Consider the following 57,671-nt stretch of genomic DNA (forward strand, 5'->3'; position numbering starts at 1 on the left):
GCGAACGCTCGATGGACGATCCGGCCTGCCAGGCCGCGTTCCGCTACGCGGAGGAAACGCGCTGCATCGTCAGCTACGAGCGCAGCTTCTTCCGGCCGGTGTTCGAGTAACCGCCGCGCATCGCGCCCCCTTTCCGGCGGCGGACGAAAAAAAGCCCCGCCAGCATCCGCGCGGCGGGGCCAACCCATGTCAGTAGAGACATCATGGAGGAGACGAGCCCATCTTAGCGAGGGCCGCACGCCTGCCCAACCAAGCATTTCTGCTATCCATCTGCGTCGCCGCGCGCACGCTCGCCCCGCGTGCACGGCATATCGATAGAACGAAAAGTCGTTTTCAGAGTGGCGGCGGGGTCGTTACCATCTGGTTTTAAGCCTGTGCTTAGCCGGGCAAGCCATCCCAAGGAGCGCCCCTTGACTGCATTCGATCAACACCGCCGCCCGTTCGTGGTCGGCATCGGCGGCACCACCCGCGCCGCGTCGTCGACCGAGCGCGCGCTGTCGTTCGCACTGCGCGGCGCACAAGCCGCCGGCGCACGCACGCGCCTGTTCGATGGCCCGTTCCTGCATACGCTGCCGCACTACGCCCCCGAACACAAGACGCTGACCGACGCGCAGCGAGAACTGATCGACACCGTGCGCGAAGCCGATGCGATCGTCATCGCGACGCCCGGCTATCACGGCGGCGTGTCCGGCCTCGTCAAGAATGCGCTCGACACGCTCGAGGAACTGCGCGCCGACGAGCGCCCGTATCTCGACGGCCGCGCCGTGGGCCTGATCGTCACCGCCTACGGCTGGCAGGCCGCCGGCACCGTGCTGACGTCGCTGCGTTCGATCGTCCACGCGCTGCGCGGCTGGCCGACGCCGTTCGGCGCCACCGTGAACACGCTCGAAACGCGTTTCGACAGCGCCGACAGCTGCTCGGATCCGAAGGTCATCGCACAGCTCGAGACCGTCGGCGCGCAAGCAGCGGAATTCGCGCTCGCGTTCGCGTCGCATCGCGCGGCCTCGCATGCCGCATCGGTCGACGTGCTCGCCCCCGTGCTGAAGATCGCCAACCACTGACCGCAGTCTTCCCGCCGCCCGCGCCCGGCCGACGACGTTCGCCGCGCGCGGGCGATGCGCGTCCGAAGCGCCGGCCGCACCGCGCCGACGCCCCTGCTCCGTACCGGCTCCCCGCCCCGATAATGATTCGGCCCGCCACGTGATTTGCATTGGCCGAAAGATTGGTTCACGCGGGCGGCGCGTTTTCGTACGCTGAAAGCCCGAATCCTCCCTGCGTACGCCATGAACCGCACGATCCGCTACAAGGGTTACGAAGTCGCCCCCGCCGCCGCCCGGCTGCCGAATGGGCTGTTCGCCGCGAACCTGACGATCGAGAAGGCAAGCGGCGGCCCGTCGCCGCGCGCCGTGTCGTTCGACGCGATCGATTTCTTCTTCGAAGAGGAACACGCGCTCGCATATGCGTCCCGCTGGGGACGTCTCTGGGTCGACACGCAGGCCTGAGCGCAGCGCCCGCAGCGAGGGTTCGCACGAAAATACGCGATGACGGAAGCTATGCAAGAATCTTTCGTCTTGTAATCGCATAACAACAGCCATGTCCGACACGCTGCAGGACGAGCATGTAGCGGCAGATTACGCCATGCGCAACTGGACCTTCGAGCGTCAGGGTCCGGTCAGGATCGGTTCCGATGCGCACCGGCAGATGTTCTGCCACATGCTGCTCGATACACACAACCCGTACAAACCGGCCGTCATCGACTGGCCCCCGCTCAAGCCCGACGAACTGAAGCGGCTCACGTCGCTGCCGATCTGGGACATCGCCGTCCAAACCGAGGGCCGCGCGTCGATCCGCGTGGCGACCTACGCCGCGGCGGTCGACGATCCGCTGCTGCGCCGCGCACTCGAGATGGACGGCGGCGAGGAAGCCCGCCACAAGGTCGTGCTGTCGAAGCTCGTCGAGGCATACGGCATCCGGCTTGCGCCGGAGCCGCCCTACCCGGCGCCCAAGGATCCCGAGTGGTCGTGGATGATGACGGGCTTCAGCGAATGCATCGACAGCTTCTTCGCGTTCGGCCTGTTCCGCTCCGCGCAGCGCTCCGGCTATTTTCCGCCCGAACTCGTCGATACCTTCGAGCCCGTGATCCAGGAGGAAGGCCGCCACATCCTGTTCTTCGTGAACTGGTACGCGTGGTACTGGCGCAATTTGCCGTGGTGGCGCCGGCCGTGGTTCTTCGCGCGCGTCGCGGCCGTGTGGGTGCATCTGGTCCGCGACCGCATCGGCATCGCCCGCGGAATCGACGCCGACGGCGTCGCGCGCGATGCGAACTTCCCGGCGACGAGCACCGCCGACATCGGCGAAACGCTGAACCCTCGCGAGTTGATCGAGCTGTGCCTGACCGAGAACGACCGGCGGATGGCCGGGTACGACAAGCGACTGCTGCGCCCGATGTTCGTCCCGCGCATGGCGCGCCTCGCGCTGCGGTTTCTGCGGAAGTAACGCTGCGGCGCACGGCGGCGGGTTGCTGGCGGCGCGGATTGGCGCGCGCGGCGGCCTGTCGGCGCCTTCTCCTGGACGGTGTGCCGCGTCGGCCGAACGGGGCTGGGCAATCCGACTCGCCGGGGCGCGGTTGCCGACCGCGCGCCTGCTTCCCGCCTACGAAAACGAACACACTGGGGCCCGGATTCGTTGCGCAACGCGCGACGTGACGTTGGCTTCCTCCCTCCAACTGACGGCGCGGATCGGCCGCATTCGCACGTCGCCTCTCCTCCCGCGGGACGCCTTCCCCGGAAACAGGATCAAGTCGTTGTGGCGACGATCCGACATTTCCCGCTCGCTGAATCTGGTCCTGCAAGGGGGCGCGGTTCCAAGCTCGCCCAGACAGGCGATCTGACACCCGTCCAATCGTCCCCTCAATAGAACAAATTCGAAACGACGTTTCAATTACCGGGCGCGATGGCTCCGTAGCACTTTTTTACAACTTTGTGACACCGACCGCCGTGGAATGCCCGTCCCACGGGCGCGCGCGGCCGGGGCGATGCGCAAATCAGCATATGCGCAAGCCCCTGTTCTTAATGTTTTACCGAATTTAAAGAGACCGACTTAATACAATTGAAAATCACACTAAAACATTGAATTAATAAATTAACAAGCCACACAGATGCACGCGAGTTAGCATTCGTCACAACATTACAAACCAGAAAGAATTACCTCCATCGCAAACGTTTGCGGTTTCATCCTTGTTACACATTGAGTCGAACGAAATGTTACCCACCCCACAAATTAAGTCTATCTCGTTGATTTTTATGCTATATTTCCTCTGCACCGGATTCAGCAACAGTCATACACGAAGCATTCCACGTACTTTCAAATACATTACTTTCGGATGCATCAAAACACGATCCATTAACTATATTTTAACTTTTCAAACGCCCCATTTTTCACTGTTTGTCAATCTCCAAATATCACCTCAAATAAACTCCGCCCATCAATTTTGAGATCTCGCGCGATCGCACGGCATATTCATCTAACGAAAGAGACCAGTGTGTGGCGTGATTATTTGGAGGTAGCAGGGAATGAACCGCACATACCGCTCGATCTGGAACGAAGCTCTTGGCGCCTGGGTCGCGGCATCCGAACACGATTCGGCACGGGGTAAGCCGAACAAGTCGGCCGTTGTGGTCGCCGCCGTCGCGGCACTGACGATCGGGCTGCCCGGCTTCGCCGAGGCCAATACGCTCAACACACAGCAGACCTGCTTTACGGGCAGCAACAGCGCGGTCGGCCGCGTGAACCCGGGCGGCACGCAAAACCAGGCCGGCGACGGCTCCGGCACGTATTCGGTCGTGGCCGGGTGTAACTCCAACGGCAACGGCTGGACCGGCGTCACGGTTTATGGCTCGTTCGCACAGGCGACCGGCAACGGCGCGGTCGCCACCGGCATGCAGTCGTCGGCGGGCCTGTGGGGCGTCGCGGCCGGCCTCGAAACCACCGCCAGCGGCACCGGTGCAACCGCGCTCGGCTTCGGCTCGACGGCGAGCGCGCTGAACTCGGTCGCGATCGGCGGCGCGGGCGGCAACGGTACGACGCCGCTCTCGCAGGCAAACTCGACGCTCGCGTCGGGCGCGGGCTCGATCGCAATCGGCAGCAACGCAACGAAGGGCGCGCAGTCGGCCGCCTCCGACGGCATCGCGATCGGCGGACAGTCGTCCGTCGCATCGACCGCCACGTCGGGTATCGCCATCGGTCGCGGCGCGACCGTCAATGGGGCGTATGGCATCGCACAAGGTGACGGCGTCATCTCGGGCGCGACGGGCCAGAATGTGGCGATCGGTTCGTCCGGCACGACCGCGAACAGCGCCACGGCTACCGGCGGTGCGGTCGCGATCGGCAGAGGCCAGGTTGCAAGCGGCGACGGCGCCGTTGCGATCGGCGATCCGAACAGCGCGATCGGCACGGGCGCACTGGCGATCGGCGCGAACAACACGTCGAGCGGTTCGGGCGCCCTCGCGCTCGGCAATGGCAACTCGGCGAGCGGCACGGGCGCCGTCGCGCTGGGCAACAGCAGCACGGCGACCAACAGCTCGGTTGCCATCGGCAACGCCGCGACCGCGAACGTCGCGAATTCGGTCGCCCTCGGCGGCGGTTCGGTGACGACCAGCGCCGCATCGGCGACGACGGGCGGCACGACGACCGTCAGCAACACAACCATCGGTGGCCAGACGTTCGGCAACTACGCGGGCGCGGGATCGGCAGGCGGCGTCGTCAGCGTCGGTCAGCCGAATGCGGAACGCCGGATCCAAAACGTCGCGGCGGGCCTCGTCAGCGCGACGAGCACCGACGCGATCAACGGCAGCCAGCTCTTCGCCGTGGCAAGCACCACGACGTCGAGCATTACGAGCTTGTCGACTTCCGCGTCGACTGGGCTGTCGTCGGCTAATAGCTCGATCGGTTCGCTGTCGACCTCGACTTCGACCGGCATCAACTCGTTGTCCACAGGTCTGAGCTCGACCAATAGCTCGGTTACGTCGCTCTCGTCGTCAACGTCCTCCGGAATCTCGTCGGCTAACAGCTCGATCGGTTCGCTCTCGACTGGCCTGAGTTCCACCAACAGCTCCGTCACGTCGCTCTCGTCGTCAACGTCGACCGGACTCTCGTCGGCTAATAGCTCGATCGGCTCGCTCTCCACGTCGACCTCGACGGGCATCAACTCGCTGTCGACCGGCCTCAGCTCCACCAATAGCTCGGTTACGTCGCTTTCGTCGTCAACGTCCACCGGACTGTCGTCGGCTAACAGCTCGATCGGTTCGCTCTCCACCTCGACCTCGACCGGCATCAACTCGCTGTCGACCGGCCTCAGCTCGACCAATAGCTCGGTTACGTCGCTTTCGTCGTCAACGTCCAGCGGACTCTCGTCGGCTAATAGCTCGATCGGCTCGCTGTCCACGTCGACCTCGACCGGGCTGTCGTCCGCTAATAGCTCCATCGGTTCGCTCTCGACCGGCCTCAGCTCGACCAACAGCTCCGTTACTTCGCTGTCGTCGTCGACCTCGACGGGGCTTTCGTCGGCAAACAGCTCGATCTCGTCGCTGTCTACCTCCACTTCGACGGGTCTCAGCTCCACGAACAGCTCGGTTACTTCACTTTCGTCGTCGACCTCGACGGGTCTTTCGTCGGCAAACAGCTCGATCTCGTCGCTCTCGACTTCCACTTCGACGGGTCTCAGCTCGACCAATAGCTCCGTTGCTTCACTGTCGACTTCCACCTCGACCGGCATCAACTCGCTGTCCACGGGACTGAGCTCCACCAACAGCTCCGTTACTTCGCTCTCGTCGTCGACCTCGACGGGTCTTTCGTCGGCAAACAGTTCGATCGGCTCGCTTTCGACGTCCACGTCGACGGGTCTCAGCTCGACAAACAGCTCCGTTGCTTCGCTGTCGACTTCCACCTCGACCGGCATCAACTCGTTGTCCACGGGACTGAGCTCCACTAACAGCGCCGTCACTTCGCTTTCGAGCTCCACGTCGACTGGTCTCTCGTCGGCGAATAGCTCGATCTCGTCGCTGTCCACGTCGACTTCGACCGGGATCAATTCGCTGTCGACTTCCACTTCGACAGGTCTCAGCTCGACAAACAGCTCCGTTGCTTCGCTGTCGACTTCCACCTCGACCGGCATCAACTCGTTGTCCACGGGCCTGAGCTCCACCAACAGCTCCGTCGTTTCGCTGTCGACTTCCACGTCGACCGGCCTCTCGTCGGCAAACAGTTCGATTGGCTCGCTCTCGACCTCCACTTCGACGGGTCTCAGCTCGACAAACAGCTCCGTTGCTTCGCTGTCGACTTCCACCTCGACCGGCATCAACTCGTTGTCCACGGGCCTGAGCTCCACCAACAGCTCCGTCGTTTCGCTGTCGACCTCCACGTCGACCGGCCTGTCGTCGGCCAATAGCTCTATCGGTTCGCTGTCCACGGGCCTCAGCACGGTCACGACCAAAACCGATAATCTCGGCAACAGCACCGCCGCAGCCCTCGGCGGCGGCGCGAGCTACAACCCCGCAACCGGCACGGTTTCCGCTCCGTCGTACACCACGTACAACGCGAACGGGACGACGTCGACCGCCAACAGCGTCGGCTCGGCAATCGACAGCATCAACAACCAGGGCATCAAGTACTTCCACGCGAATTCGACGGGCACGGACAGCCAGGCGCTCGGGACCGACTCCGTCGCGATCGGTCCGAACGCCATCGCCAACAACAGCGGCGACGTCGCACTCGGCAGCGGCTCCGTCACCGGCACCCCGAACGTAACGCCGACCGGTACCGTCGGCGGCGTGACGAGCACGTTCGCGGGCGGCAATCCGACCAGCGTCGTGAGCGTCGGCGACGCGAGCACGGGCACCACGCGTCAGATCACCAATGTCGCGGCAGGTCAAATCACGGCGACCAGCACCGATGCGATCAACGGCTCCCAGCTCTTCGCGACCAATTCGGCGGTGAATTCGCTGTCGACGACGGTGTCGTCGTCCAGCAACGCAATCTCGTCGCTGTCGACCGGCATCACTTCGTTGTCGACAGGCCTCGGCTCGACTAACAGCTCGGTTACCTCACTGTCGACCTCTACGTCGACCGGTCTCTCGTCGGCAAATAGCTCGATCACGTCGCTCTCCACTTCGACTTCGACGGGTATCAACTCGTTGTCCACGGGTCTGAGCTCCACGGATAGCTCGGTCACTTCGTTGTCGACCTCGACGTCGACCGGCCTCTCGTCGGCGAATAGCTCGATCACGTCGCTCTCCACGTCGACTTCGACCGGCATCAACTCGCTGTCCACGGGTCTCAGCTCGACCGACAGCTCGGTTGTTTCGCTGTCGACCTCCACGTCGACTGGCCTGTCGTCGGCTAACAGCTCGATCACGTCGCTCTCCACGTCGACCTCGACCGGCATCAACTCGCTGTCCACGGGTCTCAGCTCGACCAACAGCTCGGTAACGTCGCTCTCGACTTCGACGTCGACGGGCTTGTCGTCGGCGAATAGCTCGATCACGTCGCTCTCCACGTCGACTTCGACCGGCATCAACTCGCTGTCCACGGGCCTCAGCTCCACCGACAGCTCGGTGGCGTCGCTGTCGACTTCCACGTCGACCGGCCTCTCGTCGGCAACCAGCTCGATCGGTTCGCTGTCCACGGGTCTGAGCTCGACAAACAGTTCGGTTACCTCTCTGTCTACTTCCACATCGACGGGTCTGTCGTCGGCCACCAGCTCGATCGGTTCGCTGTCCACGTCGACTTCGACGGGCATCAACTCGCTGTCGACCGGCTTGAGCTCGACCGACAGCTCGGTGGCTTCGTTGTCGACTTCCACGTCGACGGGTTTGTCGTCGGCCACCAGCTCGATCGGTTCGCTGTCCACGTCGACTTCGACGGGCATCAACTCGCTGTCGACCGGCCTGAGCTCGACCGACAGCTCGGTGGCTTCGTTGTCGACTTCCACGTCGACCGGCATCTCCTCGGCCACAAGCTCGATCGGCTCGCTGTCCACGTCGACGTCGACGGGCATTAATTCGCTGTCGACAGGCCTCAGCTCCACCGACAGCTCGGTGGCGTCGCTGTCGACTTCCACGTCGACCGGCCTCTCGTCGGCGACGAGCTCGATCGGTTCGCTGTCCACGGGCCTGAGCTCGACCGATAGCTCCGTCGCTTCGCTGTCGACCTCAACGTCAACGGGTCTGTCGTCGGCGACGAGCTCAATCAGTTCGCTGTCCACGGGCCTGAGCTCGACCGATAGCTCCGTCGCTTCGCTGTCGACCTCAACGTCGACGGGTCTGTCGTCGGCAACCAGCTCGATCGGCTCGCTGTCCACGTCGACCTCGACGGGTATCAACTCGCTGTCCACGGGCCTCAGCTCCACCGACAGCACGGTAACGTCGCTGTCAACTTCCACGTCGACCGGCCTCTCGTCGGCGACGAGCTCGATCGGTTCGCTGTCCACGTCGACTTCGACGGGCATCAACTCCCTGTCCACGGGACTCAGCTCCACCGACAGCACGGTAACGTCGCTGTCGACTTCCACGTCGACCGGCCTCTCGTCGGCAACCAGCTCGATCGGCTCGCTGTCCACGTCGACGTCGACCGGTATCAACTCGCTGTCCACGGGACTCAGCTCGACCGATAGCTCGGTTGCTTCGCTGTCGACTTCCACGTCGACTGGCCTCTCGTCGGCAACCAGCTCGATCAGCTCGCTGTCCACGTCGACCTCGACGGGTATCAACTCGCTGTCGACTGGCCTCAGCTCCACTGACAGCTCACTCACGTCGCTCTCGACTTCAACGTCGACCGGCCTCTCGTCGGCAACCAGCTCGATCAGCTCGCTCTCCACCTCGACTTCGACGAGCATCAACTCGCTGTCCACGGGCCTGAGCTCGACCGACAGCACGGTAACGTCACTCTCGACCTCCACGTCGACCGGCCTCTCGTCGGCCACAAGCTCGATCAGCTCGCTGTCCACGTCGACCTCGACCGGCCTGTCGTCCGCAACCAGTTCGATCGGTTCGCTGTCCACTGGCCTCAGTTCGACCAACAGCTCGGTGGCTTCGCTGTCGACCTCGACGTCGACGGGCCTGTCGTCGGCCACAAGCTCGATCGGCTCGCTGTCCACCTCGACGTCGACGGGCATCAACTCCCTGTCGACTGGCCTGAGCTCGACCGACAGCACAGTAACGTCGCTCTCGACCTCCACGTCGACGGGCCTGTCGTCGGCCACAAGCTCGATCGGCTCACTGTCCACGTCGACGTCGACGGGTATCAACTCGCTGTCCACGGGCCTCAGCTCCACCGACAGCTCGCTCACGTCGCTCTCGACCTCCACGTCGACAGGCCTGTCGTCGGCAACCAGCTCGATCGGCTCGCTGTCCACGTCGACTTCTACCGGCATCAACTCGTTGTCGACGGGCCTCAGCTCGACCGATAGCTCGCTCACGTCGCTCTCGACTTCAACGTCGACGGGTCTCTCGTCGGCGACCAGCTCGATCAGCTCACTGTCGACCTCGACCTCGACCGGCCTGTCGTCCGCCACCAGCTCGATCGGCTCACTGTCCACCGGTCTGAGCTCGACCAACAGCTCGCTCACGTCGTTGTCCACGTCGACCTCCACCGGAATCAACTCGCTGTCGACGGGCCTGAGCTCCACGAACAGCTCGGTCGCATCGCTGTCGACCTCGACGTCGACCGGCCTCTCGTCGGCGACAAGCTCGATCAGCTCGCTGTCCACCTCGACCTCGACCGGCCTGTCGTCCGCAACCAGCTCGATCGGTTCGCTGTCCACCGGCCTGAGCTCGACCGACAGCACGGTAACCTCGCTCTCGACCTCCACATCGACAGGCCTGTCGACGGCCACCAGCTCGATCACGTCGCTGTCCACGTCGACGTCGACCGCGATCGACGCCGCGAAGACGCACTACTACAGCGTCAACGACAACGGCACGCAGCAAGGCAACTACGCCAACGACGGCGCAACGGGCGTCAACTCGCTCGCAGCCGGCGTGAACGCGAGCGCCGCAGGCGCCAGCAGCGTCGCGGTCGGCGACGGCTCGAACGCGCAGTCGGCGGGTGCAGTCGCGATCGGCCAGAACGCATCGGCAACGGGCGGCAAGGCGGTGTCGATCGGCTCCGGCAACACCGCGAGCGGCGACGGCGCGGTCGCGATCGGCGATCCGAGCATCGCAACGGGCACCGGCGCAGTGGCGATGGGCGCGAACGACACGGCGACCGGCAGCGGCGCAGTGGCGCTCGGCAACGCGAACACCGCAACCGGCGACAGCGCGCTCGCCCTCGGCAGCTCGAGCCAGGCCACCGCGGACAACACGATCGCGCTCGGCAACAAGGCAGTCGCCAGCGCCATAGGCGCCCAGGCCTACGGCTCGGCTGCATCGGCCACCGCGGCGGATGCGCTCGCCTTCGGCACGAACGCCACGGCGAACGTCGCGAACTCGATCGCCCTCGGTGCGAACTCGGTCACGAGCGCGGCAGTCGGCACCTCGAGCGCCACGATCGGCGGCGTCTCGTACCTGTTCGCGGGCAGCTCGCCGGTGGGCGTGGTGAGCGTCGGCCAGCCGGGGCAGGAACGCCAGATCACGAACGTCGCGGCAGGCCGGATCTCGGCCACCAGCACGGATGCGATCAACGGCAGCCAGCTCCACGCGACGAACCAGGCAGTCAGCAGCCTGTCCACGTCGACGGCGTCGAACATCTCGTCGCTGTCGACCGGCATCGGTTCGCTGTCCACGGGCCTCAGCTCGACCAACAGCTCGGTGACGTCGCTGTCCACGTCGACGTCGACGGCGATCAGCTCGCTGTCGACGGGCCTCAGCTCGACGAACAGCAATCTGACGTCGCTGTCCACGTCGACCTCGACCGGCATCGGCTCGCTGTCGACCGGCCTGAGCACGACGAACAGCACGGTGGCGTCGCTGTCGACGGGCGTGACGAACCTGGGCGATCAGGTATCCCAACTGTCGACGACGATCAACAACAACACGACGCGCTCGTTGAGCAACAACGGTGTCGCGGTCGACATGAACGGCACAGGCAACGATCGGCCGACCGTCACCGCCGGCACGAACTCGGTGGCGATCGGCGCGAATTCGAATGACGGCGGTCGTTCGAACGTGGTGTCGGTCGGCAGCGACACGCAGCAGCGCCAGATCACGAACGTCGCGCCGGGCACGCAAGGCACCGACGCGGTGAACGTGAACCAGCTGACGCAGGTGCAGACGACGCTGTCGACGGCACTGTCGGGCCAGCAGACGCAGATCAACTCGCTGGGTTCGCAATTGCAGCAGACCGACCAGATGGCGAAGCAGGGTATCGCGGCCGTCGGCGCGATGGCGTCGATCCCGCAGCTCGATCGCGACGCCAACTTCGGGATGGGTGTGGGCACATCGACCTTCCTCGGCCAGAAAGCGATGGCGGTCAACATGCAGGCGCGGATCACCGAGAACCTGAAGGCGTCGATCAACGGCGGCTTCAGCGGCGGTCAGAAGGTGATCGGCGCGGGCATGCTGTATCAGTGGAAGTAACGCGTCGCGCCGCCACGCCGCCGGCTCACGAGCCGGACGGCGCGCGGCGGCCGCGACGGCACGACGAGCCCGCCGCGCAACCCGCGGCGGGCCTCGGTCAACCCAAGCTTTGAGGACGTAACCGTGAACAAACTCGCTCTTGCGCTCGCACTTTCCACGATGGCTCTCGCCGCGTGCTCGACCGCATCCGGCCCGACCTTCAGTGCATCCGAACTGCAGCCGCGCGATGGCGTGCGCACCTTCCAGGTGGACTGCCACGGCCTGTTGTCGGGCCCGCAGACCTGCATGAAAGCCGCCCGCAAGATCTGCGGCGATCAGCCGGTGCGCACCGTCGACTCGGCCCGCGCGCTGCGCGACGGCTCGGATCCTGCGACGCTGGTGTTCCAGTGCGGCGCCGCGCCGGCCGAAGCGGCGTCGGCCGCCGAACCCACACCCGCGCCCGCGCCGGCCGCGGTCGAACATGTGAACCTCGCGGGCGACGCACTGTTCGCGACGGGCCTGGCCACGCTCACGCCGGCCGCGCGCGCATCGCTCGACAAGTTGTTGAGCGAGCGCGAAGACCGTACGTATACACAGGTCACGGTCACCGGCCATACGGATTCGGTTGGCAATGACGCCGCCAATCTCGCACTGTCGAAGCGCCGCGCGGAAACCGTCGCGGGCTACCTGAAGGCGCACGGGCTGAACGCGCAAACCGTGTCGGTCTCGGGCCGCGGCAGCGCGGATCCGGTCGCGTCCAACGCGACGGCCGAAGGCCGCGCGAGCAACCGCCGCGTCGACATCTCGCTGCAACGCTGAGCCGCCGGCCGTCGCACCCTCACGCGACGGCCCTGACCGGTAGCGCGCACCGCCCCGACAGCCCTTGATCAGGGCGCCGGCGGCTATGTCAAAGTTCGTCAGCCCCCTCCACAAACCGCTGACTTCCGTGCCACAATCGCCGCAGACAGCTGCCGGGGCATTCCGCCCGCGTCGCGCGCCGTGCCAGTCCCGCCCGACGACCCACCGGAATCCGCCGGCCGCCCCGCGATCCGCATCGCGCGACTCGTTGTCGAGCGCGCGCCGGCGCGAACGCAACCACGACAATCCACGGCGCGCCGTTACGCGGCCTGGCGCTCGACGCCACGGCCGCACGTACGACGCCGCAGAGGAAACCAACCGGTGACGGACATCAATCAAGCCGCCTCGGGCGGCGCCCGCAAGCAACGGCCGGCCGTCGGCATCTCGCTGTTTGCGCGGGACGGCCAGGCGATCTGGGAAAACGGCATTCACCAGAACATCGCGTACCTCGCGATGATGCTCAAACGTTCGGACCGCGTCGGCCCCGTCTATTTCCTGAACGGCGGTGACGCGAACGCACTGCCGCTCGGCCTCGAACTCGATGGCCTCGACGTGCCGCTCGTGAAACCCGCCGACGTCACGCACGAGCTCGACGTCGTGATCGAGATGGGCGCGCAGCTACCGCTCGAATGGCTCAGGCACGTGAAGGCGCTCGGCACGAAGCTCGTCGCGTGCTACGTCGGGCACACCTACAGCGGTCTCGCCGAAACGCCGATCTTCGACAAACCTTCGGGGCACATCTTCAACGGCACGCAGTTCGATGAAGTATGGGTGCTCGAGAAGTCGCAGAAGATCGACGTGCCGCTCTTGCGCACGCTCACGCGCGCGCCGGTTCATACGATTCCGCATCTGTGGTCGCCGTACTTCCTCGATCGCCGCATCGCCGCGCTGGCGAGCGAAGGCGTCACGTTCGGCTATCGGCCCGGCCGCCGTCCGTGGCATCTCGCCACGCTCGAGCCGAACATCTCGGTCGTGAAGTCCTGCCATTACCCGATGCTCGTGTGCGACGAGTTCTACCGCGCGCATCCGGATGCCGTGCAGCATCTGTTCGTCGTCAACGCGATGCACATGAAGGCGCATCGGACCTTCGTGCACTTCGCGAACAGCCTCGACCTCGTGCGCCAGCACAAGGCGACGTTCGAGCCGCGCATCGACCTGCCGGGCTTCATGGCGCGTCATGCGGATGCCGTCGTGTCGCACCATTGGGAAAATCCGCAGAACTATCTGTACTACGACGTGCTGTACGGCGGCTATCCGCTGATCCACAACTCGACGCTGCTCGGTGACGCCGGCTATTACTACCCGGACTTCGATTCCGTCGCGGGCAGCCACGCGCTGCGCGATGCATGGCTGCATCACGACGAGCGGCTCGACGACTATCGCGCGAAAGCCGACCGGCTGCTGCAGTCGGTCTCGATCGACAACCCCGCGAACCTGGACGCGTTCGTCGCGCGTCTGGTCGCCTGAACCGGAGCATACGCATGTCGGACTCCAATGCCCGTCAAGCGCCCGGCGAGGGCAAGCGTCTCGTCGTCGGCGTGTCGCTGTTCGTGCGCGGCGCCGGCCAGTCGCTGTGGGAAAACGGCATCTTCCAGAACTGCCTGCTGCTGATCCTGCTGCTGCGTCAGTCGCCGCACGTCGCTCAAGCCGTGATGGTGAACGGCGGCGAACAGCTCGCCGATCCGCAGTTGATGCTCGGCGAATGGGACGTGCCGCTACTGTCGATGGACGAAGCGCTGCAGCGCTGCGACGTGCTGATCGAAATGAGCGCGCAGTTCAGCGCCGATTACCTGCGCGCGTTCCGCGACCGCGGCGGCAAGGTCATCACGATGCGCGTCGGCAACGACTACGTGATCGACATCGAGCGCGCGATGTTCGACAAGCCGTCGGGCTTCCTGTTCTCGGGCGCGCCGTACGACGCGGTGTGGACGATTCCGGAATTCGAGCGCTCGTGCCTGCACTATTACCAGACGGGCCTGCGCGCGCCGGTGACGATCGTCCCGCACATCTGGCATCCGATGCTGTTCGACAAGGCACGTGCGACGCTCGGCGCCGGCCTGTCGTTCGGTTATCAGCCCGGCAAACCGCGCTGGCGCGTGACGATGTTCGAGCCGAACATCTGCATGGTGAAGACAAGCATCATCCCGATGCTGGTGACTGAAGAGGCGTATCGCGCGAAGCCCGAATTCCTCGAGTTCGTGCGCGTGTGCAACACGCTGCACCTGAAGGAACATCCGACATTCGTCCACTTCGCGAAGAGCCTCGACATCGTGAACCACGGGATCACGACGTTCGAAAGCCGCTACGCGGTGTACGAGTTCATGGCCGCCTACGGCGACGCGGTGGTGTCGCACACGTGGGAAAACGCGCAGAACTACCTGTACTACGAGCTGCTGTACGGCGACTATCCGCTGATCCACAACTCGCCGTTCCTCGGCAAGGCTGGGTATTTCTATCCGGACTTCGATTGCCAGGCCGGCGGCCGCGCGCTGCTGCAGGCGTTCGACGAACACGACGCGAATCTCGAAGCGTATCGCGAGCAATCGAAGCACGTGCTCGACTCGGTCAGCATCTACAACCCCGACAACGTCGCCGCGTATTCCGACGCGATCGCGTCACTCTATCGCGACGCATGATGCGCCGCCCGCTCCCCGCTTCGGACTCCGACATGAACGCATACCGGCCCCTCTCACGCGCGAAATGGTTGATCGGCTGCGCCGTCGCATCGCTCGCGATCGGCGCGCACGCGCAGGCCGGCGGCGAATCGGCGGACGCACTGCTGCGCGACGCCGACGCGGTGTTCAAGCAGCTCGATGCCGGCCAGTACGGCGCGGTGTGGGCCGACTCCGCCGCGTTCGTGAAGGCACGCATCAAGCAGGACCAGTTCGCGGCGGACATGCAGCGCGCGCGCCAGTCGGTCGGCACAGTCCGCCATCGCGGCTGGGCGCAGGTCACGCGCATCCGCTACACGAACGCACCGGCAATGCCCGACGGACTTTACGCGAACGTCGACTACGCGACGACGCTCACGACCGGCACCACCGTGTACGAAAAGCTGAGCTTTCGACTCGACGACGACGGTCGCTGGCACCTGACCGGCTATGTGCCGCGCCAGGGGCAGGATTTCACGCCGTAAGCTGTACTGCGTGCGAAGTCATCGTCGCGATTACGATCAACGTGCAGCGCGACGCCGCGCAGTCGCGGATGATGGGCGCGTTCATCAAACCGTCGCGCACGAAAGGCGACGCGCGCCGGGAATGCGGAGGTTTCGGTAAGAACTGACGCGGTGCACTTGCCGGGCAAGCGCATGCCTGCGATCGATGAGCGTCAAGCGCGGCGCGCAAGCGGCCGCGACGCTTGCACGCTGCCGTCTGCGCGCCGTGCGGCAAGCGCGCGGCCATGTCGGCGTCCGATCCGCGCCAGCCTCATGAAACATCGGAGTGCGGCGCCGCTGACCTGCCCGGCGCGCCTCGCGAGGCTGCCCGATACACCGCAAGCGATCGCCGAATCCTCGCCGCAGGCGCCCGCAAACACGCCGGCGTAGTAGTGCCGTGCCGCGAGTTCGCGGCCGTCGGCGTCGAGCGGCTTCATCCGGTGAATACGGCGCGCGACGGCCCGCAGGCCGTCGAGATACGGCGCGACGTCGATCGGCGCGTCGGTCGATTCGGCACCGAGCTGCCACACCATGTCGGCCAGTTCAGCGATCGCGACGAGTTCGCGCGGATCGGCCGCCTGCGTGCCCGTTTCGTGTCCGATCTTGTTCGTCGCCGCCATGCCCACGCCCCTTTGCGATCCATCGTTACCCGATACCTGCGCCCGGCGCCCGCGCTGCTGCGTCATGCGGCGGCCGGCGACCGCCAACTGAAGCGAACGCCCTGCGCCCACGCGACGCCGGAATCCAGGATGATCTGCCGATCGGTCTCGTTCTCCACGCCTTCGACGACGACGTGCCGCGCGCTTTCGTGCGCAAACGCGATCAGCCGGCGAAACTGGTAGCGCCCGATCGCATTGCGCTTGATCAGCGACAGCACCGACTTGTCGAGCTTCACGATATCGGGGTTGCCGACCACCAGGTTGTTCAGCGCGCTGAAGCCGACGCCGAAATCGTCGATCGCGACGCGGCATCCGGCCTGGCGAAACCGATTCACGAACGACCGGCCCGCGACGGGGTTCAGCGGCCCAGTCTCGGTGATCTCGACGACCAGCCGCGCCGCGACCGACGGCTCGCGCTCGAGCCGCCTGAAGATGGGCAGCCACGCGTCGTCCACCGCCGCGCTCGCCGCCGCGACGTTGCAGCCATACACGGCCTGCGGATCGGCACGCAGCGCGTCGATCGTCCGGCCCACCACGAGCCGGTCGAACCAGCGCATCAGCCCGAGCGACTCGAGGCGCGGCAGGAACGCGAGCGGCGGCAACGCGTCGCGCGAGCCCCAGCGCAACCGCGCGAGACATTCGTGATACAGCACGCCGCCGGACAGGTCGGCGCGGCAAACCGGCTCGCGCGCGAACCCGAGCCGGCTTTCGACGAAACTGCGTACCGACGCAAGGTCGGGGTGATCGTCAGGCGCGCCGAACACGAGATCGATTTCGTCCCGATTCGCTACGCTGTTCGCCTCCAGGCGAGGTTCGACCGCATTCATCCGGCGCTCCGGCAATTGTCGGGCCGCCGATGACGGCCCGCGCTCTCGATACATGTGGCGCGCGCCGACCACGACACGCGCCACCGCCTACCCGGCCCATCCTCTTGTTTCGATCTTTTCAGGGAGCGTACTTTTCATTTCGGCGCACCGTCAAATCAGATATTGTCAACGATATTCAAATACTAGAAATACACCACGCATGCACGTCGCCGACAGTGCGGCAGGCCACACAAAACCATGGGCGATATCGCGCGCTCAAACGCTTTTGGCAAAAAATCGATTTATCGAGGGCCTCGCTTCAAAATCACGCGATCGTTATTTCGTATGATTAATATCCGATAGCGAAGCCGTATCCGGACATGTCGCCCGCATTCGCCGCGAGGCCGTGCTGGCCCCGTCACCAGCGGGCTCCCATCGGGCATTCGGTCCCCGGAGAATTCAATTTCGCCGTTTCAAACGATATTGAAAATGACCAAACAATAGTCCGCCGAAATAAAATGACAATATCAGGCCGAGCAATACGGCATTTGTCGATTGAAAGATTTTTAACGATCTTTTCGATTTGTTAACCTATAAAATGATTTCTGACGGTCTTCCCTCGGAACCGTCAATTTCGTGCCTTCAAAAACCGTCGGATCTTCCCCGGTTCGGCGGTTTCTTTTTTACGGCATGATTTTCATCAGACATTAACGCGAGGCCACCGGCCGCGGCGGGCGTCACGCAAGCTCAAGCAGCCGTCGCGCCAATAAGGTTCGCGAGCAGCGCGTCGTATTCGCCGACGAGCGCGGGGTTAGCCGACGTATAGCGGCCGAGGATCTCGCGCTGGCGCCGCGTGTACCCCTGCCAGTCGTCGTCGTGCGTGTGCAGCGCGTGCAGCAGCGCCTGCGCGCCCTTCTGCACGTCGTTGTCCGGATAGTAGTAGCCGAGATCGGGCGCGAGGCTCGCGTTGTGCACGAGCGGATAGCCCTGCCAGCACACGTCGAAATAGAAGTAGTTGAGCGGGTTCGACCATTGATGCGACACGACGATGTCGGTCAGGTCGGCCAGGAACAGCGGCGTGTCGAAGCGTCCGACGAAGCTCGCCTTGCCCGCGCGCACGATGTCCAGATAGTTCATCAGCATCACGAACTCCGGGCTGTCGTGCGCGAGACGATCGGCGTTCGTCACGTGCGTGAAGCAGATCGCATCGGGGTCACTGCGATACGCTTCGTCGATGATCAGCATCGGGTACACGCAGAACTTCACGACGTTGTGGTTCGGCTCCATCACCGTGAGCCGCTTGCCCGGCTCGCTGCGCGGCCGGTATTCGCCGTGCTCGGGCAGCGATGCCGCACGCGCGCTCAGGAACATCGGATCCCACACGAACGGTACGACGCGCCCCGGGCAGCGACGCAGCGACTGCAGGAACGGCAGCGACGACGGCGCGATCTGCGGAATCGCCCACACCTCGTCGTAGCCGCGGTTGATGAAGAGCGAATCCCACAACCGGCGACCGAACAGCATCGACTCCATCGCGTTGATGTACTCGACGCCGCAGCAATAGCTGACGATCTTCGCGCCGCGCGCCTTCAGGTAGTCCGTCTGCGCGGCGTCGATCTGGCCGCCGAGCTCGATCACGACGTCGAGCGCATCCTTCATGTCGGCGAATGCGCGCGTGTCGAACACGGTGCGATCCCACGGCAGCGCGTCGGTGAGCGGCACGTCGGTCGTGTTGACCAGCGTCACGCGATAGCCATGCGACGACGCCATCAACAGCTTCGCGAGAAACAGCGCGTTCTGCTTGATGCCATTGATCCACAGGCTTTCGTCGGGGGCGCGCAGACCGATCGTGATACCGATGCGCAGGCCGTTCAGGACAGGAGACGTCATCGTCGGCGGGACGGGAAATTGAATGGACGCGATGTGGCGCGCATGGCGGCGCACCCCGGGAACAACGCGTCATTCTAGCGGACTGCCGGCCGCAGGACTGTCATGGATGGTCAGCCGATGGACGGGTTTACGGCGCGCCCTTTGCCGAGCTGTCACATCTCCCATCGTCCGGCTTCGATTGCCGCCTCCATCATCCGGATGGTCAGCGGACGCTCGAGGATTTTGTCCCGGGCGCCGCTGCTGAACGGCGACTTCAATACTTCCACCAGAAATCGACCGAAACCCAGTTTTCTGGATGGGTAGTAATAATCCACATCGAAAGCGGAAATATCGACACCGAACGATTCCGAAAATCTCCGCATCAATCTCAACATGGCTCTGTCGGAAAGCTCAAGATCAATGCAGAGATCCGTTTCCGGAGTAATTTCAAGCTCACCCCACAACGGCGAATCAGCCTCTTCCCGCACCATCTCGATCAGACGAGCGTCCATCAAAAACGATCCTCCGGCTTGACCAGGCGATTGTACGTGACTGCAGAGCGATACATTATGATCGATACGTCGGCAGCTGTAATGATCCATCCGGCCACCGGCACCGCCCGTCCGACAAATACGCCGAGCTCCCTGGTAAATTTCACCTTGAGAAGCACGAGACTCTTGAATGAAGTTACCGTCGGAAGAATTTTGTGCTTGATTTCATAGGGGAGCAACCTCCGTGAAACCCTTGATGCGACCGATGTCCCCTTAACCGCTCCGTGGAATTTTCCTCGAGTCGGCACAAACCTTTGCCCCAATAAAATCATTGCGATCCCGACAGCATCATCGATGCCCAATTCATCACAGGCGACGTCGATCACGATCAGGCAAAACAATTCCGGCGGCGTCAGATCTCCGTGGCCCCCGTAATCATATTTGTTCGCCATTTTTATTTTCTCTCCACTCGCTCTTTTGATCATTGCGCAATGCACCGGACTGCGCATCCCGATCGTCACGGTAGCGCTGCCCATCGAGCGTGAGCAGAAAGATGCGGTGGCTTCGCTCATCCAGCGTGACATCCGGAAAGCGATCGCTGTCATTCCGTGCCTTGCTCCACGGGGGATCAGGCGAATTCGCGTTGCCGATGAAGCGGAGGAGAAGCCGTTTTCGATCTGTCAACGAGTGTTGCAACAGCCGAATCGACAAGAAACGGCGCATGTTGCGCCGCTGATCAACGGCCGGGATCGGTTGATGGCCCAGAAACCATGAAGACGTTGCACGCGCATCTTTTATTTTTTTGCATGCGATCGACGATTCGCGAGCGGACGCCCGCGCTCTCCGTGAGGGCCGGCAAGGGCCCTCACGCGCACGCCGCGATCAGCCTTCCGCCATCACCAGCAACTGCGCGCCATCCGCGACCTGATCGCCGACGCCGTACAGCACTTCCGCGACGACACCCGCGCCCGGCGCGCCGATCGTGTGCTCCATCTTCATCGCTTCCATCACGATCAGCGGTGTGCCGGCCTCGACCTTCTGGCCCGCCTCGACCAGCACCGCGATCACCTTACCGGGCATCGGCGCGGTCAGGCGGCCGCCGCCATGCTCGGCATCGCCCGCGTGCGCGAGCACGTTGCGCCATTCGAACGTCTCGGCGACACCTTGCGTGAACACGTGGAAACTGTCGCCGTCCGCATACACGCGGCCGCTGCTGCGCACGCCGTCGAGCGTCACGTCGAAGTCGAGCGGCGTCGCGCCGCGCGTCCACGCGAACGGCTGCGCGGCCGCATCGCCGGTGGCGAGGCTCGCGTGGCCGCCATTGTCGTCGTAGGTAACCGTCACGTCCGCTTCGCGATCGGGCGCATGCCATTCGAGCGTGCGGCGATAGCCGCCGTTCAGCCGCCAGTCCGGCAGCGCCTGCCACGGCGACACGCCCTGCTGCGCGGCCGCCCCGCGCTCGCGCGCGAGCAGCGCCGCGCAGGCCAGCGCCAGCGTCGCGCGCGGCGACGGTTGCGGCGCGAACAGCGCATCGTGGTTGCGCTCGATCAGGCCCGTGTCGAGATTGGCGGTCGCGAACGGCTCGCTCGCGACGATCCGCTGCAGAAACGCGGCGTTCGTGTGCAGGCCGACCACTTCGCAAGCCCGCAACGCGCGCAGCATCGTGCCGAGCGCTTCCGCGCGGTCCGCGCCGTGCACGATCAGCTTCGCGATCATCGGATCGTAGAACGGCGTGATCGCATCGCCTTCGCGCACGCCGCTGTCGACGCGCACCGGCGCGCCGATCGCGAACTCGACGCCTTCCGGCAGCCGCAGGTGCTTCAGTGTGCCGGTGGACGGCAGGAAGCCGCGCGCCGGGTTCTCCGCGTAGAGCCGTGCCTCGATCGCATGGCCCTGCACGCGCAGTTGGTCCTGCGTCAGCGGCAGCGGCTCGCCCGCTGCGACGCGCAGTTGCCACTCGACGAGATCAAGCCCGGTAACCATCTCGGTGACCGGATGCTCGACCTGCAGACGCGTGTTCATTTCCATGAAGTAGAACGCGTCGGCCGTCATGATGAATTCGACGGTGCCCGCCCCGACGTAATGCACCGCGCGCGCGGCCGCGACGGCCGCCTCGCCCATCGCGCGACGCAGGTCGTCCGGCAGGCCCGGCGCCGGCGCTTCCTCGAGCACCTTCTGGTGACGGCGCTGTACCGAGCAGTCGCGATCGAACAGGTAGACGGTGTTGCCATGCGTGTCGCCGAACACCTGCACTTCGACGTGACGCGGGCGCGTCAGGTATTTCTCGATCAGCACGCGGGCGTTGCCGAAGCTGCTCGCGGCCTCGCGCTGGCACGACGCGAGCGCCGCCCGGAAGTCCTCCGAGCGCTCGACCACGCGCATCCCCTTGCCGCCGCCGCCCGCGCTCGCCTTCAGCAGCACCGGGTAGCCGATCTCGTCGGCTTCGCGATGCAGGTTGTCCGTGTCCTGGTCGTCGCCGTGATAGCCGGGCACGAGCGGCACCGCGGCCGCGTGCATCAGCGCCTTCGCGGCCGCCTTCGAGCCCATCGCCGCGATCGCGTCGACCGGCGGCCCGATGAACACGATGCCGGCCGCTTCGCATGCGTGTGCGAAATCCTCGTTCTCCGACAGGAAGCCGTAGCCGGGATGGATGGCCTGCGCGCCGGTCGCGCGCGCGGCCTCGATGATGCGCAAGCCGCGCAGGTAGCTGTCCGCGGCCGCCGCGCCGCCGATATGCACGGCCTCGTCGCATGCGGCGACGTGCTTCGCGTTCGCGTCCGCGTCGGAATAGACGGCGACGCTCGCGATCCCGAGACGTTTGCACGTCGCGGCGACGCGGCAGGCGATTTCGCCGCGGTTGGCGATCAGAATCTTGTCGAACATGGCTTCGGTGTCGTCCGGAAAGTTATTGGCACGCCGTCATTCACGCCACGAAGGCGTGCGCTTCTCGAGGAACGATGCGATCCCTTCGCGTGCTTCCGCGCCGGCGCGGGTGCGCGCGATCCAGTCGGCGGTCTGCTCGATCAGCGTCGCGTCGAGCGGCCGGCCGGCCACGTCGGCGACGAGCCGCTTGCACGCCCGCACCGCGTCGGGGCCGTTCGCGACGAGCGCCGCGGCCAGCTTCGCGACCGTTTCGTCGAGCGCGTCGGCCGGCACCGCATCGTGAATGAACCCGAGCGACGCGGCGCGCGCGCTGTCGAACACTTCGGCCGTCGTGAAGTAGCGGCGCGCCGCGCGCTCGCCCATCGCGCGCACGACGTACGGCGCGATCGTCGCGGGAATCAGCCCGAGCCGCGCCTCGGACAGGCAGAACTTCGCGCCGTCGGCGGCGATCGCGATGTCGGCCGCAGCCACCAGCCCCACGCCGCCCGCATACGCGTCGCCGTGCACGCGCGCGATCACCGGTTTGCCGCAGCGATGGATCGCCTCGAGCATCCGCGCGAGCTTGCGCGCATCGGCACGGTTCTCGTCGTCCGAGTAACCGGCCATCTTCTTCATCCAGTTCAGGTCCGCGCCCGCGCAGAACGCGGCGCCTTCCGCCGCGAGCACGATCGCGCGCACGCCCTCGTGCGCGTCGAGCCACTCGAACGCGGTGGTCAGCTCGGCGATCGTCGTCTCGTCGAACGCGTTGCGCACGGCGGGGCGCGCGAGCGTGACGGTCGCCACGCGGTCGGCCTCGTGTACCTTGATCGTTTCGTATCGCATCGCTCAGCCCTCCCGGCCGTTACATGCGGAACACGCCGAAGCGCGTGTCCTCGATCGGCGCGTTCATCGACGCGGCGAGGCCGAGCCCCAGCACGTCGCGCGTCTGCGCGGGGTCGATCACGCCGTCGTCCCACAGCCGCGCGCTCGCGTAGTACGGATGCCCCTGGCGCTCGTACTGGTCGCGGATCGGCTGCTTGAACGCATCCTCTTCCTCGGCCGACCACGCGCCGCCCTTCGCCTCGATGCCGTCGCGGCGCACGGTCGCGAGTACCGACGCGGCCTGCTCGCCGCCCATCACCGAAATCCGCGCGTTCGGCCACATCCACAGGAAGCGCGGACCGAACGCGCGGCCGCACATCCCGTAGTTGCCCGCGCCGAACGAGCCGCCGATGATCACCGTGAACTTCGGCACCTTCGCGTTCGACACGGCCGTCACCATCTTCGCGCCGTGGCGCGCGATGCCTTCGTTCTCGTACTTGCGGCCGACCATGAAGCCCGTGATGTTCTGCAGGAACACGAGCGGGATCTTGCGCTGGCAGCACAGCTCGATGAAATGCGCACCCTTCACGGCCGATTCGGAAAACAGGATGCCGTTGTTCGCGATGATCCCGACCGGATGGCCCCAGATGTGCGCGAAGCCCGTAACCAGCGTCGTGCCGAAGCGCGCCTTGAATTCGTCGAACTCCGAATCATCGACGATGCGCGCGATCACCTCGCGCACGTCGAACGGCTTGCGCGTGTCGACCGGAATCACGCCGTACAGGCTCTTCGCGTCGTAGCGCGGCGGCTTCGGTTCGTGCAGCGCGAGCGGCGACGCGATCTTCGGCGCGAGATGACCGACGATGTTGCGCGCGATCGACAGCGCATGCGCGTCGTTCTGCGCGAGATGATCGACCACGCCCGACAGGCGCGTGTGCACGTCGCCGCCGCCGAGATCCTCGGCGCTCACTTCCTCGCCGGTCGCGGCCTTCACGAGCGGCGGGCCGCCGAGGAAAATCGTGCCCTGGTTCTTCACGATGATCGACTCGTCGCTCATCGCCGGCACGTACGCGCCGCCCGCCGTGCACGAGCCCATCACGACCGCGATCTGCGCGATCCCCGCGGCGGACATCGTCGCCTGGTTGAAGAAGATGCGGCCGAAGTGGTCGCGATCGGGAAACACGTCGTCCTGGTTCGGCAGGTTCGCGCCGCCCGAGTCGACGAGGTACACGCACGGCAGCCGGTTTTCCGCGGCGATTTCCTGTGCGCGCACGTGCTTCTTCACGGTGATCGGGTAGTAGGTGCCGCCCTTGACGGTCGCGTCGTTGCACACGATCACGCACTCGCGGCCCGCGATCCGGCCGATGCCGGTGATCACGCCCGCGCCGGGCGCGTCGTCGTTGTACATGCCGTTCGCCGCGAGCTGCGAGAACTCGAGGAACGGCGCGCCGGGATCGAGCAGTTGCGCGATCCGGTCGCGCGGCAGCAGCTTGCCGCGTGACAGGTGCTTGTCGCGCGCGGCCTGGCCGCCGCCTTGCGCGAGCTGTTCGATCTTCGCGCGCAGGTCGGCGACGACCGCCTCCAGCGCCGCGGCGTTCGTGCGGAATTCTTCCGAACGCGGGTTCAGTTTCGATTCGATGATCGGCATCGACGGGGCTCCGTTCGCGTGACGTGGGGCGTTACATCGTTTCCGCGAACAGCTCGCGGCCGATCAGCATCCGGCGGATCTCGCTCGTGCCGGCGCCGATCTCGTACAGCTTCGCATCGCGCCACAGACGACCGACCGGGTATTCGTTGATGTAGCCGTTGCCGCCGAGGATCTGGATCGCTTCGCCGGCCATCCACGTGGCCTTCTCGGCCGTATAGAGGATCACGCCCGCGCAGTCCTTGCGCACCTGGCGAATATGGTCGCTGCCCGCCGAGTCGAGATGGCGGCCGACCGCATACAGGTAGGCGCGGCATGCCTGGAACGTCGTGTACATGTCGGCGACCTTGCCCTGGATCAGCTGGAACTCGCCGATCGACTGGCCGAACTGCTTGCGGTCGTGGATATACGGGACCACCGCGTCGAGACACGCGGCCATGATGCCCGTCGGGCCGCCCGAGAGCACCGCGCGCTCGTAGTCGAGGCCGCTCATCAGCACCTTCACGCCGCCGTTGAGCTGGCCGAGGATGTTCTCCTCCGGCACCTCGACGTCCTGGAACACGAGCTCGCCCGTGTGCGACCCGCGCATGCCGAGCTTGTCGAGTTTCTGCGCGACCGAGAAGCCCTTCATCCCCTTCTCGACGATGAAGGCGGTGATGCCGCGCGGGCCGGCGTCGATGTCCGTCTTCGCGTAAACGACGAGCGTGTCGCAGTCGGGGCCGTTGGTGATCCACATCTTCGTGCCGTTGAGCACGTAGCGGTCGCCGCGCTTGTCCGCGCGCAGCTTCATGCTGACGACGTCGGAGCCCGCGTTCGGCTCGCTCATCGCGAGTGCGCCGATGTGTTCGCCCGACACGAGCTTGGGCAGGTACTTCTGCTTTTGCGCGTCGGTGCCGTTGCGGTGGATCTGGTTCACGCACAGGTTCGAGTGCGCGCCGTACGACAGGCCGATCGACGCCGATGCGCGCGAGATCTCCTCCATCGCGACCATGTGCGCGGTGTAGCCCATGTTCGCGCCGCCGTATTCCTCGGCCACCGTCATGCCGAGCACGCCGAGATCGCCGAACTTCTTCCACAGATCCATCGGAAACTGGTCGGTGCGGTCGACCTCCGCCGCGCGCGGCGTGATTTCCTTCGCCGCAAACGTCGCGACGGCGTCGCGCAGCATCTCGATGTCTTCACCGAGCATGAATTGCACGCCGGGCAGGTTGATCATGTCTCCTCCGTCTCCAGAAAGTGGGTCGCACGCGCCGATTTCTGAGTTTCGCTCAAATCGGATCAATGCGTCGATTCATTAAGCCAATACAGCGGAAATTTTGCACAGTTTCGCGCCTCGTCCGGCTTGGCGTCAATAGTTTTTTGAGTGATACTCAGATATCATCGCAGCATGACAGCCGCTCTCGCCGACACCATGACCGCAACTGCCAGACCCGACCGCGCCGACCCGTCGCGCGCACCCGCCGGGCGCAAATCCCAGCAGCGCGTACAGGACATCCTGCGCGCCGGTCGTGAAGTGTTCGCCGAAAAGGGTTACGAGCATGCGACGGCCGCCGAGATCGCGCAGCGCGTCGGCGTGTCGGAGGCGACGGTGTTCAGCTATTTCCGCGGCAAGCGCGAGCTGTGCGCGCGCGTGATCGCCGATTGGTACGACGAAATCATTGCCGCGTTCGAACACGGGATGCCGGTGGAAGCATCGGTGCAGCAGCAGTTCGCGTTCATCGTGCGCACCCACCTGCGGCTGATGCTGGTGAACGGCACGGGGCTGTGCGCGCTGGTGCTGTCGGAGGGTCGTGCGAAGCAGCATGCGCTGAGCGACGAGCTCACCGCGCTACAGCGCCGCTACACGGCGCCGCTGATGGACGTGCTCGCGCGCGGCCAGGCAGCCGGGCAGGTGCGCCGCGACATGCCGCTGAGCCTGCTGCGCTCGATGGTGTTCGGGCCGATCGAGCACGTGCTGTGGGATGCGATCCTCGGGCACCGCAAGCTGGATACGGAAACAACGGCCACGCAGTTGGTCGACATGCTGTGGGCGGCCGTGCAGCCGCCCGCGCCGGAGCAGGCGGCATTGGTGCGCTTCAGGAACGAGGTCGCGGAAGCCGTGCGGCGGCTGGAAGGACAAGCGTCACGCGCGTGACGCCGGCGGGTTTCGCCTGCCTTCATCTGCCGCCTCGCCGCCACTTCTACTTCATCTCGCGAAAACCGCCCACTACGAATCCTCGCCGACCCGCAGCGGCGCGCGGCTCTGCTCGTTGTTCAGATGGACGAACTTGCGCAGCAGCCGCATCAGTTCCTCCGAATCGTCCTCTCCCATCCCGTCGAACAGGCCGGCACGCAGTTCCTTCACCGACGGAATCAGGTGCGTGAGCAGCTCCACGCCCGCCGGCGTCAGCAACAGGCGCCGCTGACGCCGCGGCAGCACTTCGCGGACGATCAATCCTTTCGCTTCGAGCCGGACCGCGAGATCCGCGGTGGTCGACGTGTCGAGCGCCACCCGCTGCGCGAGCGTCACCTGATCGAGCCCCGGGCATTCGTAGAGCATCCGCAGGACCGCGTACTGCACGGGCGTCACGTCCCGGCCCAGCTTTTCGTAGAACATCGCAACCGCGATCTGGTGCGCGCGCCGGATCAAGTGCCCGGGTTCGTCGTACAGATCGAGCGGGAATGCCGGCGCGTCGGCGGGATTCGTTTTTTCCATGGATGAGTCGATGACATAGGCGGCGCACGCCGTTGCGTGCACCGACGGCATGGCGCTGCGTCGCGCCATTTCCCGGGAAAACCAGTATACCGCCCGCCTTGCTCCAGCCAATCTCAATGCGTACACTGAATCTCATTCAGTACACGGAATGACGACGTGCCGCGCAACGGCGGCACCGCCCTGAAGGAGACGATGAACGTGTTTCTCAAGAACGCTTGGTATGTGGCCTGCACGCCCGATGAAATCGACGGCAAGCCGCTGGGCCGCAAGATCTGCAACGAGCCGATGGTGTTTTACCGCGCGGCGGACGGCCAGGTCGCCGCGCTCGAGGACTTCTGCCCGCACCGCGGCGCGCCGCTGTCGCTAGGGTTCGTGCGCGACGGCGTGCTCGTGTGCGGCTATCACGGGCTGGAAATGGGCTGCAACGGCAAGGCGGCCGGCATGCCGGGCCAACGGGTCGGCGGCTTCCCGCCGATTCGCAGCTTCCCCGTCGTCGAACGGTACGGCTTCATCTGGGTGTGGCCGGGCGATGCGTCCGAAGCCGATCCCGCCCGGCTGCCCGCGCTGTCGTGGGCCGAGGATCCGGCCTGGGCGCACGGCGGCGGCCTGTATCACATCCGCTGCGACTACCGGCTGATGATCGACAACCTGATGGACCTCACGCACGAAACGTACGTGCATGCGACGAGCATCGGCCAGAAGGAAATCGACGAAGCTGCGCCGAAGACGACCGCCAACGGCGACGAAGTCGTCACGAGCCGCTTCATGCAGAACGTGATGCCGCCGCCGTTCTGGCAGATGGCGCTGCGCGGCAACGGGCTGGCCGACGACGTGCCGGTCGACCGCTGGCAGATCTGCCGCTTCACGCCGCCGAGCCACGTGATGATCGAAGTGGGCGTCGCGCTTGCGGGCAATGGCGGCTACGACGCACCGGCCGAGCTGAAGGCGTCGTCGATCGTGGTCGACTTCATCACGCCCGAGACGGACACCTCGATCTGGTACTTCTGGGGGATGGCGCGCAACTTCCGGCCCGACGATCACGCGCTGACCGCCGAGATCCGCGAAGGCCAGGGCAAGATCTTCGCCGAGGATCTCGAGATGCTCGAGCGCCAGCAGCTCAACCTCGAGCAGTGGCCGGACCGCAAGCTGCTCAAGCTGAACATCGACGCCGGCGGCGTGCTGTCGCGCAAGGTGATCGAGCGGCTGCTCGCCGACGAACAGGCGTCGAGCCCGCAGCGCCCCGTGATTCCGGTCGCGCAGATCAAGGAGGCGTCATGAGCGCCGCGACGCTGACGGTCCGGGTCGCCCGCAAATGGCAGGAAGCGCGCGACATCTGCGGCTTCGAATTCGTCAGCGACGACGGCTCGCCGTTGCCGCGCTTCGACGCCGGCGCCCATATCGACGTGCATTTGCCCGGCGGCCTCGTGCGCCAGTACTCGCTGTGCAATCACCCGGCGCACGGCGATCGCTATCAGATCGCGGTGCTGCGCGATGCCGACGGCCGCGGCGGGTCGCGCGCCATTCACGATGAAGTGCGGCAAGGCGATACCGTGCGGATCGGCCTCCCGCGCAATCAATTCCCGCTCGCGCCCGACGCACCGCACCACCTGTTGCTCGCGGGCGGAATCGGCGTCACGCCGATTCTCTGCATGGCGGAACGGCTGTTCTCGTCCGGCATCCCGTTCGACATGCACTACTGCGCGCGCTCGACCGACCGCATGGCCTTCGTCGAGCGGATCAACGCAGCCGGGTTCAATGACCGCACCCGCTTGCACGTCGACGACGGCGACCCCGCGCAACGCTTCGACCTGGCCTCGGTGCTCGCCGCGGCGCCTGACGGCACGCACCTGTACGTCTGCGGCCCGCGCGGCTTCATGGATGCGGTGCTGAACGCCGCGCGCGAGCGCGACTGGGCGGACGAGCGGCTGCATTATGAGTTCTTCGGCGGCGCGGTTGCATCGTCCGGCGCGGATCGCGCGTTCCAGGTCCGAATCGCGAGCAGCGGCAAGGTGATCGACGTGCCGGCCGAATGCACGGTGGTCGCGGCGCTGGCGGCCAACGGCGTCGACGTGCTGACGTCGTGCGAGCAAGGTGTATGCGGCACCTGCGTGACGCGCGTGCTGGAAGGCGAGCCCGATCATCGCGATTCGTATCTGACGGAAGCGGAACAAGCGGCCGGCGACCAGTTCATGCCGTGCTGTTCGCGATCGCGAACCGACCTGCTGGTACTCGATCTGTAGACGGACCGCGCGGCGCGCGGCGGAAAACCACAATACTGGAGACGATCAATGGCGCATCATGCCGCACCACCAATCAATACTACTAAGTTTCCAATCGACCGATGGTGGGTCGCCGCGCTGTCATCCGAACTGACGGACAAACCCGTCGCGCGCACGCTGCTCGGGCGCCCGGTCGTACTGTTCCGCTTGCCGTCCGGTGAAGTCGGTGCGCTGGAGGATCGCTGCTGCCACAAGTCGCTGCCGCTGTCGTGCGGCTCGCTCGAGGTGCGCGGCCTGCGCTGCGGCTATCACGGCCTGCTGTTCGACCGCGACGGCACCTGCGTCGAGATTCCCGGCCAGGACCGGATTCCGGCGAAGGCGTGCGTGGCGTCGTATCCGGTGCGGGAGCAGGACGCCATCGTGTGGATCTGGATCGGCGCCGACGCGCACGCTGAACCGACCTGCGCGCCGCCGCGCTATCCGTTTCACGCGGATCCGCACTACCGGTTCGGCGGCGGCCACTACCATTACCACGCGCCGTATCAGCTGATTCACGACAACCTGATGGACCTGAGCCACCTCGGCTATGTCCACCTGAAAACCATCGGCGGCAACGCGTCGCTGCACATGGGCGCGGAAACCCGCGTCAGCACGGACGGCGACACGGTGACGCTGGTCCGCCGGATGCCCGATTCGGAGCCGCCGCCGACCTACACGGCGGCATGGCCGTTCGCGGGCCGCGTCGATCGCTGGCAGGAAATCGAATTCCACGTGTCGCATATCCGGATCTGGACCGGCGCGATGGATGCCGGCACCGGCGACCTGCACGATCCGGCGCGCGGCGGCTTTCACATGCGCGGCTTCCACGGCATCACGCCCGAGACGGAAACGACGACGCACTACTTCTGGACCGTCGCGACCAATCCGCAGCACGACATCGAACGCGTCGCGCGAACGGTCATCGAGCAATCCGCGGCGACGTTCGACGAGGACAAGACCGTGATCGAGGCGCAATACCGGAACCAGCTGCGGTTCCCGGACCGCCGCCAGATCGACATTCATGTCGACGCGGGCCCCAATCGCGCGCGGCGCGTGATCGAGCGGCTGCTGCTGCAACCCGAACCCGCGTAGCCATCGCGCCGGCGCACGTAACCCGGGCTGCCCGTCAGCCCACGCAATCGCTTTCGTCCCATTCGCTACGGCAGTGCGTCGATTTCATCCCAATCAATTAGTCATACTATTCTTCTGAAGGATCTTTGACGTGAGCGCAAATATCCGCAATACGATCGACAAATCCCCGATGAGCGCGTTTCAGACGATGGCGGTCACGGCCTGCGTCGTGCTGAACATGCTCGACGGCTTCGACGTGCTGGCCATCGCGTTTGCCGCGCCGCATCTGGCCGCCGAATGGAAACTGAGCGGCAAGGAAATCGGCCTGCTGCTGAGCGCCGGGCTGGCCGGCATGGGCATCGGCTCGGTGCTGATCGCGCCGCTGGCCGATCGCGTCGGCCGCCGCCGCATCATCCTGCTGTGCCTCGCCGTGATCTCGACCGGGATGCTGGCCTGCGCGGCTACCCACAGCACGCTGCAACTCGCGGCCGCGCGTGCGTACACGGGGCTCGGCATCGGCGGCATGCTGGCGAGCCTGACCGTCATCAGCGGCGAGTACGCATCGAACAAATGGCGCAGCGCCGCGATCGGCATGCAGTCGACCGGCTATGCGATCGGCGCCACCGCCGGCGGCGTGATCGCCGGTTACCTGCTGTCGACGTGGGGATGGCGCAGCGTGTTCGCGTTCGGCGGCATCCTGACGTTGATGTCGATCCCGATGGTGCTCGCGCTGCTGCCGGAATCGCTCGACTTCCTGCTGGCGCGGCGTCCGGACGACGCGCTGCTGAAGATCAACCGCATCCTCGCGAGAATGAAGCGCGCGCCGATCGACACGCTGCCGGCCGCGACCGCTTCCGTCGACACGGCGAACCCCGCGTCGAGCTGGACGGCCGTGCTGCGCGCACCGCTCACGCGCCGCACGATCGCGCTGTGGATCGCTTTCTTTCTCGTGATGGGGAGCTTCTACTTCGTCGTGAGCTGGACGCCGAAACTGCTGGTCCAGGCCGGCATGTCGGCATCGCAGGGCGTGACCGGCGGCGTGCTGCTCAATCTCGGCGGCATTGCGGGCGCGTCGCTCTTCAGCCTGCTGTCGACGCGGTTCGGCCTGCGCAACCTGCTGGGCGCGACGCTGCTGCTGGGCGGTGTGCTGATGGTCGTGTTCGGCGCGAACACCGGCTCGCTCGGCATCGGCATGACGGTCGCTGTGTTCCTCGGCGCCGTGATCAATGCGTGCGTGGCCGGCATGTATGCGCTGTCGCCGACGCCGTATCCGGCCGAGATCCGCACGACCGGCATCGGTCTCGCGGTCGGCATCGGCCGCCTCGGCGCGATCCTGTCGCCGATGACGGTCGGCGCGCTGCTGGACGACGGCTGGTCCGTGTCCCATCTGTATCTCGCGTTCCTCGTGCCGTTGGCCGGCGCGGCCATCGCCGTCGCCGTGGCGGGCGCGCGCGCCGCGGCACCGCACCGGCAACGCGATCCGGCGCTGTCGTAACGCACGACACCCGCAGGCTCGACCGATACCCGTCGGTACCCCCGGCATGTCCGGGGCAATGAAAAAAAAACGATAAGTAGATCTACATACTGTTTGGAGACAGCCATGAAAACGAAACTGGGCGTCGCGCTCGCGACGGCGATGGCGCTGGCCGGACCGGCCTGCGCGCAAAGCAGCGTCACGCTGTACGGGATCATCGATACCGGTGTGTCCTACTACAACAACGCCGCGCACGGCGGATCGTTCACCGGGATGCCGACGCTGACGGGCGAGGTTCCATCACGCTGGGGCCTCAGAGGCACGGAGGGTCTCGGCGGCGGCTACCAGGCCTTCTTCGTGCTCGAAAACGGCTTCCAGCCCGGCACCGGCGCATTGAACTACGGCGGGCGCCTGTTCGGACGGCAGGCGAACGTGGGCGTGAACAGTCCGTTCGGCGCGCTGACCCTCGGCCGCCAGATGAACATGACGATGATCGTACTGACCAATGCCGACGTGATCGGCCCGTCGATTCATTCGATGGCGGATTTCGACTCCTACCTGCCGAATGCGCGCAGCGACAATGCGATCGGCTACAAGGGCACGTTCCACGGCGTGACGCTCGGCGCGACCTACAGCTTCGGCCGCGACGCGGCCGGCCCGGCTGGACCGTCGGCGACGGGCTGCGCCGGACAGGTGCCCGGCGACATCGTCGCGTGCCGGCAGTACACGGCGATGCTCGCCTATGACGCGAGCAATTTCGGGCTGGCCGCCTCGCACGACGTGATGCGCGGCGGCGGCGGCGCGCTCGCACCGCTGAACAATTCGGCGTACACCGACACGCGCGACATCGTCGCCGGCTACGTGAAGATCGGCCCGGCGAAACTCGGCGCCGGCTGGATCCGCCGCAATCTCGCGGCGGCCGCACACCTGCAGGCCGATATCGTGTTCGCGGGCGGCACGTACTACGCAACGCCCTACCTCGCGCTCGACCTGCAGGGTGTGCGCTACCTGCAGCGTCGCGAAAACAGCGAAGGCACGAACGCCACGCTGCTCGTCGGCCGCGCGAACTATTTCCTGTCCAAGCGGACGACCGTCTATACGTCGGTGGGCTACGTGTTCAACAGCGCCACCGCCGCCAATGCGGTGGCCACGGGCGGAACCGTCGCGACAGGCAGCAACCAGCTCGGCGTCATGGCGGGGATCCAGCAGAAATTCTGACGCCCCGGGCAGCGCCGTTGCGGGCGGCTCGCCGCCGCCCGCGAACCGCGCGTGCCGGAGTCAGCCTTCCAACCGGCAATGCGCGAGCTTCAGCCCCGGCAACACGGGCGCATCGATATAGCCTTCGTTCACGCAGCTGAAACGGAAATTCGCGGACGCCGTGAACGGCTTGATCTCGCCGCCGGGGAATTTCGGTTTCAGCGCAGCCTGGTCGGCCACGTCAAAGTGCGTATCGAACTGCTCGCCGTCGGTCGTCAGCGCGCCGAAGTACGTGCCGCCCGGGTCGCTGCCCATCCGGATCACGGCGCCGACAAACACGAGGCGCTTGCCGTCGTACTTCGTCTTCGCGGCGGCCATGTCCTTCGTGTAGGCCTCGATCACGGCGCCGTAATGCGCGTCGATCGCGGGCTCGGCAGCCGAAGCCGCGCAAGCGGTCTGCTGAATGCCCGCCAACAGCGCGCAGGACGCAAGCGTCACCGCCGCGAACGGCGTGGAAATCTTGTTCATGGGTGGTCTCCCCTCTAGCGTGGTGATTGAAGTGATTGAAGCCCGGCGCTACGCCGGATGAATTCGCTTCCGTTGCTTTATGCGTTCGAATGGCGGAACACGGCTGCGATCACTTCATCACCCGCACGGTCGACCACGCTGCACGCGACGTGACAGGAAGATGACATGGTGCGGCCCCCGGCTCTCATTGGATTTCACTGCGTCTGATTTTGGCCGCTACGGTAGCAGACGGCCGACGGCCCGGCAATCGCGGTTCACGGTCCGTATCGGCCTCGTTACAATTGCAAACGATTCTCATTACCTATATCATGCGCATCCTGCCGCAGCGGCGCAGTGAAGCGCTGCGGCCTGTGCCTCCGTCCTTAGCACTCCGTCACTCATCGATTCATGCCATCCCGTCGAACGCCCCGCCGCGTGCGGACCTTGCGCCCGTGGCGCGCCAGCCTGCCTGCCCTGATCACCCTTTGCGTCGCCAGCGGCGCGCATGCCGATGCGGAGCCCGCGCAGGCGGCATCCGCGCCCGCACCGGCATCCGTATCGCCGCCCGAACGCGAACTGCCGACGATCAGCGTCAACGCATCGGCGGTCGCCGATCCGACCGTCGGCTATCAGCCGCGCACCAGCAGCATCGCCGGCGGCGACGCGCGCCCCATCAAGGAGATCCCGCAATCGGTCGCCGTGGTCAGCAGCAGCGTGATGCAGGACCAGCAGGCGCGCTCGCTCGATGACGTGCTCGGCAACATCAGCGGCATCACGCAGACCAACACGCTCGGCGGCACGCGCGACGCGTTCATCAAGCGTGGTTTCGGTTCGAACAACGACGGCTCCGTGCTCGTCGACGGGGTCCGCACGCCGGTGCTGCACAGCTATCTCGCGACGATCGATCGCGTCGAAGTGCTGAAGGGCCCGGCTTCGCTGCTGTACGGGATGCAGGACCCGGGCGGCGTGATCAACCTCATCACGCGCAAGCCGGAGGACACGTTCGGCGGCTCGATCTCCGCATCGCGCACGAGCCACGGCGGCAGCAGCGCGCAGTTCGACCTGACGGGCCCGCTCGGCAAGCCGGGGCAGGTCGCGGGCGGCACGCTCGCGTTCCGGCTCACCGGCGAATACGACACGAGCCGCTACTGGCGCAGCTTCGGCCGCGAACGCAACGCGCTGATCGCGCCCGCGCTGTCGTGGCACGACGCGAACACGTCGATCGACGTCAGCTACCAGTACGTCGACTACACGATGCCGTTCGATCGCGGCACCGTGCTCGTGAACGGCCGCCCCGACGATGCGCTGCGCTATCGCCGCTACGACGAACCGTGGGCGCAAAGCAGCGGGATCCAGGAAACGCTGCGGGCGCGCGTCGAGCACCGCTTCTCCGACGCGTGGCGCGTACGCGCGACGTACGGCTGGGGCCGCGACCGCTACGATCAGTACATCGCCCGCGGCACCGCCTTCAACAGCGCGACCGGCGCGATGACGCGCACGGCCGACGCCAACCTCGGGCGTAACGACTCCGACCAGATCGCGACGCTCGGCCTGCTCGGCAACCTGACGCTCGCGGGGATGAATCACGCGCTCTACATCGGTGGCGAATACGAACGGCAGCGCAGCTTCCGCGGCGACACGATCCGCGGCAAGGCGATCAAGGGCTTCGATCTCTACGATCCCGTCTATGGCCTGCTTGCGCCGGGCGGCACGCCGAACGCGAAGCAAAGCGATTCGCGGTCGTTGGTCCACACGTATTCGATGATCGTGCAGGACTCGGTGAAGATCACCGACCGGCTCACCGCGGTCGGCGGGCTGCGCTGGGAAGACTGGCAGCAGGAATCGGGGATGGGGCGGCCGTTCGCGTTCGCCGACCGCTCGCACGGCAACGTGTGGCTGCCGCAGTTCGGGCTCGCGTATGCGCTCACGCCGTCGCTGACCGCGTATGCGAACGTGAGCCGCTCTTTCAAGGCGAACGTCGCGTCGAATGTCACGTCACCGCTCGCGCCGGAATTCGGCCGCGTGCTGGAAGCCGGCCTGAAGTTCAACCTGAAGCCCGGCATCACCGGCACGCTCGCGGCCTACCAGATCGACAAGCGCAACGTCGCGGTAACAGTAGGCGACATCACGTCGACGATCGGCACCGCGCGCTCGCGCGGGATCGAACTCGACGTCGCGGGGCAGATCACGCGGCACCTGAGCCTGATCGGCAGCTATGCGTACACGAACGCGAACGATCGCGACAGCAACACGTCGCTCGTCAACGTCGCGCGCCACACCGGCAGCCTGTTCGCGGTGTATGACACGGCCCTCGGGAACCTGCCCGGCCGCTGGCGCTTCGGCGGCGGCGCGCGGCTCGTCGGCGCACGGCCCGGCGACACCGCGAACAGCTTCACGCTGCCCGGCTACGTGACCGTCGATGCGTTCGCGGCCTACGAGACGACGATCGGCAAGTTCCCGACGCGCATCCAGCTCAACGTGAAGAACCTGCTCGACAAGACCTACTATCCGTCGAGCAACAGCAACCTGATCGTCGCGGTCGGCGAGCCGCGGCTCGTCACGCTGACGACGACGGTGTCGTTCTGACACACCGTCGCACCGGCCGGCCGGGCCGCGCGACACGCGCGACGCGCGCCGGCCGGCGACACGAACCGGCATGAACTGAACGCGCGATCAGCCGCCCGCGAAATCGAGCAGGATCTTGCAGCTTTCCGCGGGATTGCGCTCAGCCATCTCGAACGCCTGCGCGACGTCGCGAAAGCCGACCTTGTGCGTGACGATGTGCTCGGGCTGGATCAGCCCGCGAGCAATCCAGTCGATCACCTGCGGGAACATTGCGCAGTTGAGCCGCGATGCGGCGAGCGTCAGCTCCTTCTTCGTCAGCTCGGCCTGCACGATCGCCGACGGCTCCGACGAAAACCCGAGCACGCCGATCCGGCCGGCCGGCGCGGCGATCGTCACGGCCTCCTCGAGAATCGACGGATGGCAGACTGCATCGAAGATCAGCGTCGGGCCGCCATCGACACCGCGCTTGGTCAGCGCGTCGGGCAGCGGCTCGACGCTCGTGTTGATGATCTCGTCCTCCGCCGCGCCGCACTTGCGCGCGAGCTGCAGCCGCGCGTCGAGCCGGTCGGTGATGAACGCGCGAATGCCGTACACGCGCTTGAGCACCTGCAGGATCGTCAGCCCGACGGTGCCGGCGCCGTAGATCAGCGCGACATCGCCCGGCAGCACGCCGGTGCGCGACGTCGCGTTCGCGGCCACCGCGAACGGTTCGACGATCGCCGCGCAGGTATCGGCGATCGCGTCCGGAATCCGGTACGCATTGCCGGCCGGCACGCACGTGTACTGGCTGAAGCCGCCGTCACGATGCACGCCGAGCACGGTCAGGTGCCGGCACACGTTGCGCCGGCCGATCGTGCACGCGTGGCAATGCCCGCAGCTGATCACCGGATCGACCGCGACGGTCTCGCCAAGCCGCGCGGCATCGGCGCCCGCGCCGACCGATTCGATCGTGCCGACGAATTCATGGCCGATGATGCGCGGGTACGACACGAACGGATTCTTGCCGTGAAAGATGTGCAGGTCCGACCCGCAGATGCCCGCATAGCGCACCTTCACGCGCACCTCGCCGGCGGCGGGCACGGGCAGCGGCACCTCACGCACGCTCATGCTGTTCGGACGATCGACAACGACGCTCAACATTTCGGTTCTCTCCTTCGGATCTTCGCGGCTCACCAGTTCCACATCGAACCGTCGCGCAGCCGCGCGACCGGCAGGTAAGCGCGCTCGTACGGATATTTCGCGGCCAGCGTCTCGTCGATGTCGACGCCGAGGCCCGGCACGTCGTCCATCACGAGATAGCCGTCCTCGAAGCGGTAGTTGTGCGGAAACACTTCGTCGGTCAGCGCGCTGTGCGGCATCAATTCCTGGATGCCGAAGTTCGGCGCCCACAGCCCGAAGTTCACGGCCGCCGCCATGCAGACGGGCGACAGGTCCGTCGCGCCATGAAAGCCGGTGCGCACCTGGTACATCGCCGCGTAATCGGCGATGCGCCGCACGTGCGTGATGCCGCCCGCGTGCACGATCGTCGCGCGGATGTAGTCGATCAGCTGGTCGCGGATCAGGTCCTTGCAATCCCAGATCGAGTTGAACACCTCGCCGACCGCGAGCGGCGTCGTCGTGTGCTGGCGGATCAGGCGGAATGCGTCCTGGTTCTCCGCGGGCGTCGCGTCCTCGAGCCAGAACAGCCGATGCGGCTCGAGGTCACGGCCGAGCCGCGCGGCCTCGATCGGCGTGAGCCGGTGATGCGCGTCGTGCAGCAGGTGCGGCGCATCGCCGACCGCGTCGCGCACCTTGCGGAACAGTTCCGGCGTGTGACGCAGGTAGAGCGCGGTGTCCCACGGCTCCTCGGGCGGCAGCCCCTTCTCGGCCGGCTCGTACGCGCCGGCCGTCTTGCCGACGCCGTACACCTTGTCGAGCCCCGGCACGCCCGACTGCACGCGGATCGCGCGATAGCCGGCCTCGATGTGCGCATGCACCGCGTCGACCGCTTCGTCGTGATCGCGCCCGTTCGCGTGGCCGTACACCATCAGGCCGTCGCGGCTCTTGCCGCCGAGCAGCCGGTAGACCGGCATGCCCGCGAGCTTGCCCAGGATGTCCCACAGCGCCATGTCGATCGCGGCGATCGCCGTCATCGTCACGGGCCCGCGCCGCCAGTACGCGCCGCGATACAGGTATTGCCAGATGTCCTCGATGTTGCGCGGGTCGCGGCCGACGAGGCACGGGAACACGTGGTCTTCCAGGTACGCGCGCACCGCGAGCTCGCGCCCGTTGAGCGTCGCGTCGCCGAGGCCGTGGACGCCCTCGTCGGTCACGATCTTCACCGTCACGAAGTTCCGGCCCGGACACGTGACGATGGTCTGCAAGCGTTCGATTTTCACTGCGCTCCTCCAGCGGGCGATTCAGATGTCAGTCGACAAAGTAATGCGGCGCGCGGCTGCGCACGTCCGGCAGGTGCGAGCCGATCCGGTCGACGTGCGCCGCGACCGACGCGCCGAGCAGCGCCATGTTGCGCGACGCGATGTGCGCGAGGATCTGTTCGTGCTCCTGCAGCGCGCGGCGCGCGTGATCCTCGACGCGATCGAGCAGCAGCCAGCGCACGCGGTCGAACTGGCGCTTCATCGGCTGCAGCATTTCCCACACGTGCGGCCGGCCCGCGAACGCGAACATCCGCCCGTGCATCGCCTCGTCGAGATCGAAGAACGCTTCGACATCGCCGGCGGCCACCGCGTCACGCTGCGCGTCGATGATCCGCGACAGCTCCGCGAGCTGCGCCGGCGTGATCTTCTGCGCGAGCTCGACGTGGTTCGCGCATTCGAGCGTGCTGCGCGCGAAGCGCCCTTCCTCGAGGATCGATACCGGAATCGGCGCGACCAGCGTGCCGACCTTGCGGATGATCTGCACGAGCCGCTCGTCGGCGAGCTGCGCGAACGCTTCGCGCACCGGCGTGCGGCTGACCTTGATCGTCGTGGAGATCACCGCCTCCGACAGCGCGGTGCGCGGCGGCAGCGCGCCGCGCACGATCGCGTGGCGCAGCAGCGCATGAACCTGCTCCGTATATGACCGGCTCTCGTCCAGCGAGAACCCCTGCAACGCCGTGACGACGACGTCCGCTTCTTCCAGTACTGCCGTTTCGCTCATGGTGCGATTGATCCGCCTCGATATCGATAACTACCATGGTACAGAACCGGCCGAATTCCGGCGATTTAGCGTTTACACCGATAACTTCGCGGCGAAACTCGAAATAACCTGCACGCATTCGACTATCTACCATGGTACGCACCATCCCTGATCGCCATGCCATCCACCCCCGATTTCCTGCGCAGCGCGCCGCCCGGCACGCGCCGCCCCTGTTATGACCGGCGGGCGCTCCGCACCGGCATCGTCCATCTCGGCCTCGGCGCGTTCCATCGCGCGCATCAGGCGCTGCATACGGAAACGGTGCTGGAACAGGGCGATCTGCGCTGGGGGATCGTCGGCGTCGAGCTGCGCCGGCGCCATACCGTCGACCTGCTCGCCGCGCAGGATCACCTGTACTCGGTGACCGAACGCGACGGCCACGGCGCACGCACGCGCATCGTCGGCGCGGTGCACGGCGCGCTGTTCGCGCCCGAATCGCTGCCCGCGCTACTGGCGCTGATCGCCGATCCGGCGGTGTCGATCGTGAGCCTGACCGTGACCGAGAAAGGCTATTGCCGCCGCCCCCGCGGCGGTCTCGATGCCGACGACCCCGCGATTCGCCAGGATCTCGCGACGCCGGACACGCCGCGCACCGCGCTCGGCGTGATCGCGGCCGGCCTGCGCCGGCGGCCGGCGCATGCCCCGCTGACCGCATCCGCGACGACGTCGCATTCCCGAACAGCATGGTGGACCGGATCGTGCCGGCCGCGACGCCCGAATCGCTCGACTGGGCGCACGCGCATCTCGGCGCGCGCGACGCGGCCGCGATCGTCTGCGAGCCGTTCTCGCAATGGGTGATCGAGGATCGCTTCGCCGGCCCTCGCCCGCGCTGGGAAGACGCCGGCGCGCATCTCGTCGGCGACGTGCGGCCCTACGAAACGATGAAGCTGCGGTTGCTGAACGGCTCGCATTCGGCGATCGCGTATGCGGGGCAGCTGCGCGGTCGCGCGACCGTGTCCGACGCGATGGCCGATCCGGCGATCGCGGCGCTCGTCGACGGCGTGATGACGCGCGACCTGCTCGCAACCGTCGACGTGCCGTCCGGTTACGACGCGCATGGCTATTGCGCGACGCTCGTGCAGCGCTTCCGCAATCCGACGCTCGCGCATCGCACCGAACAGATCGCGATGGACGGCACGCAGAAGGTGCCGCTGCGCTGGCTGCCGGCGCTCGCCGAAAGCGCGGCGGCCGGTATCGAGCGTCCGTATCTGGAACGCGCGCTCGCGCTGTGGCTGCACTACGTCGCCACCGCGCGCGACGAATCGGGCCAGTCGCTCGCGATCAACGATCCGGGCGCGGCCGCGCTCGGCGCGACGCTCGCGGCGGCCGGCGATGCAACCGGCGCGGTTCGCGCAGCGCTCGGCAGCAGCGCGCTCGCCGGCTCGACCGTGTGGCCCGAAGCGTTGATCGCGCGTATCGGCGCGCATCTGTCGACGCTGCGCACGCACGGCACCGACGCGCTGCTCGCGCCGTTGCACGCACGCTGAACGAACGCGCGTCACGGTTCGCCGCGATCGAAGCGAACCGCGCAACACCCCTGCCCGCCGACGGCGATACCGACGCGGCGAACGATCGACATGACATGACATGACGGCCGGCCCACCGGCACGAAGGAGACAGACAATGAAGCAGAAGTCGCAGGCGTGGTTCACGGTGTTCCTGCTGTTCCTGGTGTACGGGATCAACTATCTCGACCGCGTCGCGCTGTCGATCGTCGCGCCGATCGTGCAGACCGATCTCGGCATCGACGCCGCGCAGATGGGCCTCGTGTTCAGCACGTTCTTCATCGGCTACGCGCTGTTCAATTTCATCGGCGGGCTCGCGTCCGACCGGCTCGGGCCGAAGCTCGTGTACGTGCTGTCGGTCGGACTGTGGTCGGTGTTCTGCGGGATGACCGCGCTCACCGTCGGCTTCGTGAGCCTGCTGATCGTGCGGCTGCTGTTCGGCATGGCCGAAGGGCCGCTGTGCTCGGCCGCGAACAAGATGGTCAACAACTGGCTGCCGCGCGACGGCGCCGCGACCGCGATGGGCCTGCTCAGCGCCGGCTCGCCGCTCGGCGGCGCGATCGCCGGGCCGATCGTCGGGCCGATCGTCGGCCTGCTGGCCGCGCAGTTCGGCTGGCGGCCGGCGTTCTGGATCGTGTGCGCGATCGGGCTCGCATGGGTCGTCGTGTGGATGATGTCGACGTCGGACCGTCCGGCCACGCCGGTCGGCGACGCATCGGACGCGCGTGCGGCGGCGCGTGCGGCATCGCCCGCCCATGCGCCCGCGGCGGCCGCCGCAACGCCGGCGCATACGCTGTCGCACTACGTGCGCCAGCCGCGCATCATCGCGACCGCCGCCGCGTTCTTCAGCTACAACTACGTGCTGTTCTTCTTCCTGAGCTGGTTCCCGAGCTACCTCGTGCGTGCACACCATCTGAACATCAAGGAGATGAGCGTCGCCACCGTCGTGCCCTGGCTCGTCGGCACGGTCGGCCTCGCGTGCGGCGGCGCGATCTCGGATGCGCTGTACCGGCTCACCGGCAACCTGCTGCTGTCGCGCCGGATCGTGCTCGTCACCTGCCTGCTCGGCGCGGGTGCGTGCGTGGCCGTCGCGGGCGCCGTGCAGTCGACGCAGGGCGCGGTCGCACTGATGTCGGTGTCGCTGTTCTTCCTGTACGTGACGGGCGCGATCTACTGGGCGATCGTGCAGGACGTCGTGCATCCGGCTCGCGTGGGCGGCGTCAGCGGCTTCCTGCATTGCATGGGCAGCCTGTCGGGCGTGATCGGGCCGGCCGTGACCGGCTTCATCGTCGAGCGCAGCGGCTCGTTCGCGTCCGCGTTCGTGCTGGCCGGCGCGATCGCCCTCGCGGGCGCCGTGCTGGCCGGCGTGTTCGTGCGCAACGCGCGGCCGTCGAACGTGCTGCGCGAACGCACCGTGCACTGACTTTCCACGGCTGACGAAGGCCGCGCGGCGCCGCATGAACCGGCGCCGCGCGGCCTTGTCGTTTGCGTCAATCATCGCCCCCTCGAATATCTCCCATCCGATATCGCGATTTCCGGTATCGATCGCGCGCCCCTAGACTGGCTACGCGATGGCGACGCATCGCCGGCAGCATGGCGATGCATCACGCCCCCCACAACAACGATATGGGAGAGTTCGATGTCCGACCGGCATGCGCGCCGCTGCGCGCTCAAGACACTCGGCCTCGCGGCCGGCACCGCGCTGCTCGGCGCAGCGCGCGTCGCCCAGGCGGCCACACCCGAAACCGGCGCGCTGCTGGCCGGCGGCGCGACGCACCTCGCCGAGCTCACCCGCCGCCTCGCAGCCGCGCCGAGACGGCGCGACTTCAAGACGGTGCCGATGATCGTCGAGCGCCCCGATCAATGGGATCACGCGGCGCTCATGGAAGTGATCGGCTATCGCGGCGGCCCGAAGCAGGTGTGGGACAACACCGAGCTCGGCGGCCCGTGGCTGAACCTGATGCGCAATGCGCTGAACGCGCAGATCTGGGGGTTCGGTCATCCGGACTTCCTCGTCGTGTCGGCCACGCACGGCGCCGCGCATCTCGCACTGTTCGACCAGCTCGCGTGGGACAAATACGGCCTCGCTAAATTCGCGGGCGCCGCGTTTCCAACCAACACGCTGCTCGCCGCGAAACCCGCGCAGTCGAAAGAAGCGCACGACCACGAACTGGCCGACGGCGCATTCTCGTCGCACGACAACAGCATCGCCGCGCTCGAGCAGCGCGGCGTCGTGTTCCTGTCGTGCCACAACGCGATCTGGGAACTCGCCGAACGGCTCGACCGCGCGAGCGCGAATCCGGACAAGCTGCCGCTCGACGCACTCGCGGCCGATCTGACCAACCATGTGATTCCGTCGGCGATCGTCACGCCGGGCGCGGTCGGGACGCTGCCCGAACTGCAGCACGCCGGTTTCACCTACGCGAAATGAGGCGCGCCATGACATCGATCCGTACGCGCGCTCCGTTGCAACGCGGGTGGCGCACCGCGCTGCATGCGGCGCTGGCCGCGCTCTGCTGCACGTCGGCGCTGTCGCTCGCCGCACCGGCCGCCCCTTCCGCCAGCATCTTTCCGCCGTGGCAGGACGGCCGCAACAACGACGCGACGAACCGCGGCCTCGAATTCACGGTGCCGCAGGTCGACGTGCTCGCCGATTTCCATGGCGACCTCACCGCACCGAAGCTCGTCCTGTACGTCGGCGGCAATTACTTCTTCGCGATGGCGCCGCTGGTCGCGAAGTTCGAGGCCGATCATCCCGAATACCGCGGCCGCATCTACTGGGAAACGATCCCGCCCGGCTTGCTCGTGCAGCAGATTCACGCGGGCGGCACGATCACCGTGGGCAACATGACGTGGACGGTCAAGCCCGACGCGTATTTCGCGGGGCTCGGCAAGATCGAGGATCTGATCGCGGACGGCACGCTCGAAGGCCCGGCCGTACCGTATGTGACGAACCAGCTGACGATCATGGTGCGCGCCGGCAACCCGAAGCACATCGCGTCGCTGAACGATCTCGCGCGGCCCGACGTGCAGCTCGCGATGCCGAACCCGGCATTCGAAGGCGTCGCGCGGCAGATTCGCGCGTCGCTCGTGAAGGCCGGCGGCGATGCGCTCGCGCGCACCGTCTACGACGACAAGGTGCGCGCCGGCACGACCGAACTCACGCACATCCATCATCGGGAAACCGCGCTGTTCCTGATGCAGGGCCGCGCGGACGCCGGCGTGCTGTGGCAGTCGGAAGCGGCGTTCCAGGAACAGGCCGGGCATCCGCTGATGCACATCGACATTCCGCCCGAGCACAATACGACGGCGATCTATGCGGGCGCGATGGTGAAGCACGCGCCGCATCCGGAAGCCGCGCGTGCATGGCTGGCGTTCATCCGGTCGCCGAACGCATTCCGGATTTTCTCGCGCTACGGCTTCGGGCAATACGACGCGACGGCGCCAACGCCGCATCTCGCGCCGCCTGTCGCGCCACGGCAAGACCGGCCCGACGCCGGCTGACCGCGCGAGCGCACGCGCAACAAGACAGACAACAAGGAGGGGACACGTGAACGATTCGGTCGACCTACCGCGGCGACGGTTCGCGCCGCTGCTGCTCGCCGCGGCCGCGCTGCTGGCCGGCCACGCCCGCGCGGACGACATCGCGCTCGGCAAGACGATCGCCACCCAGGGCACGTCGACGGGCGTGGCCGCCTGCATCGGCTGCCACGGCGCACAGGGCGAAGGCAACGCGGCCGCCGGCTTCCCGCGTCTCGCCGGCACGAACGCCGGCTACCTGTCCGTGCAACTCGCCGCGTTCGCGGACGGCAGCCGTCAGAACGCGATCATGCAGCCGCTCGCGAAACAGCTGTCGCCGCACGATCGCGATGCGGTGTCCGCGTATTTCGCGAGCCTGCCCGCGCCGCCGGCCATCATGGCGTCCGACGCCACGTCGATCGATCCGGCCAACACCGGCGCATGGCTCGCGACGCGCGGACGCTGGTCGCAGGGCCTGCCCGCGTGCGCGCAATGCCACGGTGCGGGCGGCCTCGGCGTGGGCGCCGCGTTTCCGCCGCTCGCCGGCCAGCCGGCCGCGTATCTCGCGGGCCAGTTGCACGGCTGGAAGCACGGCACGCGGGCGCCCGGCCCGATGGCGCTGATGCCGACGATCGCCGGCAAGCTGTCCGACGCCGACATCGACGCGGTGGCCGCCTACTATGCGCGCGGCGGCGCCGCCAACGGAGAAAAACAATGATCGACCGCACGAAGCTGATCCGCGGCGCGCGCGCCGCGCTGCTCGGCGCGGCCTGGCTGCCCGCGCTCGCCTGCGCGGCCGCGCCGCAGGACGCACCGGCCGCCGCTTCCGCCCCCGCGGTCGCGCCGATTCCCGTCGCGGCGGCGAAGCCGTTCACACCACCGCCCGAATCCGCGATCCCCGCCGACGACTTCGGCAAGACCGTGAAGCTCGGCGAGCAGATCTTCCTGCACACGCCCGAGTACGCGGGCAAGTACGTCGGCAACAAGCTTACCTGCGCGAGCTGCCACCTCGACGCGGGCCGCCGGCCCGATGCGGGCCCGATGTGGGCCGCGTACCTGCTGTACCCGGCCTACCGCAGCAAGAACGGCCACGTGAACACGTTCGCCGAACGTCTGCAGGGATGCTTTCGCTACAGCATGAACGGCAAGGCGCCGCCGGCTGGCGACCCGATCCTCGTTGCGCTCGAAACCTATTCGTACTGGCTCGCGAAAGGCGCGCCGGTCGGCACCCGGCTGCCCGGCCAGGGTTTTCCGAAGCTGCCGCCACCCGCGCAAAAGCCCGACTACGCGCGCGGCGCCGCCGTCTACACGCAGCACTGCGCGCTGTGTCACGGCGCGGACGGCCAGGGACGATCGAGCGGCGACCGGCCGGTCTTTCCGGCGCTGTGGGGCCCGCGCTCATTCAACTGGGGGGCGGGGATGGGCGACATCCGCAACGCGGCCGGCTTCGTGAAGGCGAATATGCCGCTCGGGCTCGGCGGCACGCTGACCGATCAGCAAGCGTGGGATGTCGCGACCTTCATGGACAGCCACGAGCGTCCGCAGGACCCGCGCTTCACCGGCTCGGTGCACGACACGCGCGCGAAATTCCACGACACGCCCGACTCGATGTACGGGCGCGACGTGAACGGCCGCGTGCTCGGCGCGCCGTGACGTGCGCGCGCCGCGGCCTGCGTGATCACGGACGCCAGCGATACACGACGACGCTCGACCCGTTGTAGTTGTCCTTCGTGATCACGTATTCGCCGGTCGAGCGCCGGTACGCGCGGATGCCGTACATCGAGTCGACGTCGTTGCCGACGTCCATCGCGGACGTGTTCGAGTTCGTCAGCGTCGTGACGAGGCTGCCGGTGTTCAGGTCGAACACGTCGACGTTCGGCACCGTGTGCACGTAGCCGACGAACAGGTAGTGGCCGGCCGCCGCCATCGATTTCGGGTTCGCGCTCGTCAGGTCGATCGCCACGTTCGGCGTGGTCGTGTTGCCGGCCTTCCAGCCGCGATACACCTCGATGTGCCCGTTCATCGCGGTCCAGTCCCAGCTGCCCGAGAGGCCCTGCGCGAGGATCATCGTGTCGCTGTCGGCCTGGTAGATGATCCGCGTGAGCGGCAGCACCGTGCGCGGAATCTGGATCTGCACCGGCGTGCCCCAGGTCGGCTTGCCGGTCGCGTCGAACCCCGTCATCGGATAGTGCGAGATGTTGTTGGTGCGATCGAGCCCGGCCCATACGTCGCCGTTGTCGTCGAGCGAGAAACCGGCCGTCACCTGCAGGGTCGTGTTGAACGGCTTGCCGGGGATCGAGCCGTCCGGAATCGCGATATAGCCGCTCGCGCTGTTGAAGTGATAAATGTTGTAGTTGCCCGGGTTCTGCCCGGTCGCGACGAGCATCCGGGTGCCCTTCACCAGCGCGAGCTGGCCGAAATGCTGGCCGCGCTGGTAGTCCTTCATGTCGAGGCGCGGGTCCTTCGGATAGGTGAACGGATCGATCGTGTTCGCGACGAACGTGCCGCCCGCCGTACCGGTATAGACGTTGTTGCCGCTGTAGAAGAACGCGCCGTCGGTCGCCGGGTCGGGCGCGGCGGCGCCCTCGAAGTTCAGCGCCTGCAGCTTCCATTGCAGCACGCCCGTCGGGCTGTACGAATGGAGGTCGGTGCTGCCGTTGCGCCCGAGATCCCAGCCGCCGCCCCACGCGTTGTTCAGCACGTACAGGTTGCCGGCCGCGTCCTTGCCGATGCCCGCGACGCGCGTGAAGCGCTTGTCGCCGACCTGCCCCTTGATGCCCGACGTCGTGTCGAGATAGCCGCCCAGCACGCCGAACGTACCGATCTGCAAGGGCAGGCCCGCGAGCGTGTAGACCTTGATGTTCATGTCGGGGCCTTCGTCGCCCACCAGCATCTGCCCGCTCGGCGCATCGAAATACAGCGACGCGGGCCGCGCGCGGGCCGCCATCTGGATCGTGTTCATCGCCGTGCCGGTCGGGCTGAACTGCGCGACGATACCCGCGCTCTTGCGCGCGACCCACAGGTTGCCGCCCGCATCGAGCGCCAGCGCGCCGGGCCCCGATACGCTGATGTCGCGCTGCCACACGCCGTCCGTCGTATACACACGCACGCGGTTGCCGTAGAAGTCGCTCACGTACAGCAGGTTGCCGGTTGTCGCGAGGCCGGTGATCACGTCCGCGTACTGGATGCCCGTCCACGTGCTGACCGGGATGCGCAGGTCGCGCTGGTTCGTGCTGCGGTTGTAGCGGCCGACCGAGCCGCTGCCGAACGTGCGGTTGTAGCCGAGCGCGACGAACAGCGAGTTCGCGTTGCCGGTGATCGCACCGCCCTGGAATTCGTCGTGGATGCCGATCGTGCCGAGCGTCTGCCCGTTCTGGTAGATCGCGACGCCGCCGGCGTTCTCGTCCCAGCGCGACGCCGTATAGATCACGCCTTCGGGCGCGACCCACAGCGAGCGCGCGCCGTTGCCGACGTGCGCGGCCAGCGTGCCGAACGTGTTTGCGAGCCAGTCCGTCGTGTATTGCGCCTGTGCGTGACTGACCGGTGCCAGCACGGCCATGCACAATCCAAGCAATGCCGCGCGAATTTGTTTCGATAACATGAATGATGCTCCCGGACGATCACTACTCGATACTCTAGTTCGGCGCGTATGAAATATTGGTGATTTCTGCAAAAATCCGGTCATTTCCACCACGAGTTGCTGATTACGTTTTTTTCCCGGGATCGCCCGCGGTTCCCCGCCCGATAGCGCTGTGGCGACTCATCATCACCGGCATTTTGTTCCGAATTTCACGCAACATATGCGTCATTTTTTCTGATACACGCGCATTGAATTTCCATTGCCGGCAAATCGACTCGATGATTACAAATCGAAATTAAAATGAAAGAGAAAAAATATTATTCGGCTGCATGCTGCATTGCCGGGAAATCGTGAAGAAGTGAAATAAGGCGGGGGCGCGGCGGACTGCGGTTGCCGATGAAGACGGAGAGGGAAACGAAGGTGCGCCGCACGTGCGGCGAAGCGTGATGCGGGCCGCGTTGAATGGAGAAGGTCGTACGCCGGCCCGGCGTGCGACCGGCAGCCCGCATTGCGCGCGGGCGGCCGGTCACGCGCGTGGCGTCAGAACTTCTGGCGCAGGCCGAGGCTGACGATCGCCTGCGAACGCGAATCGGACGAGTGGCCGTTCGCCTTGTCCGACACCGACGCGGTCGCGGCCACCGGCCGGCCGAGTGCGTCGAGCGTCGTGCCGGACGCACGCTGGTACGCGCCGAGCAGGTACACGCTGGTGCGCTTCGACAGGTCGTAGACCGCGCCGAGCGTGACGTTGTGATACTGCGCGCGGTTGTCGATGCCGGCGACGTCGCTGCCGCGCGTGTAGCTGTAGCCGGCGAACAGTTGCGTCTGCGGCTGCACGTTCCAGCGCGTGAACACGCCCGCGACGTTGAACGTCGCATGGCCGCTGAACAGCGACTGCGCGCCGCTGCGGTACTGAATGTTGCTGTAGTTCACGCCGACGACGGCCGGGCCGAAGTTGTACGTCGCGCCGGTCGCGATCACCTGCTGCGATTGCGCGCTCGCATAGCCTTCGTTGATCGACGAGTTGAACAGCCCGTCGTCGGTGCTCTGCCATTTGCCGGCCGTCGGATCGGTCGCGCCCGTCTTGCTGTTGTCCGAGCGCTCGTAGCCGACGCCCACGCGCAGCGGCCCGGCCGCGTATGCGGCGCCGACGCTCCACGTGTTGCGCTGCTTCATGCTGCCCGGCTGGCTGCCGAAGCCGTACAGCGCGCCGAACGTGAAGCCCGCGTAGTTCGCGCTCGTGTACTTGATCGAGCTATCCACGCGTGCGGTCTGGTCGAGATCGTCGATGTCGCCCGGGTGCGCGCCGAACCCGCCGATGAACGACGACGGGGCGACCGGGCTCACGAAGTCGTTGAGCGACGTGTACTGGCGGCCGAGCGTGACCGTTCCGTAGCGGGTGCTGCCGACGCCGACGAACGCCTGGCGGCCGAACTGGCGGCCACCCTGCCCCGACGTGCCGTTGGTGATGTCGAAGCCGTTCTCAAGCACGAACAGCGCGCGCATTCCGCCGCCGAGATCCTCGGAACCCTTGATGCCCCAGCGGCTGCCCGACAGGTTGCCGGTGGTCAGGCCGACTTCCGAATGCCCGGTGTAGGCGCCCGGCGAGCCGACCCGTTCGTTGCTGCGATAGGTCACGCCCGCGTCGACGATGCCGTACAGCGTGACGGAGCTTTGCGCGGATGCGACGCCCGCGAGCGAGAGCAGCAGCGGTGCTGCGATCAGTTGCTTGTTCATGGTTTTTAGCGTCTCCGGGTGGTCTACCCGTTGTTCTATGCGAGTAACGCGTGCGGCCGGCGAGATACGCCTGCATGCGAGACCGACGGCGTTCGCACGCGGGAACGCGCGCGTGCGATACGCGCGCGGCACGTCGCGGCGAGCATGCCCGCCGTGGCCGTCATGGTAGTTGGAACCGGTTTCGCTCGATAGCGCAATAATGAAAACAGCTTCTTGCCGAGATCGAGATAATTGGTTGCGCGGGCAACGTCGCTGTGCGGCGCGGGGGCGCGCGCCGGATAATCGAGCGCATCGCTGCGATCGGGAGCCTCTGTCATGCCTGAAACGACCCTGTTGATGTTCGCCGCAGTCGCATGCGCCGGGATCGCAACGCCCGGCCCCACCGTGCGGCGCGCATTGGCCGTTCGCTCGCGCTGTATCGGCGTCATGCTGCGCAGGGGCGTCGGCACGCGCACCGCATCGTTCGCGACGAGCGCGCGATGAGAATCGACGCGCCACCCCGCTCCGGATTCGCCGGCCTGTCGCTTCGGCAACTCGACCGCACCGACCTCGACGCGTGGTACGCGTACCTGTCGAACCCCGACGTCGTCCGCCACACGAGCTGGAACCTGCACTCGCGCGACGATCTGCTGCCGCTGTTCGATGGCATCGATTCGGCCCAACCGGACTCGATCCGCCGGCTCGCGATCGTCGATGATGTATCGGGCGCGCTCGCCGGGACGATCGGGCTGCATACGGTGTCCACCACGAACCGCTCGGCCGAGATCGCGTATGACCTCGCGCCGTCGCACTGGGGGCGCGGCATCGCGAGCGCGGTGTGCGCGAGCGTTACCGCATGGGCGTTCGACGAAGGCGGCTTCATGCGCATCCAGGGCGTCGTGCTGACCAGCAACGCCGGCTCCGCGCGCGTGCTGCAGAAATGCGGCTACCGGTACGAAGGATTGCTGCGCGCCTACCGGATGGTGCGCGGCGTGCCGGGCGATTTCGCGATGTACGCGTGCATCGCGACCGACTGACGCGCCGGCCGACCGATGGCCGACGCTCGATGGGCGGGTCCACTCGCCGTCGGCACGATTGGACGCGCCACGCCGAATTGGCGACAATCGCCGCTCCCCGCCTCGACTTCTTCGCCATGAAAATCGCCGCGCTGTCCGACATCCACGGCAACCTCGCCGCGCTTGACGCGGTGCTCGACGACGTGCGCCGCCGCGGCGCCGACCTGATCGTCAATCTCGGCGACATCGTGTCGGGCGCGCTCCATCCGGCCGAGACGGCCGATCGCCTGATCGCGCTCGACCTGCCGACCATCAAGGGCAATCACGAACGGCAACTGCTGAGCGGCGATCGCGAAACGATGGGGCTGTCCGATCGCTGGGCGCACGACACGCTGCGCGACGACCATCGCGCGTGGATCGCCGCATTGCCCGCACGCCTGACGCTCGACGACGACGTGCTGATGGTGCACGGCACGCCCGCCAGCGACCTCGTCTATTTCCTCGAAACGGTGACGCCCGACGGCTGCCGCGCGGCGACGCCCGATGAAATCGCGCAGCGCGCGGGCGACGCGCCGGCGTCGCTGATCCTGTGCGGCCACACGCATGTCCCGCGCATCGCGAAGCTCGACGACGGCCGGCTGATCGTCAATCCGGGCAGCGTCGGGCTGCAGGCGTACACGGACGATCAACCGCATCCGCACCGGATCGAAACGGGCTCGCCGCATGCGCGCTACGCGATGGTGTCGCGCACACCGGCCGGCTGGCAGGCCGAATTCCACGCGGTCGAATACGACTGGCATACGGCCGCCGACACCGCGGCAGTGCGCGGCCGCGATGACTGGACCTTCGCGCTGCGCACCGGCCGGTGCTGATGCGTCGTCGCCGTTCCATCCCGCTTCGTTCGCCGGAAAACCGATCCGCCATGCGCGCTGCGTCAGGCAGCACCGCGTTCTGGCAACCGCTCGCGAGCCGTCCCGCGCATCCGGTGGCACGACGGATCGTCGGCTGTCCGGGCTTCGGCGACACGCCGCGCGATCCGGCCGTCGACGCGCATTTGCAGCGCGTGTGACGCCGCCCGCCTCAACACGACCCCCACGACGCTCCAGACGGGCATCGCATCACACATCACACAGCATTCGCCAGCGTCAGCCGCGCTTCGAGGCCGCCGCCATCCGTCCGGTTGCGCAACGTCAGCGTGCCGCCCATCGCGAGCGCAAGCTGCCGCGCGATCGCGAGACCGAGCCCCGTGCCGCCCGTCTCGCGATTGCGCGACGTCTCCACGCGCCGGAACGGTTCGAACACCGCGTCGAGCTGATCGTCCGGAATGCCGGGCCCGCGATCGCGCACCGCAATGACCGCGCCGCCGCCCGACGCCGCCTGCACGTCGATCTCGGCCGCACCGGCGAACTTCAGCGCGTTGTCGACGAGGTTGCCGACAATCCGGCGCAGCGCCTTCGGCCGCGTGACGAGCGCGAGCGGGCCGCCGCTGTGCAGCGCGACGTCCTGCCCCGCATCCGTGTAGTCGCACACGATGCTGTCGAGCAGCGCATCGAGGTCGATGCGGCGCGCGGCTTCATCCGTGCCGTGCAGCGTGCGCGCATACGCGACGCCCTCCTTCACCAGATGCTCCATCTCGATCAGATCCTGGCGTAGTTTCGCGCCCTGCGCGTCGTCGTCCATCACGTCGACGCGCAATCGCATGCGCGTGATCGGCGTCTGCAGGTCGTGCGAGATCGACGCGAGGATCTGCATGCGTTCGGCCATGTACTGCGCGATGCGGTCCTGCATCGCGTTGAACGCCCGCGCGGCACGCGCGACCTCGGACGGCCCGCTCTCGTTCAGGCGTTCGCCCTTCAGGTCGGGGCCGAGCGCGTCGGCCGCCCGCGCGAGCTGGTTCAGCGGCCGCGTCGCGAGCCGCACCGCGAGCCAGCAGCACGCAGCCAGCACCGCGAGCTGCAGCGCGAGCACCACCGGCAGCCAGCCCGACAGCGGCACCGTCGACATCGGGTGGATGTCGATCGTCAGCGGCGAGCCGTCGGTCAGGCGCAGATGCACCTGCAGATGCTCGCGATCGCCGGGAATCGCGTTCGCGGTCAGCGGGTAGTCGCCGCCGATGCCGTCCGAGATCGACCGCTCGACGCGCGCCGACAGCCGCGCCTCGGACGGCGTGCCCGTCTCGCCGGGCCCGAGGATGAACGCGTAGCTGCGCCGCGCGAGACGCGGCAGCCACGCGGCGCGCTCGGCGGCCGGCAGGTGGTCGAGCAGCGCGACCGAGCTCGCGACCTCGCGCTCGATGTAGCCCATCATCAGGTTGGTGGTCGCCTGGTCGCGCTCCGTCATCGTGAGCCAGAACGACAGCGTCTGCGCGAGCGCGAGGCCCACGCACAGGATCAGCGCGAGCCGCGCGAACAGCGAGCGCGGCCAGTGCCGCAGGGTGCGCGCGCTCATGCGTCGCCTTCGACCGTGGTCACCGCCGACGAGAACACGTAGCCCTCGTTGCGCAGCGTCTTGATGTAGCGCGGCTCGCGCGCGCCGTCGCGCAGCCGCTGGCGCAGCCGGCTCACGAGCAGGTCGATCGACCGGTCGAACGGATCGGACTGGCGGCCCTGCGTGAGGTTGAGCAACTGGTCGCGCGTCAGCACGCGCTGCGGATTGTCGAGGAACACGCGCAGCAGCCGGTATTCGGCGCCGCTCAGCGCGACCAGCGTGCCTTCGGCGTCGAGCAGGTGACGCCCCGTCGTGTCGAGCCGCCATTCGCCGAACGCGAGCATCTCGGCCGTCTCCGTCACCTGCATGCCGGGCGGCAGCATACGCGCGCGGCGCAGCACCGAGCGGATCCGCGCAAGCAGCTCGCGCACCGCGAACGGCTTCGCGAGATAGTCGTCGGCGCCCATCTCGAGGCCGATGATGCGGTCGGTTTCCTCGCCGCGCGCGGTCAGCATCAGCACCGGCACCGTGCGGAACTTGCCGGCGCGCAGATCGCGGCACAGCGTGAGGCCGTCCTCGCCGGGCAGCATCAGATCGAGCACGATCAGGTCGGGCGCGCCGTCCTCGAGCACGTTGCGCATCTCGCGGCCGTTCGCGGCGAGCGACACGCGCATGCCGTTCTTCTCGAGGTAGTCGGCGATCAGTTCGCGGATCGCGCGATCGTCGTCGACGATCAGTACGTGGTCGATCTTGTCCATGAGTCAGGGTCGGGGTCGTGAGGTTGCGGCTGGCGATGTCCGCCTTTATACCGCACCGCGGGCACGCATTTGTATCCCAATGTATCGCGCCGCCGCGACGACACACAACATTGCACGCACGCGGCTCGCCGGACACATCGCAGATACGTCGGCGCGGCCCAATGAGGGCTGTCGAAACCAGTCCGGCCGACGCGATCGCGCGGCGGCCGGCCGAACCGGAGAACCGCCATGCTGCCCAGACTCAAGACTGCCGCCCTCGTGATCGCGCTCGCCGCCACGGCCGGGCTCGCCGCGTTCGCCGGCACCCGCGACGACGCGGGCATGACGGCCTCGCTCGCCGGCACGCCGGCGCCCGACTTCACCGGCATCGAGCGCTGGCAGAACAGCGCGCCGCTCAAGCTCGCGCAGCTGCGCGGCAAGGTCGTGCTGGTCGATTTCTGGACCTACTCGTGCATCAACTGCATTCATACGATTCCGTACGTGAACGACTGGTACCGGAAATATCGCGACCAGGGGCTCGTCGTGGTCGGCGTGCATACGCCCGAGTATCCGTTCGAACGCGATCCGAAGAACGTCGCCGATGCGCTCAAGCGCTTCGACATCCAGTATCCGATCGCGCAGGACAACCGCTACGACACGTGGCGCGCGTACGGCAACCAGTACTGGCCGGCGCTGTACCTGATCGACGCGAACGGGAAGATCGTCTATACGCGCTATGGCGAGGGCGGGTACGACAAGACGGAGGCAGCGATTCGCGAGGCGCTGGTGCAGGCGCAGGCCCAGGCGGGCGAAGGCACGAAGGGCGCGATGCGTACGCAGTAACGGGCGTCGCCCGGGGGCGGCATGCGCCCCGGGCGATTCGCCGCCGCTCACTTGAGCTTAGCGTCCGCCTCCGCCAGCATCGCCTTCCCGATCGCGAGCTGCCCGTCCGCGATCAGCGCGTCTCCCGCGCCGCGGATATCGTCGACCGCCTTGTTCTGCCCGAGCTTTCGCTTGCCGACGAGCCGCGTGATCTCGATCTGCAGCCCCACGATCGACTGCAGCATCGTGTCGAGATAGTCCTTCGGCGCGTCGGCCATCTTCCACGGCGCCGGCTGCGACGCCTCGTGCGTGCGGGTCAGCCGCGCGACCACGCCGCGCACGAACTTCTCGTCGTCGCGCACCGTGATGCGGCCGTGCGCGTGCACGACCACGTAGTTCCACGTCGGCACCTGCCGGTGCGCGACGTGCTTGCTCGGGTACCAGTTCGGCGAGATGTACGCATCGCCGGCACGGAAGATCACGAGCACCTCATCGCCGTTCGCGACCGCCTGCCAGACCGGATTCGCGCGCGCGACGTGCGCATGCAGCTCGCCGAGGCCGCCGTCGCCCGGCAGCAGTTCGAACGGAATGTGGTTCGCGTCGAGCCCGCCCTTGCCGTGCGTGACCAGGCTGCCGAACGGATGCTGGACGATCAGCTCGCGCAGCGCGTCGGGGCGGGATTCGGCGAAATCGGCGGGGACATACATGGCGGCTCCACGGTCGGACGGGGTTCAGGAAGGAACGCGCCCGAAACAGGCGCGTCATGGCCCGATTGTGAGCGTTAACTGGTTTATGCTGTAGAGCCGGTTTCGAACAATTTCAGCAGACCAGAATCATGGCCAGAACCGCCCGGATCGTCGAAATCCCGTCGCTCGGCGCGCTCGACCGCGGGGCCGGCGACCTGAGCCGCCAGCTCGCGCAGGCGTTGCGGGACGCGGTGCGCCGCGGCGACGTGCGGCCCGGCGACACGTTGCCGTCCACGCGGCTGCTCGCGGCATCGCTCGAGGTGGCACGCGGCACCGTCGTCGACGCGTATGCGCAGCTCGTCGCCGAAGGCTTCCTGGAACCGCGCGGCGGCGCCGGCACGCGGGTCGCGAACGCGCTGGCCGAGCCGCCGCCGGCCGGCGAACCAGCGGCGGCCCGACCGCGCGCCGCGCACGCCGGCCTGCCCGAGCCGGCCGCGACGTTCGCGCGGATCGCCCGCGAATTCCGCCCGCTGCCGGCCGCGCCGTTCGCGATCTCGGTGCCGGTCGGGCTCACCGCGCCCGACGACATCTGGCGCCGGCTCGGCAACCGGCTGCGCGCACGCGGTGCCGGGGCGCCGTCCGGCTATGCGGATCCACAAGGCGCGTTGCCGCTGCGTGAAGCGATCGCCGATTACGTGCGCCGCTCGCGCTCGGTGCGCTGCAGCGCCGATCAGGTCGTGATCACCAGCGGCACGCAACAGGGGCTGCATCTCGCGAGCCAGGTGCTCCTCGGCCCGCACGATCGCGCGTGGGTCGAGAATCCCGCCTATCGCGGCATCACCGCGCTGCTCGAGAGCACCGGGCGTCGCGACGCGATGGTCCGCGTGCCGGTCGACGCGGACGGCATCGACGTCGAGGCCGGCATCCGCATCGCCCCGGACGCACGCGCGGCATTCGTCACGCCGTCGCACCAGTACCCGCTCGGGATGCCGATGAGCATGGCGCGGCGCAACGCGCTGCTCGGCTGGGCGCGCACGCATCAAGCCTGGGTGGTCGAGGACGATTACGACAGCGAGCTGCGCTACGAAGGCTATCCGTTTCCGTCGCTGCAGGGGCTCGATCCCGATCGCGTGGTCTATCTCGGCACCTTCAGCAAGATCCTGTTTCCGTCGCTGCGGCTCGGCTACGTGATCGCGCCCGACGATCTCGTGCCGGCATTCTGCGGTGCGCGCGTGCTGATGGATCGCCATGCGCCGACCGCCGATCAGCACGTGCTCGCCGCGTTCATCGCGGAAGGCCATCTCGACCGCCACATTCGCCGCGTGCGCGGCGTCTACGCGGAACAGCGCGCGCTGCTGATCGACACGCTCGGCGCGCGGCTGCCGCGCGAGCGCGCGTGGGTGCAGCCGGGCGATCAGGGCATGCACGTGGTGCTGTGGCTCGCGCAAGGGATCGACGATCTCGACGTGGTGGCGCGCGCCGCGCAGGCGGGCGTCGCGGTGCGTGCGGTGTCGCCGATGTTCGCGCCGGGCACCGAGCGTCCGGGCCTCGTGCTCGGTTTCGGCGGGTTCGATCGCGCGCGGATGGAAGCGGCCGCGCAGCGGCTCGCGGATGTGGTGGGCGACGCGGCCGGCGCCAATTCATCGGACGAATCGCGACGCCGCACGCGACCAAAGGTTGTGCGCGGGCAACAAACGTAATCGTCTGTAAATCCTGCGAGAAAACCGGCATTTTGGCCACAGCCAACGTTGCGCGGTTTGCTAGGATCGCGCCTTTCCGACCGCGCTCCTGCCGCCGTGAATCGCTTCGTGCCGTTTCTCCGCAACCTTTGGCTTCGCTGCCGTGACGGCGCCCGCGCGCTGGGTGCCGCCGCGTGGCAACGCCTGCGCCATCCGACGCGCCGCGGCGTCGCGCTGACGCTCGCCGCGATACCTGTGCTCGGCCTGCTGGTCCTGCTCGCGTTCGTGCCGTTCACGCCGAGCATCGGCGATATCCGCAAGGCGCGCA

At 66.8% G+C, this 57,671-nt stretch carries 48 protein-coding genes and 1 pseudogene (2 of these 49 running past the window's edge); 29 read left to right on the forward strand and 20 right to left on the reverse strand.

The window, feature by feature from the left end:
- The 9 genes from ACP26O_RS20530 to ACP26O_RS20570 form a co-directional block, all read left to right on the forward strand.
- On the forward strand, nucleotides 1-110 hold the end of the coding sequence (locus ACP26O_RS20530; RefSeq protein ID WP_105833164.1) for an NIPSNAP family protein. Its footprint begins 196 nt before the window's first position; the window shows 110 of its 306 coding nt (coding positions 197-306); its start codon lies off the left edge, out of view; the stop codon is at nucleotides 108-110.
- Between the two features lie 300 nt (nucleotides 111-410).
- The gene (locus ACP26O_RS20535) at nucleotides 411-1,061 is read left to right on the forward strand and encodes an NADPH-dependent FMN reductase (RefSeq protein WP_175666601.1); all 651 of its coding nucleotides are present in this window, start codon (nucleotides 411-413) and stop codon (nucleotides 1,059-1,061) included.
- Between the two features lie 222 nt (nucleotides 1,062-1,283).
- Nucleotides 1,284-1,502: a hypothetical protein gene (locus ACP26O_RS20540; protein WP_006749916.1), complete on the forward strand. Its 219-nt coding sequence runs from the start codon at nucleotides 1,284-1,286 to the stop codon at nucleotides 1,500-1,502.
- A 91-nt stretch (nucleotides 1,503-1,593) separates the two neighbouring features.
- Complete coding sequence (locus ACP26O_RS20545; protein ID WP_175666600.1) at nucleotides 1,594-2,496, forward strand: ferritin-like domain-containing protein; 903 nt, start codon at nucleotides 1,594-1,596, stop codon at nucleotides 2,494-2,496.
- A 1,076-nt stretch (nucleotides 2,497-3,572) separates the two neighbouring features.
- A complete protein-coding gene (locus tag ACP26O_RS20550; RefSeq protein WP_426284398.1) occupies nucleotides 3,573-11,570 on the forward strand; it encodes an ESPR-type extended signal peptide-containing protein in 7,998 nt (2,665 codons plus the stop codon).
- A 123-nt stretch (nucleotides 11,571-11,693) separates the two neighbouring features.
- Nucleotides 11,694-12,368, forward strand: coding sequence for an OmpA family protein (locus ACP26O_RS20555; RefSeq protein ID WP_175666545.1), 675 nt, complete (start codon nucleotides 11,694-11,696; stop codon nucleotides 12,366-12,368).
- A 360-nt stretch (nucleotides 12,369-12,728) separates the two neighbouring features.
- On the forward strand, nucleotides 12,729-13,874 hold the full coding sequence (locus tag ACP26O_RS20560) for a DUF2827 domain-containing protein (RefSeq protein ID WP_175666546.1): 1,146 nt from the start codon (nucleotides 12,729-12,731) through the stop codon (nucleotides 13,872-13,874).
- Nucleotides 13,875-13,888: 14 nt separating this feature from the next.
- Nucleotides 13,889-15,043: a DUF2827 domain-containing protein gene (locus ACP26O_RS20565; RefSeq protein ID WP_165753766.1), complete on the forward strand. Its 1,155-nt coding sequence runs from the start codon at nucleotides 13,889-13,891 to the stop codon at nucleotides 15,041-15,043.
- Nucleotides 15,044-15,075: 32 nt separating this feature from the next.
- Complete coding sequence (locus ACP26O_RS20570) at nucleotides 15,076-15,543, forward strand: DUF4019 domain-containing protein (RefSeq protein ID WP_175666547.1); 468 nt, start codon at nucleotides 15,076-15,078, stop codon at nucleotides 15,541-15,543.
- Between the two features lie 191 nt (nucleotides 15,544-15,734).
- Here ACP26O_RS20570 and ACP26O_RS20575 read toward each other — a convergent pair whose 3' ends face one another.
- The 5 genes from ACP26O_RS20575 to ACP26O_RS20595 all read right to left on the reverse strand — a co-directional run bounded on the left by ACP26O_RS20575 (nucleotide 15,735) and on the right by ACP26O_RS20595 (nucleotide 19,838).
- The gene (locus tag ACP26O_RS20575; protein WP_175666548.1) at nucleotides 15,735-16,181 is read right to left on the reverse strand and encodes a hypothetical protein; all 447 of its coding nucleotides are present in this window, start codon (nucleotides 16,179-16,181) and stop codon (nucleotides 15,735-15,737) included.
- Nucleotides 16,182-16,243: 62 nt separating this feature from the next.
- Nucleotides 16,244-17,047 (reverse strand): EAL domain-containing protein, encoded by an 804-nt coding sequence (locus ACP26O_RS20580; protein ID WP_175666549.1) that lies wholly within the window; start codon nucleotides 17,045-17,047, stop codon nucleotides 16,244-16,246.
- A 726-nt stretch (nucleotides 17,048-17,773) separates the two neighbouring features.
- A complete protein-coding gene (locus ACP26O_RS20585; protein WP_175666550.1) occupies nucleotides 17,774-18,916 on the reverse strand; it encodes a DUF2827 domain-containing protein in 1,143 nt (380 codons plus the stop codon).
- Between the two features lie 152 nt (nucleotides 18,917-19,068).
- Complete coding sequence (locus ACP26O_RS20590; RefSeq protein WP_175666551.1) at nucleotides 19,069-19,407, reverse strand: DUF1493 family protein; 339 nt, start codon at nucleotides 19,405-19,407, stop codon at nucleotides 19,069-19,071.
- A complete protein-coding gene (locus tag ACP26O_RS20595) occupies nucleotides 19,407-19,838 on the reverse strand; it encodes an STM2901 family protein (RefSeq protein ID WP_012366810.1) in 432 nt (143 codons plus the stop codon). Before ACP26O_RS20595 ends, ACP26O_RS20590 begins: the two co-directional genes overlap by 1 nt.
- Between ACP26O_RS20595 and ACP26O_RS20600 the strand changes: the two genes are divergently transcribed.
- On the forward strand, nucleotides 19,828-20,160 hold the full coding sequence (locus tag ACP26O_RS20600) for a hypothetical protein (protein WP_175658744.1): 333 nt from the start codon (nucleotides 19,828-19,830) through the stop codon (nucleotides 20,158-20,160). The two genes, ACP26O_RS20595 and ACP26O_RS20600, sit on opposite strands and share 11 nt — an antisense overlap.
- 108 nt (nucleotides 20,161-20,268) lie before the next feature.
- Here the strand turns inward: ACP26O_RS20600 and ACP26O_RS20605 are convergent, their stop codons facing one another.
- From ACP26O_RS20605 to ACP26O_RS20620, 4 genes are read right to left on the reverse strand one after another with little or no spacing between them, the layout of a single operon-like run.
- Complete coding sequence (locus ACP26O_RS20605; protein ID WP_175666552.1) at nucleotides 20,269-22,269, reverse strand: acetyl/propionyl/methylcrotonyl-CoA carboxylase subunit alpha; 2,001 nt, start codon at nucleotides 22,267-22,269, stop codon at nucleotides 20,269-20,271.
- A 36-nt stretch (nucleotides 22,270-22,305) separates the two neighbouring features.
- Nucleotides 22,306-23,091 carry an enoyl-CoA hydratase/isomerase family protein gene (locus ACP26O_RS20610; protein WP_138849508.1) on the reverse strand — a complete coding sequence of 262 codons (786 nt, stop codon included), beginning with the start codon at nucleotides 23,089-23,091 and terminating at the stop codon, nucleotides 22,306-22,308.
- Between the two features lie 19 nt (nucleotides 23,092-23,110).
- On the reverse strand, nucleotides 23,111-24,718 hold the full coding sequence (locus tag ACP26O_RS20615) for a carboxyl transferase domain-containing protein (RefSeq protein WP_175666553.1): 1,608 nt from the start codon (nucleotides 24,716-24,718) through the stop codon (nucleotides 23,111-23,113).
- Between the two features lie 31 nt (nucleotides 24,719-24,749).
- Nucleotides 24,750-25,931: an isovaleryl-CoA dehydrogenase gene (locus ACP26O_RS20620; protein ID WP_059532493.1), complete on the reverse strand. Its 1,182-nt coding sequence runs from the start codon at nucleotides 25,929-25,931 to the stop codon at nucleotides 24,750-24,752.
- A gap of 171 nt (nucleotides 25,932-26,102) precedes the next feature.
- Here ACP26O_RS20620 and ACP26O_RS20625 point away from each other — a divergent pair, with 171 nt between their 5' ends.
- Nucleotides 26,103-26,849, forward strand: a complete 747-nt coding sequence (locus ACP26O_RS20625) for a TetR/AcrR family transcriptional regulator (protein ID WP_175666554.1) — start codon at nucleotides 26,103-26,105, stop codon at nucleotides 26,847-26,849.
- A 72-nt stretch (nucleotides 26,850-26,921) separates the two neighbouring features.
- Here the strand turns inward: ACP26O_RS20625 and ACP26O_RS20630 are convergent, their stop codons facing one another.
- Nucleotides 26,922-27,410, reverse strand: a complete 489-nt coding sequence (locus tag ACP26O_RS20630) for a MarR family winged helix-turn-helix transcriptional regulator (RefSeq protein ID WP_166723434.1) — start codon at nucleotides 27,408-27,410, stop codon at nucleotides 26,922-26,924.
- A gap of 198 nt (nucleotides 27,411-27,608) precedes the next feature.
- Between ACP26O_RS20630 and ACP26O_RS20635 the strand changes: the two genes are divergently transcribed.
- The 5 genes from ACP26O_RS20635 to ACP26O_RS20655 all read left to right on the forward strand — a co-directional run bounded on the left by ACP26O_RS20635 (nucleotide 27,609) and on the right by ACP26O_RS20655 (nucleotide 33,431).
- On the forward strand, nucleotides 27,609-28,688 hold the full coding sequence (locus ACP26O_RS20635) for an aromatic ring-hydroxylating oxygenase subunit alpha (protein ID WP_175666598.1): 1,080 nt from the start codon (nucleotides 27,609-27,611) through the stop codon (nucleotides 28,686-28,688).
- Complete coding sequence (locus tag ACP26O_RS20640) at nucleotides 28,685-29,650, forward strand: PDR/VanB family oxidoreductase (RefSeq protein WP_175666555.1); 966 nt, start codon at nucleotides 28,685-28,687, stop codon at nucleotides 29,648-29,650. Before ACP26O_RS20635 ends, ACP26O_RS20640 begins: the two co-directional genes overlap by 4 nt.
- Before the next feature lie 48 nt (nucleotides 29,651-29,698).
- On the forward strand, nucleotides 29,699-30,760 hold the full coding sequence (locus ACP26O_RS20645; RefSeq protein ID WP_175666556.1) for an aromatic ring-hydroxylating dioxygenase subunit alpha: 1,062 nt from the start codon (nucleotides 29,699-29,701) through the stop codon (nucleotides 30,758-30,760).
- 130 nt (nucleotides 30,761-30,890) lie between these two features.
- Entirely contained in the window at nucleotides 30,891-32,234 is a 1,344-nt protein-coding gene (locus tag ACP26O_RS20650) for an MFS transporter (protein WP_175666557.1), read from the forward strand.
- Between the two features lie 105 nt (nucleotides 32,235-32,339).
- Nucleotides 32,340-33,431, forward strand: coding sequence for a porin (locus ACP26O_RS20655; RefSeq protein WP_175666558.1), 1,092 nt, complete (start codon nucleotides 32,340-32,342; stop codon nucleotides 33,429-33,431).
- A 60-nt stretch (nucleotides 33,432-33,491) separates the two neighbouring features.
- Here the strand turns inward: ACP26O_RS20655 and ACP26O_RS20660 are convergent, their stop codons facing one another.
- Nucleotides 33,492-33,938 (reverse strand): hypothetical protein, encoded by a 447-nt coding sequence (locus tag ACP26O_RS20660; RefSeq protein ID WP_175666559.1) that lies wholly within the window; start codon nucleotides 33,936-33,938, stop codon nucleotides 33,492-33,494.
- A gap of 387 nt (nucleotides 33,939-34,325) precedes the next feature.
- Here ACP26O_RS20660 and ACP26O_RS20665 point away from each other — a divergent pair, with 387 nt between their 5' ends.
- Nucleotides 34,326-36,503 carry a TonB-dependent siderophore receptor gene (locus ACP26O_RS20665; RefSeq protein WP_175666560.1) on the forward strand — a complete coding sequence of 726 codons (2,178 nt, stop codon included), beginning with the start codon at nucleotides 34,326-34,328 and terminating at the stop codon, nucleotides 36,501-36,503.
- An 87-nt stretch (nucleotides 36,504-36,590) separates the two neighbouring features.
- Here ACP26O_RS20665 and ACP26O_RS20670 read toward each other — a convergent pair whose 3' ends face one another.
- From ACP26O_RS20670 to ACP26O_RS20680, 3 genes are read right to left on the reverse strand one after another with little or no spacing between them, the layout of a single operon-like run.
- The gene (locus ACP26O_RS20670) at nucleotides 36,591-37,622 is read right to left on the reverse strand and encodes a Zn-dependent oxidoreductase (protein ID WP_175666561.1); all 1,032 of its coding nucleotides are present in this window, start codon (nucleotides 37,620-37,622) and stop codon (nucleotides 36,591-36,593) included.
- Between the two features lie 29 nt (nucleotides 37,623-37,651).
- Nucleotides 37,652-38,860 carry a D-mannonate dehydratase ManD gene (gene manD, locus ACP26O_RS20675; protein ID WP_175666562.1) on the reverse strand — a complete coding sequence of 403 codons (1,209 nt, stop codon included), beginning with the start codon at nucleotides 38,858-38,860 and terminating at the stop codon, nucleotides 37,652-37,654.
- 28 nt (nucleotides 38,861-38,888) lie between these two features.
- Nucleotides 38,889-39,620, reverse strand: a complete 732-nt coding sequence (locus tag ACP26O_RS20680) for a GntR family transcriptional regulator (protein WP_126226031.1) — start codon at nucleotides 39,618-39,620, stop codon at nucleotides 38,889-38,891.
- A 156-nt stretch (nucleotides 39,621-39,776) separates the two neighbouring features.
- On the opposite strand from ACP26O_RS20680, the pseudogene ACP26O_RS20685 reads away from it, so the two are divergent.
- The 6 genes and pseudogenes from ACP26O_RS20685 (at nucleotide 39,777) to ACP26O_RS20710 (ending at nucleotide 46,336) form a co-directional block, all read left to right on the forward strand.
- Nucleotides 39,777-41,146, forward strand: a pseudogene (locus tag ACP26O_RS20685) (mannitol dehydrogenase family protein).
- Nucleotides 41,147-41,282: 136 nt separating this feature from the next.
- Nucleotides 41,283-42,587 carry an MFS transporter gene (locus ACP26O_RS20690; RefSeq protein WP_426356397.1) on the forward strand — a complete coding sequence of 435 codons (1,305 nt, stop codon included), beginning with the start codon at nucleotides 41,283-41,285 and terminating at the stop codon, nucleotides 42,585-42,587.
- Nucleotides 42,588-42,803: 216 nt separating this feature from the next.
- On the forward strand, nucleotides 42,804-43,595 hold the full coding sequence (locus tag ACP26O_RS20695) for a transcriptional initiation protein Tat (RefSeq protein WP_175666565.1): 792 nt from the start codon (nucleotides 42,804-42,806) through the stop codon (nucleotides 43,593-43,595).
- 8 nt (nucleotides 43,596-43,603) lie between these two features.
- Nucleotides 43,604-44,668, forward strand: a complete 1,065-nt coding sequence (locus ACP26O_RS20700; RefSeq protein WP_175666566.1) for a molybdate ABC transporter substrate-binding protein — start codon at nucleotides 43,604-43,606, stop codon at nucleotides 44,666-44,668.
- 46 nt (nucleotides 44,669-44,714) lie between these two features.
- Nucleotides 44,715-45,401 (forward strand): c-type cytochrome, encoded by a 687-nt coding sequence (locus tag ACP26O_RS20705; RefSeq protein WP_175666567.1) that lies wholly within the window; start codon nucleotides 44,715-44,717, stop codon nucleotides 45,399-45,401.
- Complete coding sequence (locus ACP26O_RS20710; RefSeq protein WP_175666568.1) at nucleotides 45,398-46,336, forward strand: c-type cytochrome; 939 nt, start codon at nucleotides 45,398-45,400, stop codon at nucleotides 46,334-46,336. Before ACP26O_RS20705 ends, ACP26O_RS20710 begins: the two co-directional genes overlap by 4 nt.
- A 25-nt stretch (nucleotides 46,337-46,361) precedes the next feature.
- On the opposite strand, the gene ACP26O_RS20715 is transcribed toward ACP26O_RS20710, so the two are convergent.
- The 3 genes from ACP26O_RS20715 to ACP26O_RS20725 all read right to left on the reverse strand — a co-directional run bounded on the left by ACP26O_RS20715 (nucleotide 46,362) and on the right by ACP26O_RS20725 (nucleotide 50,446).
- Nucleotides 46,362-48,284, reverse strand: a complete 1,923-nt coding sequence (locus ACP26O_RS20715) for an SMP-30/gluconolactonase/LRE family protein (RefSeq protein WP_175666569.1) — start codon at nucleotides 48,282-48,284, stop codon at nucleotides 46,362-46,364.
- Nucleotides 48,285-48,803: 519 nt separating this feature from the next.
- Nucleotides 48,804-49,997, reverse strand: coding sequence for a porin (locus ACP26O_RS20720; RefSeq protein WP_175666570.1), 1,194 nt, complete (start codon nucleotides 49,995-49,997; stop codon nucleotides 48,804-48,806).
- A gap of 35 nt (nucleotides 49,998-50,032) precedes the next feature.
- The gene (locus ACP26O_RS20725) at nucleotides 50,033-50,446 is read right to left on the reverse strand and encodes a hypothetical protein (protein WP_175666571.1); all 414 of its coding nucleotides are present in this window, start codon (nucleotides 50,444-50,446) and stop codon (nucleotides 50,033-50,035) included.
- Nucleotides 50,447-50,476: 30 nt separating this feature from the next.
- On the opposite strand from ACP26O_RS20725, the gene ACP26O_RS20730 reads away from it, so the two are divergent.
- The 3 genes from ACP26O_RS20730 (at nucleotide 50,477) to ACP26O_RS20740 (ending at nucleotide 52,061) form a co-directional block, all read left to right on the forward strand.
- Nucleotides 50,477-51,013, forward strand: a complete 537-nt coding sequence (locus tag ACP26O_RS20730; protein ID WP_175666572.1) for a GNAT family N-acetyltransferase — start codon at nucleotides 50,477-50,479, stop codon at nucleotides 51,011-51,013.
- Nucleotides 51,014-51,129: 116 nt separating this feature from the next.
- Nucleotides 51,130-51,864 (forward strand): metallophosphoesterase family protein, encoded by a 735-nt coding sequence (locus ACP26O_RS20735; protein WP_175666573.1) that lies wholly within the window; start codon nucleotides 51,130-51,132, stop codon nucleotides 51,862-51,864.
- Between the two features lie 50 nt (nucleotides 51,865-51,914).
- On the forward strand, nucleotides 51,915-52,061 hold the full coding sequence (locus tag ACP26O_RS20740) for a hypothetical protein (protein ID WP_244099092.1): 147 nt from the start codon (nucleotides 51,915-51,917) through the stop codon (nucleotides 52,059-52,061).
- A 56-nt stretch (nucleotides 52,062-52,117) separates the two neighbouring features.
- Here the strand turns inward: ACP26O_RS20740 and ACP26O_RS20745 are convergent, their stop codons facing one another.
- Together ACP26O_RS20745 and ACP26O_RS20750 are read right to left on the reverse strand one after the other, a co-directional pair.
- On the reverse strand, nucleotides 52,118-53,440 hold the full coding sequence (locus tag ACP26O_RS20745; RefSeq protein ID WP_175666574.1) for an ATP-binding protein: 1,323 nt from the start codon (nucleotides 53,438-53,440) through the stop codon (nucleotides 52,118-52,120).
- Entirely contained in the window at nucleotides 53,437-54,177 is a 741-nt protein-coding gene (locus ACP26O_RS20750; RefSeq protein ID WP_006750896.1) for a response regulator, read from the reverse strand. Before ACP26O_RS20750 ends, ACP26O_RS20745 begins: the two co-directional genes overlap by 4 nt.
- 228 nt (nucleotides 54,178-54,405) lie before the next feature.
- On the opposite strand from ACP26O_RS20750, the gene ACP26O_RS20755 reads away from it, so the two are divergent.
- Entirely contained in the window at nucleotides 54,406-54,999 is a 594-nt protein-coding gene (locus tag ACP26O_RS20755) for a thioredoxin family protein (RefSeq protein ID WP_175666575.1), read from the forward strand.
- 47 nt (nucleotides 55,000-55,046) lie between these two features.
- Here ACP26O_RS20755 and ACP26O_RS20760 read toward each other — a convergent pair whose 3' ends face one another.
- Nucleotides 55,047-55,685 (reverse strand): FMN-binding negative transcriptional regulator, encoded by a 639-nt coding sequence (locus ACP26O_RS20760; protein WP_175666576.1) that lies wholly within the window; start codon nucleotides 55,683-55,685, stop codon nucleotides 55,047-55,049.
- 128 nt (nucleotides 55,686-55,813) lie between these two features.
- Here ACP26O_RS20760 and ACP26O_RS20765 point away from each other — a divergent pair, with 128 nt between their 5' ends.
- Nucleotides 55,814-57,364: a PLP-dependent aminotransferase family protein gene (locus tag ACP26O_RS20765; protein WP_175666577.1), complete on the forward strand. Its 1,551-nt coding sequence runs from the start codon at nucleotides 55,814-55,816 to the stop codon at nucleotides 57,362-57,364.
- A 96-nt stretch (nucleotides 57,365-57,460) separates the two neighbouring features.
- On the forward strand, nucleotides 57,461-57,671 hold the 5' end (the start) of the coding sequence (locus ACP26O_RS20770) for a penicillin-binding protein 1A (protein WP_175666578.1). 1,988 nt of this gene lie beyond the right edge of the window; the window shows 211 of its 2,199 coding nt (coding positions 1-211); the start codon lies at nucleotides 57,461-57,463; its stop codon lies beyond the right edge, outside the window.

Origin of the sequence: Burkholderia sp. R-40 (genome assembly GCF_049942845.1) — a bacterium.
In the GTDB taxonomy this organism is placed as follows: domain Bacteria; phylum Pseudomonadota; class Gammaproteobacteria; order Burkholderiales; family Burkholderiaceae; genus Burkholderia; species Burkholderia ambifaria.

Excerpts from the sequence above, each read along its gene's own strand:
- ACP26O_RS20540 (WP_006749916.1), top strand. The coding sequence starts at position 1,284 with ATGAACCGCACGATCCGCTACAAGGGTTACGAAGTCGCCCCCGCCGCC.
- ACP26O_RS20545 (WP_175666600.1), top strand. The coding sequence starts at position 1,594 with ATGTCCGACACGCTGCAGGACGAGCATGTAGCGGCAGATTACGCCATG.
- ACP26O_RS20550 (WP_426284398.1), top strand. The coding sequence starts at position 3,573 with ATGAACCGCACATACCGCTCGATCTGGAACGAAGCTCTTGGCGCCTGG.
- ACP26O_RS20565 (WP_165753766.1), top strand. The coding sequence starts at position 13,889 with ATGTCGGACTCCAATGCCCGTCAAGCGCCCGGCGAGGGCAAGCGTCTC.
- ACP26O_RS20570 (WP_175666547.1), top strand. The coding sequence starts at position 15,076 with ATGAACGCATACCGGCCCCTCTCACGCGCGAAATGGTTGATCGGCTGC.
- ACP26O_RS20575 (WP_175666548.1), bottom strand. The coding sequence starts at position 16,181 with ATGGCGGCGACGAACAAGATCGGACACGAAACGGGCACGCAGGCGGCC.
- ACP26O_RS20580 (WP_175666549.1), bottom strand. The coding sequence starts at position 17,047 with ATGAATGCGGTCGAACCTCGCCTGGAGGCGAACAGCGTAGCGAATCGG.
- ACP26O_RS20585 (WP_175666550.1), bottom strand. The coding sequence starts at position 18,916 with ATGACGTCTCCTGTCCTGAACGGCCTGCGCATCGGTATCACGATCGGT.
- ACP26O_RS20590 (WP_175666551.1), bottom strand. The coding sequence starts at position 19,407 with ATGGACGCTCGTCTGATCGAGATGGTGCGGGAAGAGGCTGATTCGCCG.
- ACP26O_RS20595 (WP_012366810.1), bottom strand. The coding sequence starts at position 19,838 with ATGGCGAACAAATATGATTACGGGGGCCACGGAGATCTGACGCCGCCG.
- ACP26O_RS20605 (WP_175666552.1), bottom strand. The coding sequence starts at position 22,269 with ATGTTCGACAAGATTCTGATCGCCAACCGCGGCGAAATCGCCTGCCGC.
- ACP26O_RS20610 (WP_138849508.1), bottom strand. The coding sequence starts at position 23,091 with ATGCGATACGAAACGATCAAGGTACACGAGGCCGACCGCGTGGCGACC.
- ACP26O_RS20615 (WP_175666553.1), bottom strand. The coding sequence starts at position 24,718 with ATGCCGATCATCGAATCGAAACTGAACCCGCGTTCGGAAGAATTCCGC.
- ACP26O_RS20620 (WP_059532493.1), bottom strand. The coding sequence starts at position 25,931 with ATGATCAACCTGCCCGGCGTGCAATTCATGCTCGGTGAAGACATCGAG.
- ACP26O_RS20625 (WP_175666554.1), top strand. The coding sequence starts at position 26,103 with ATGACAGCCGCTCTCGCCGACACCATGACCGCAACTGCCAGACCCGAC.
- ACP26O_RS20630 (WP_166723434.1), bottom strand. The coding sequence starts at position 27,410 with ATGGAAAAAACGAATCCCGCCGACGCGCCGGCATTCCCGCTCGATCTG.
- ACP26O_RS20640 (WP_175666555.1), top strand. The coding sequence starts at position 28,685 with ATGAGCGCCGCGACGCTGACGGTCCGGGTCGCCCGCAAATGGCAGGAA.
- ACP26O_RS20645 (WP_175666556.1), top strand. The coding sequence starts at position 29,699 with ATGGCGCATCATGCCGCACCACCAATCAATACTACTAAGTTTCCAATC.
- ACP26O_RS20655 (WP_175666558.1), top strand. The coding sequence starts at position 32,340 with ATGAAAACGAAACTGGGCGTCGCGCTCGCGACGGCGATGGCGCTGGCC.
- ACP26O_RS20660 (WP_175666559.1), bottom strand. The coding sequence starts at position 33,938 with ATGAACAAGATTTCCACGCCGTTCGCGGCGGTGACGCTTGCGTCCTGC.
- ACP26O_RS20665 (WP_175666560.1), top strand. The coding sequence starts at position 34,326 with ATGCCATCCCGTCGAACGCCCCGCCGCGTGCGGACCTTGCGCCCGTGG.
- ACP26O_RS20670 (WP_175666561.1), bottom strand. The coding sequence starts at position 37,622 with ATGTTGAGCGTCGTTGTCGATCGTCCGAACAGCATGAGCGTGCGTGAG.
- ACP26O_RS20680 (WP_126226031.1), bottom strand. The coding sequence starts at position 39,620 with ATGAGCGAAACGGCAGTACTGGAAGAAGCGGACGTCGTCGTCACGGCG.
- ACP26O_RS20690 (WP_426356397.1), top strand. The coding sequence starts at position 41,283 with ATGAAGCAGAAGTCGCAGGCGTGGTTCACGGTGTTCCTGCTGTTCCTG.
- ACP26O_RS20695 (WP_175666565.1), top strand. The coding sequence starts at position 42,804 with ATGTCCGACCGGCATGCGCGCCGCTGCGCGCTCAAGACACTCGGCCTC.
- ACP26O_RS20700 (WP_175666566.1), top strand. The coding sequence starts at position 43,604 with ATGACATCGATCCGTACGCGCGCTCCGTTGCAACGCGGGTGGCGCACC.
- ACP26O_RS20710 (WP_175666568.1), top strand. The coding sequence starts at position 45,398 with ATGATCGACCGCACGAAGCTGATCCGCGGCGCGCGCGCCGCGCTGCTC.
- ACP26O_RS20715 (WP_175666569.1), bottom strand. The coding sequence starts at position 48,284 with ATGTTATCGAAACAAATTCGCGCGGCATTGCTTGGATTGTGCATGGCC.
- ACP26O_RS20720 (WP_175666570.1), bottom strand. The coding sequence starts at position 49,997 with ATGAACAAGCAACTGATCGCAGCACCGCTGCTGCTCTCGCTCGCGGGC.
- ACP26O_RS20730 (WP_175666572.1), top strand. The coding sequence starts at position 50,477 with ATGAGAATCGACGCGCCACCCCGCTCCGGATTCGCCGGCCTGTCGCTT.
- ACP26O_RS20735 (WP_175666573.1), top strand. The coding sequence starts at position 51,130 with ATGAAAATCGCCGCGCTGTCCGACATCCACGGCAACCTCGCCGCGCTT.
- ACP26O_RS20740 (WP_244099092.1), top strand. The coding sequence starts at position 51,915 with ATGCGCGCTGCGTCAGGCAGCACCGCGTTCTGGCAACCGCTCGCGAGC.
- ACP26O_RS20745 (WP_175666574.1), bottom strand. The coding sequence starts at position 53,440 with ATGAGCGCGCGCACCCTGCGGCACTGGCCGCGCTCGCTGTTCGCGCGG.
- ACP26O_RS20750 (WP_006750896.1), bottom strand. The coding sequence starts at position 54,177 with ATGGACAAGATCGACCACGTACTGATCGTCGACGACGATCGCGCGATC.
- ACP26O_RS20755 (WP_175666575.1), top strand. The coding sequence starts at position 54,406 with ATGCTGCCCAGACTCAAGACTGCCGCCCTCGTGATCGCGCTCGCCGCC.
- ACP26O_RS20760 (WP_175666576.1), bottom strand. The coding sequence starts at position 55,685 with ATGTATGTCCCCGCCGATTTCGCCGAATCCCGCCCCGACGCGCTGCGC.
- ACP26O_RS20765 (WP_175666577.1), top strand. The coding sequence starts at position 55,814 with ATGGCCAGAACCGCCCGGATCGTCGAAATCCCGTCGCTCGGCGCGCTC.